The 44,069-nt window shown below is 57.2% G+C and carries 42 protein-coding genes and 1 tRNA gene; 23 read left to right on the plus strand and 20 right to left on the minus strand.

What is annotated here, in order from left to right; all coding sequences use genetic code 11:
• Positions 1-249: 249 nt before the first annotated feature.
• Positions 250-339 (minus strand) — tRNA-Ser (locus tag ACWB12_RS00095).
• A gap of 135 nt (positions 340-474) precedes the next feature.
• Entirely contained in the window at positions 475-1,572 is a 1,098-nt protein-coding gene (ychF, locus tag ACWB12_RS00100) for a redox-regulated ATPase YchF (RefSeq protein WP_479528016.1), read from the minus strand.
• 229 nt (positions 1,573-1,801) lie between these two features.
• Between ychF and ACWB12_RS00105 the strand changes: the two genes are divergently transcribed.
• The 8 genes from ACWB12_RS00105 to ACWB12_RS00140 all read left to right on the plus strand — a co-directional run bounded on the left by ACWB12_RS00105 (position 1,802) and on the right by ACWB12_RS00140 (position 9,564).
• Positions 1,802-2,287 (plus strand): acyloxyacyl hydrolase, encoded by a 486-nt coding sequence (locus ACWB12_RS00105; protein WP_479528017.1) that lies wholly within the window; start codon positions 1,802-1,804, stop codon positions 2,285-2,287.
• A gap of 90 nt (positions 2,288-2,377) precedes the next feature.
• Positions 2,378-3,169 (plus strand): tryptophan synthase subunit alpha, encoded by a 792-nt coding sequence (trpA, locus tag ACWB12_RS00110; RefSeq protein WP_479528018.1) that lies wholly within the window; start codon positions 2,378-2,380, stop codon positions 3,167-3,169.
• Between the two features lie 35 nt (positions 3,170-3,204).
• Positions 3,205-4,299, plus strand: a complete 1,095-nt coding sequence (locus ACWB12_RS00115) for a phosphagen kinase (protein ID WP_479528019.1) — start codon at positions 3,205-3,207, stop codon at positions 4,297-4,299.
• A 25-nt stretch (positions 4,300-4,324) separates the two neighbouring features.
• The gene (locus tag ACWB12_RS00120) at positions 4,325-5,200 is read left to right on the plus strand and encodes a sulfotransferase domain-containing protein (RefSeq protein WP_479528020.1); all 876 of its coding nucleotides are present in this window, start codon (positions 4,325-4,327) and stop codon (positions 5,198-5,200) included.
• 119 nt (positions 5,201-5,319) lie between these two features.
• Positions 5,320-6,888, plus strand: coding sequence for a trimethylamine methyltransferase family protein (locus ACWB12_RS00125; RefSeq protein ID WP_479528021.1), 1,569 nt, complete (start codon positions 5,320-5,322; stop codon positions 6,886-6,888).
• Between the two features lie 65 nt (positions 6,889-6,953).
• Entirely contained in the window at positions 6,954-8,117 is a 1,164-nt protein-coding gene (locus ACWB12_RS00130; protein WP_479528022.1) for an alpha-hydroxy acid oxidase, read from the plus strand.
• A gap of 165 nt (positions 8,118-8,282) precedes the next feature.
• The gene (locus tag ACWB12_RS00135; protein WP_479528023.1) at positions 8,283-8,648 is read left to right on the plus strand and encodes a VOC family protein; all 366 of its coding nucleotides are present in this window, start codon (positions 8,283-8,285) and stop codon (positions 8,646-8,648) included.
• A gap of 238 nt (positions 8,649-8,886) precedes the next feature.
• Positions 8,887-9,564, plus strand: a complete 678-nt coding sequence (locus ACWB12_RS00140) for a 50S ribosomal protein L25/general stress protein Ctc (RefSeq protein WP_479528024.1) — start codon at positions 8,887-8,889, stop codon at positions 9,562-9,564.
• Between the two features lie 122 nt (positions 9,565-9,686).
• On the opposite strand, the gene ACWB12_RS00145 is transcribed toward ACWB12_RS00140, so the two are convergent.
• Complete coding sequence (locus ACWB12_RS00145) at positions 9,687-10,385, minus strand: FkbM family methyltransferase (RefSeq protein WP_479528025.1); 699 nt, start codon at positions 10,383-10,385, stop codon at positions 9,687-9,689.
• 90 nt (positions 10,386-10,475) lie between these two features.
• Here ACWB12_RS00145 and pth point away from each other — a divergent pair, with 90 nt between their 5' ends.
• The 5 genes from pth to ACWB12_RS00170 all read left to right on the plus strand — a co-directional run bounded on the left by pth (position 10,476) and on the right by ACWB12_RS00170 (position 15,957).
• The gene (pth, locus tag ACWB12_RS00150; protein ID WP_479528026.1) at positions 10,476-11,153 is read left to right on the plus strand and encodes an aminoacyl-tRNA hydrolase; all 678 of its coding nucleotides are present in this window, start codon (positions 10,476-10,478) and stop codon (positions 11,151-11,153) included.
• 4 nt (positions 11,154-11,157) lie between these two features.
• Positions 11,158-14,757: a hydantoinase B/oxoprolinase family protein gene (locus ACWB12_RS00155; protein ID WP_479528027.1), complete on the plus strand. Its 3,600-nt coding sequence runs from the start codon at positions 11,158-11,160 to the stop codon at positions 14,755-14,757.
• Positions 14,758-14,848: 91 nt separating this feature from the next.
• Positions 14,849-15,130 carry a ribbon-helix-helix domain-containing protein gene (locus ACWB12_RS00160; protein WP_479528028.1) on the plus strand — a complete coding sequence of 94 codons (282 nt, stop codon included), beginning with the start codon at positions 14,849-14,851 and terminating at the stop codon, positions 15,128-15,130.
• Between the two features lie 89 nt (positions 15,131-15,219).
• Entirely contained in the window at positions 15,220-15,615 is a 396-nt protein-coding gene (locus ACWB12_RS00165; RefSeq protein ID WP_479528029.1) for a VOC family protein, read from the plus strand.
• A 27-nt stretch (positions 15,616-15,642) separates the two neighbouring features.
• The gene (locus ACWB12_RS00170; RefSeq protein WP_479528030.1) at positions 15,643-15,957 is read left to right on the plus strand and encodes a muconolactone Delta-isomerase; all 315 of its coding nucleotides are present in this window, start codon (positions 15,643-15,645) and stop codon (positions 15,955-15,957) included.
• A gap of 94 nt (positions 15,958-16,051) precedes the next feature.
• On the opposite strand, the gene ACWB12_RS00175 is transcribed toward ACWB12_RS00170, so the two are convergent.
• The 4 genes from ACWB12_RS00175 to puuE are packed head-to-tail and all read right to left on the minus strand — an operon-like array spanning position 16,052 to position 20,271.
• Positions 16,052-17,500 (minus strand): uracil-xanthine permease family protein, encoded by a 1,449-nt coding sequence (locus ACWB12_RS00175; protein WP_479528031.1) that lies wholly within the window; start codon positions 17,498-17,500, stop codon positions 16,052-16,054.
• 55 nt (positions 17,501-17,555) lie between these two features.
• On the minus strand, positions 17,556-18,041 hold the full coding sequence (locus ACWB12_RS00180) for an ureidoglycolate lyase (RefSeq protein WP_479528032.1): 486 nt from the start codon (positions 18,039-18,041) through the stop codon (positions 17,556-17,558).
• A complete protein-coding gene (locus tag ACWB12_RS00185) occupies positions 18,038-18,856 on the minus strand; it encodes a bifunctional allantoicase/(S)-ureidoglycine aminohydrolase (protein ID WP_479528033.1) in 819 nt (272 codons plus the stop codon). Before ACWB12_RS00185 ends, ACWB12_RS00180 begins: the two co-directional genes overlap by 4 nt.
• A complete protein-coding gene (puuE, locus tag ACWB12_RS00190) occupies positions 18,853-20,271 on the minus strand; it encodes an allantoinase PuuE (protein WP_479528034.1) in 1,419 nt (472 codons plus the stop codon). Before puuE ends, ACWB12_RS00185 begins: the two co-directional genes overlap by 4 nt.
• Positions 20,272-20,414: 143 nt before the next feature.
• On the opposite strand from puuE, the gene uraH reads away from it, so the two are divergent.
• A complete protein-coding gene (gene uraH / locus ACWB12_RS00195; RefSeq protein ID WP_479528035.1) occupies positions 20,415-20,774 on the plus strand; it encodes a hydroxyisourate hydrolase in 360 nt (119 codons plus the stop codon).
• 5 nt (positions 20,775-20,779) lie between these two features.
• On the opposite strand, the gene ACWB12_RS00200 is transcribed toward uraH, so the two are convergent.
• Entirely contained in the window at positions 20,780-21,418 is a 639-nt protein-coding gene (locus tag ACWB12_RS00200; RefSeq protein ID WP_479528036.1) for a hypothetical protein, read from the minus strand.
• Positions 21,419-21,420: 2 nt separating this feature from the next.
• The gene (locus tag ACWB12_RS00205) at positions 21,421-22,341 is read right to left on the minus strand and encodes a LysR family transcriptional regulator (RefSeq protein ID WP_479528037.1); all 921 of its coding nucleotides are present in this window, start codon (positions 22,339-22,341) and stop codon (positions 21,421-21,423) included.
• 97 nt (positions 22,342-22,438) lie between these two features.
• Here ACWB12_RS00205 and ACWB12_RS00210 point away from each other — a divergent pair, with 97 nt between their 5' ends.
• Positions 22,439-23,662 (plus strand): urate hydroxylase PuuD, encoded by a 1,224-nt coding sequence (locus ACWB12_RS00210; protein WP_479528038.1) that lies wholly within the window; start codon positions 22,439-22,441, stop codon positions 23,660-23,662.
• Positions 23,663-23,761: 99 nt separating this feature from the next.
• On the opposite strand, the gene ACWB12_RS00215 is transcribed toward ACWB12_RS00210, so the two are convergent.
• Positions 23,762-24,595 carry a zinc ABC transporter substrate-binding protein gene (locus ACWB12_RS00215; protein WP_479528039.1) on the minus strand — a complete coding sequence of 278 codons (834 nt, stop codon included), beginning with the start codon at positions 24,593-24,595 and terminating at the stop codon, positions 23,762-23,764.
• Between the two features lie 72 nt (positions 24,596-24,667).
• On the opposite strand from ACWB12_RS00215, the gene ACWB12_RS00220 reads away from it, so the two are divergent.
• The 3 genes from ACWB12_RS00220 to ACWB12_RS00230 are packed head-to-tail and all read left to right on the plus strand — an operon-like array spanning position 24,668 to position 26,659.
• Positions 24,668-25,141, plus strand: a complete 474-nt coding sequence (locus ACWB12_RS00220; RefSeq protein ID WP_479528040.1) for a Fur family transcriptional regulator — start codon at positions 24,668-24,670, stop codon at positions 25,139-25,141.
• A complete protein-coding gene (locus ACWB12_RS00225; protein WP_479528041.1) occupies positions 25,138-25,884 on the plus strand; it encodes a metal ABC transporter ATP-binding protein in 747 nt (248 codons plus the stop codon). The genes ACWB12_RS00220 and ACWB12_RS00225 overlap by 4 nt, the downstream gene beginning before the upstream one ends.
• On the plus strand, positions 25,874-26,659 hold the full coding sequence (locus ACWB12_RS00230) for a metal ABC transporter permease (RefSeq protein WP_479528056.1): 786 nt from the start codon (positions 25,874-25,876) through the stop codon (positions 26,657-26,659). Before ACWB12_RS00225 ends, ACWB12_RS00230 begins: the two co-directional genes overlap by 11 nt.
• A 121-nt stretch (positions 26,660-26,780) precedes the next feature.
• Here the strand turns inward: ACWB12_RS00230 and ACWB12_RS00235 are convergent, their stop codons facing one another.
• From ACWB12_RS00235 to ACWB12_RS00250, 4 genes are read right to left on the minus strand one after another with little or no spacing between them, the layout of a single operon-like run.
• Positions 26,781-27,386 (minus strand): M15 family metallopeptidase, encoded by a 606-nt coding sequence (locus ACWB12_RS00235; protein ID WP_479528042.1) that lies wholly within the window; start codon positions 27,384-27,386, stop codon positions 26,781-26,783.
• Positions 27,383-28,258 carry a dimethyl sulfoxide reductase anchor subunit family protein gene (locus tag ACWB12_RS00240; protein WP_479528043.1) on the minus strand — a complete coding sequence of 292 codons (876 nt, stop codon included), beginning with the start codon at positions 28,256-28,258 and terminating at the stop codon, positions 27,383-27,385. Before ACWB12_RS00240 ends, ACWB12_RS00235 begins: the two co-directional genes overlap by 4 nt.
• A complete protein-coding gene (locus ACWB12_RS00245) occupies positions 28,258-29,007 on the minus strand; it encodes a 4Fe-4S dicluster domain-containing protein (RefSeq protein ID WP_479528044.1) in 750 nt (249 codons plus the stop codon). The genes ACWB12_RS00240 and ACWB12_RS00245 overlap by 1 nt, the downstream gene beginning before the upstream one ends.
• The gene (locus ACWB12_RS00250; RefSeq protein ID WP_479528045.1) at positions 29,004-31,829 is read right to left on the minus strand and encodes a molybdopterin oxidoreductase family protein; all 2,826 of its coding nucleotides are present in this window, start codon (positions 31,827-31,829) and stop codon (positions 29,004-29,006) included. The genes ACWB12_RS00245 and ACWB12_RS00250 overlap by 4 nt, the downstream gene beginning before the upstream one ends.
• A 190-nt stretch (positions 31,830-32,019) precedes the next feature.
• Between ACWB12_RS00250 and ACWB12_RS00255 the strand changes: the two genes are divergently transcribed.
• Complete coding sequence (locus ACWB12_RS00255; protein WP_479528046.1) at positions 32,020-32,883, plus strand: phosphate acyltransferase; 864 nt, start codon at positions 32,020-32,022, stop codon at positions 32,881-32,883.
• A 93-nt stretch (positions 32,884-32,976) separates the two neighbouring features.
• On the opposite strand, the gene ACWB12_RS00260 is transcribed toward ACWB12_RS00255, so the two are convergent.
• Both ACWB12_RS00260 and xsc read right to left on the minus strand, forming a co-directional pair.
• Entirely contained in the window at positions 32,977-34,131 is a 1,155-nt protein-coding gene (locus tag ACWB12_RS00260) for an acetate/propionate family kinase (RefSeq protein WP_479528047.1), read from the minus strand.
• Between the two features lies 1 nt (position 34,132).
• A complete protein-coding gene (xsc, locus tag ACWB12_RS00265) occupies positions 34,133-35,911 on the minus strand; it encodes a sulfoacetaldehyde acetyltransferase (protein WP_479528057.1) in 1,779 nt (592 codons plus the stop codon).
• 214 nt (positions 35,912-36,125) lie between these two features.
• Here xsc and cuyB point away from each other — a divergent pair, with 214 nt between their 5' ends.
• Together cuyB and ACWB12_RS00275 are read left to right on the plus strand one after the other, a co-directional pair.
• Positions 36,126-36,827, plus strand: coding sequence for a cysteate racemase (gene cuyB / locus ACWB12_RS00270; RefSeq protein ID WP_479528048.1), 702 nt, complete (start codon positions 36,126-36,128; stop codon positions 36,825-36,827).
• Entirely contained in the window at positions 36,824-38,113 is a 1,290-nt protein-coding gene (locus ACWB12_RS00275; protein ID WP_479528049.1) for an MmgE/PrpD family protein, read from the plus strand. The genes cuyB and ACWB12_RS00275 overlap by 4 nt, the downstream gene beginning before the upstream one ends.
• A 15-nt stretch (positions 38,114-38,128) precedes the next feature.
• On the opposite strand, the gene nagA is transcribed toward ACWB12_RS00275, so the two are convergent.
• The 4 genes from nagA to ACWB12_RS00295 are packed head-to-tail and all read right to left on the minus strand — an operon-like array spanning position 38,129 to position 41,971.
• Positions 38,129-39,301, minus strand: a complete 1,173-nt coding sequence (gene nagA / locus ACWB12_RS00280) for an N-acetylglucosamine-6-phosphate deacetylase (protein ID WP_479528050.1) — start codon at positions 39,299-39,301, stop codon at positions 38,129-38,131.
• Positions 39,298-40,326 (minus strand): SIS domain-containing protein, encoded by a 1,029-nt coding sequence (locus tag ACWB12_RS00285; protein WP_479528051.1) that lies wholly within the window; start codon positions 40,324-40,326, stop codon positions 39,298-39,300. Before ACWB12_RS00285 ends, nagA begins: the two co-directional genes overlap by 4 nt.
• Complete coding sequence (locus ACWB12_RS00290) at positions 40,326-41,093, minus strand: GntR family transcriptional regulator (RefSeq protein WP_479528052.1); 768 nt, start codon at positions 41,091-41,093, stop codon at positions 40,326-40,328. The genes ACWB12_RS00285 and ACWB12_RS00290 overlap by 1 nt, the downstream gene beginning before the upstream one ends.
• Positions 41,090-41,971 carry a glucosamine kinase nucleotide-binding domain-containing protein gene (locus ACWB12_RS00295; RefSeq protein ID WP_479528053.1) on the minus strand — a complete coding sequence of 294 codons (882 nt, stop codon included), beginning with the start codon at positions 41,969-41,971 and terminating at the stop codon, positions 41,090-41,092. The genes ACWB12_RS00290 and ACWB12_RS00295 overlap by 4 nt, the downstream gene beginning before the upstream one ends.
• A gap of 157 nt (positions 41,972-42,128) precedes the next feature.
• Here ACWB12_RS00295 and ACWB12_RS00300 point away from each other — a divergent pair, with 157 nt between their 5' ends.
• Positions 42,129-43,025 (plus strand): N-acetylmuramic acid 6-phosphate etherase, encoded by an 897-nt coding sequence (locus tag ACWB12_RS00300; RefSeq protein WP_479528054.1) that lies wholly within the window; start codon positions 42,129-42,131, stop codon positions 43,023-43,025.
• A gap of 37 nt (positions 43,026-43,062) precedes the next feature.
• On the plus strand, positions 43,063-44,069 hold a 1,007-nt coding region (locus ACWB12_RS00305; protein ID WP_479528055.1), incomplete at its 3' end, for an ABC transporter substrate-binding protein.

Consider the following 44,069-nt stretch of genomic DNA (forward strand, 5'->3'; position numbering starts at 1 on the left):
CCACCCGCACAGCGCGCGAAAATTCGAACTCGGAAAAATGGGCGTTCTTAATTTACGTTGCTTTACAACCACTTACAAAACTGAACCAAAACCCACTTAGGCAACAGCTTTGGAGAATATCGGGGGTCAGAGAACCGATTTCGGGTCGACCGCTAGAACAGCACTCAACAGCCCAACCGCTATAACCTTTGAAAACAACAAGAAAATCCGGCCACGTCCCAAAACGGAGAACGGGTTGTCGGGTGTTGGTGGCGGAGCCGAAGGGATTCGAACCCTCGAGACGATTCCTCGCCTACTCCCTTAGCAGGGGAGCGCCTTCGACCACTCGGCCACAGCTCCGCCGACGGGTTTAGCGGCGAGCATCATTGGGGGCAAGGGGGAAATGTGCGAAAATACCGCTCAAATGCTCATCATGCCCTTACGGACATTCTTTGCGAGAAACTCCCGCACGGGAGTGTCGTGCGGGAGGCGGTATCAGGTGTTGAACAGGAAGTGCATCACGTCGCCGTCTTTTACCACATAGGTCTTGCCCTCGATGCGCATTTTACCGGCTTCTTTGGCACCTGTCTCGCCCTTGAGCGCCACAAAATCATCATAGGCGATGGTTTCCGCCCGAATGAATCCGCGTTCAAAATCGCCGTGGATCACGCCTGCGGCCTGCGGGGCAAGGGTGCCTTGTTTGATGGTCCATGCGCGGGCCTCTTTGGGGCCGACGGTGAAATAGGTTTCCAGATGCAACAACTCGTAACCAGCGCGGATCAGACGGTCCAACCCAGCCTCTTCCAACCCCATTTCAGACAGGAACATTTCGGCCTCATCCGGCTCTAGCTGGCTGATCTCTTCCTCGATCTGAGCTGAAATAATCACATGCGCGTTGCCCTCGGCTGCCGCCATTTCGGCCACGGCTGCGGAATGGGCGTTGCCTTTGGCCGAGGCATCTTCCTCGACGTTACAAACATAGAGGATCGGTTTGGTGGTCAGCAGTTGCAGCATGTTCCACACCTTGCGGTCATCTTCATCGACGTCAACCACGCGCGCTGGTTTGCCATCTTCCAGAACCTCGGCAGCGGCCCGCAACAGACGCTCCTGTTGCACCGCTTCCTTGTCGCCACCACGCACCTTGCGCACGATGCCTTGCAGGCGTTTTTCAATCGATTCCATATCGGCCAGCATCAGTTCGGTTTCAATGGTGGCGGCATCGGCCACCGGATCAACCCGCCCCTCGACATGGGTCACATCGCCATCCTCAAAACAGCGCAACACATGGGCGATCGCGTCGACCTCGCGGATGTTGGCCAGAAACTGGTTGCCCAGCCCTTCGCCCTTGGAGGCCCCTTTGACCAGCCCTGCAATATCGACAAACGTCATGCGGGTCGGGATGATCTTTTGCGAGCCAGCGATTTTGGCCAAGGTATCCAGCCGCGCGTCGGGCACACCGACTTCGCCGACATTGGGTTCAATCGTGCAAAACGGGAAATTCGCGGCCTGTGCGGCAGCGGTTCTCGTAAGCGCGTTAAACAACGTGGATTTACCGACATTCGGCATTCCAACGATACCCATCTTAAAGCCCATGGCTTGATCCTTGATCCAGTTTCCCGCCGCTTCTAGTCGGTCAGGCAAACAGACGCAAGCCAGCGGTCAAAACGGACTGGTCCTGATCAGGGCATCAATAGCTCACTTTAAGGTAACACGTTTGTTAAATAACGGAAATTCACTCCGTTACACGTTCGGAGTAGGGTGGATTGTTTGCCTGAACATGGGCTTCTAGATTGGAGTTACACATTCAACACAGGAGGATCCCATGAGGAAATTTCTAGCAATATCGGCATTTATTGTGTCCACAACCGCGGCATCCGCCGGGGAATGGGTATTGGGTGCTGGCAGCAGTCTATTCCACGACTCCAGTTCAGAAAGCGGCACGATCACATCGTTTGAATTGCAGAGTGATCCGTTCTTTACCCGCAATCGTTTCAGCATAAGCTATATGGGAGTGGTAACGGCCCATGGCACGGGGGATGTTTTCGTCGGGGTTGGCCTGTCGAGCGTGTATGATTTTGACAACCGCTGGTATATCGAGGGCAGTATCGCACCGGGATATTTCAATGAATCAAGTGCAGGTAATGATCTGGGGGGACCCTTTGAAATCAGGCTGTTGCTGGGGTTGGGGTATGAGCTGAATTCGGGCGATAGCATATCGTTTGCGGCGATGCATAAATCCAATGCCTCGACCTCGACACGGAATCCGGGGGTGAACGGGGTTTTATTGCGTTATCATCACAAGTTTTAGACCAATGCTGGCGGGGTTGTCCCGCTGAAGGATTGCAATTGGGCGGAAATTTAGGCACATCAGGGCGTATTCAATAAAAGGGACGCCCAGATGACACGGATCGACCGCAAATTCGCCGAACTGAAAGCCAAAGGCAAAAAGGCGTTTGTGTCCTATATCATGGCGGGGGATCCGGATTTTGACACCTCGCTGGAAATCGTCAAAGGCCTGCCCGCTGCGGGGGTGGATGTGATCGAACTGGGCTTGCCGTTCACCGACCCGATGGCGGATGGCCCGACGATTCAATTGGCAGGGCAACGGGCGCTAAAAGCAGGCATGACGCTGGAACGCACGCTTGAGATGGCGCGGGAGTTTCGCAAAGGCGATGACGTGACGCCGATTGTGTTGATGGGGTATTACAACCCGATCTATAATCGCGGGGTCGACAAGTTTCTGGAGGATGCCAAAGCAGCCGGTATCGACGGGATGATCATCGTTGACCTCCCCCCTGAAGAAGACAGCGAATTGTGCATTCCAGCGCAGGCGGCGGGGTTGAACTTTATCCGGTTGGCGACCCCGACCACGGATGATGCCCGTTTGCCCAAAGTGCTGCAAAACACCTCGGGCTTTCTTTATTACGTGTCGATCAATGGCATCACCGGATCGGCCGAGGCCGAGGCGGCCGATGTTGGCCCCGAAGTGGCGCGGATCAAGGCAAAAACCGATATACCTGTGATTGTCGGCTTTGGTATCAACACACCCGAGGCCGCCCAAGAGGTGGCGAAGGTTGCGGATGGTGCGGTCGTTGGATCAGCCATTATCGCCAAGATTGCAGCAGGCGACAGCGTGCCCGACGTGCTGGCGTTTGTGAAAACCCTGTCGGACGGGGCGCATCGGGGGTAAAAGAACAGAGGCGCGCCAGATAAATAGGAGCAACCATGACGGACGAGCAACTGATCGCGCGGATCGCAGAAATCAAGCAATCCAACCCCAACAACCTGATGGCCCGCCATTTTGACGTGGCCTTTTACAACGGTCTGACCACCCCGCTGCAAGCGCGGTTTCGCAAAATCATCGCGTCCGGCGTCGAGAATGCCAATAGCAACATGGGCGCCTATGCGATGGACCCGCAGGATTACGATGACTTTGCACCGTTCTTTGATCTGCTGATCCGCGATTTTCACGGGATTGCTGACGGCACCCCGATTTCCCAGCCCCATGATTGGGACACGACGGCCAAGGTCTGTGATCTGGGCGCGATTGATGCCAAGCTGAAAGAGGTCTCGATGCGGGTGCGGGTGGCGCGTAATGTTGCCAGCTTTCCGTTGCCCGGTGCGATGACCAAAGAGCAACGGGTGGCATTCGAGGAGGTTGCCGCTGCGGCTTTTGCCAAGCTGGCAGAGAACCCCGAATTTGGCGGCCAGTATCTGTCGATCACGCCGAGTTCGCCTTATGAAATTGATAGCGCGGAATACGACCGCCGCGTGGCCGCGCACCAGATGTTCAAGGATATGAGCAACGACAAATATCTGAACGTGGCGGGTATTTCGGGCGATTGGCCCTATGGGCGCGGCATGTATGTGTCGGCAGATCAGGGTTTTCTGGTCTGGGTCGGCGAGGAGGACCACCTGCGCATCATGTCGATGCAGACCGGCGGCGATCTGAATGCGCTGTTCGGGCGTCTGCACAGCGGGCTCGAGATTCTAGAGGGGCTGCTGCCCGATTTTGCCATGTCGGACAAATACGGCGCGGTGGCGTCCTGCCCGACCAATCTGGGGGCGGGTATGCGCTCTAGCCTGCACATGAAGCTGCCACGTCTGACCAAGGGCGGCACTGATCTGACAACCATTACGCTTGAAGCCAAAAAACTCGGCCTAGCAGTGCGCGGGGCAGGCGGCGAGCATTCGGATGCGGGGGCGGACGGTCTGGTCGATATATCACCATCCGCACGGCTGGGCGTGAGCGAGATGCAGATCATGCAGCGGCTGTATGACGGGGTCGCGGCGTTGTGGGAGATGGAGACAAAGGCGTGATTTGCACTATATTTGACTTTCATCAATGATGGGCGAATTTGAACCGGCACGCAAACGGTATAGCGGTAAAATTTCTGATCCCTCTCGCTGGCAGTCTATCACGCCATGTAAGGGAGATGTTGTTCTGTCCTCACCGCCCAAGTCAGGAAGCACTTGGACGCAGGGAGTTTTGGCACTTTTGATTTCGGGTGATCCAGATGTGGATGCTGATGTTTCAAACAAAGCCCCATGGATCGACATCACATTTGATGGCCAAGACGAGATTTTGCAGAATTGGCAGGCCCAGACCAATCAGCGGCAACTGAAAACCCACACACCTTTGGATGGTATCCCGATTTGGTCAGAGCTTCGGTATATTTCGGTTTATCGCCACCCGATTGATGTGCATTTTTCGTTTCGAAAACATGTGTATCATATGAAAGAGACTGTGTTATCCGATATTTACCCTGACGACATTTCAACGGGGTTCAAGATTTTTCTTGAAGGTAAGCATCACGATGGCGCAAGTCTTACGTCAATTGTTGATCACTATCGATCAGCCCTTATGTTTGAGCAGCGCCAGAACTTCTTACGCTTGCACTTTGCGGATATGAAGCGCGACCTCGCGGGTGTATTTAGCAAGATTGCTGACCATATAGGCATTTCGCATTCGCCTGAACATATGGCGAAACTGGTGGATGCGGCGTCATTCAAGAACATGAAATCCAACGCTAACAGATTTGCGGTCGCAGCGGGACAGGGGTTTTGGGACAATGATGCCGACTTTTTTGATAGCGGAACGTCGAATAAATGGTTGGGCCCATTAACGGATGCGGATATTACTGCTTATGATGTACGCATTTCCGAATTGCTTAGTAATAAAGAGCGCGCGTGGTTGGAATGGGGCGCAAAGAGGCCTTGATCCTGAAAGTAATTGCCAGAATACGGCTCGCCCGCTACGCTCCCCTTGCTCAAGTCGGCAGGCAGTGAGCGCGAAACGGTGTGTGCCATATCGAAACTGATTATTCAGGAGGTATGGACATGACTGGTAACACCCCCACCACACGGCCCAAACGGCGCGGGCGCAAGAACCCGCCAAAGACCATTAAACCGGCAGATGCGTTTTCAATGGACAGCGTCTTTGCAGCGCGCCCCACGTTCGGGTTTTTGAACGCCGACCGCATGGCCTATATGCAGGAACGCACCTTCGCGTTGTTGGCTGATTACGGCGTGATGGTTGTGCATCCTGCGGCCAAAGCGGCGTTCCTTAAGGCCGGAGCCAAGGAAGGTTCTGAGGCCGGACGCATCCGGCTCCCCCGAAAGCTGGTTGAAGAAGCACTGGCTGCCACGCCGAAATCAGCATTGTTCGCAGGCCGCAAGCCAGAATTCGACATGCAAGTACCGCGCCCTGACAAGGGCTTTATCCTGCGCACCGGCACGGGGGGACATGGCTATGTTGACCCGCGTGACGCCAGCTACCGCAACATGGATTTGCAGGCGGCGGGCGAGATTGCTGCGGTGGCCAATGATCTGGATCAGGTCGGGTTCATTGCGCATCCCTTTGTGCACGGGGTGCCCGAGGTGACGGCGGATATTCACAGCTTTGCCAAGATCACAGCCAACACCTATAAACACGTCTGGATGCAACCCTATCAAAAGGAAAACATCGAATACCTGATGAAGATCGCGGTGATTGCGGCGGGGGGGGAAGATAACTTGCGAGCGCGGCCCTCAACCTCGGTGATCACCTGCTCGTTCACTCCGCTAGAGTTCAAATACATGGATACCGAGGTGATCATTCAGGCGGGCAAATATGGTGTGCCGATCCATGCCTGTTCGTTGCCCTCCGCCGGTGGCACAGCACCTTTGTCGGTGCCTGCGATGGCCTTAATGGCGGCGGCAGAAATTCTGGGGATGATGACGATGGCGCATATCCTTGCGCCTGGAACGCCAGTGATCGCCACGCCGCTGATGTTCACGCTGGACATGCGCACAGGGTCGGCGCTGCAGTCATCAGTCGAGGCGATGCAGGCGGCGAATATGTCGATCCAGTTGATGAAAAGTTTCGGGATGATGGCGCACACCTATGGCTCTGGCTCGGACACGCCGGATGCGGATCACCAGTCGATGGCGGAACGCGCGCTGCTGATGCAGAATGTGGCGCTTTCGGGGGCCGATATTCTGGGCGGGGTTGGCCAGCTGGAATGTGCCACCGTGTTTTCGCCAGTTCAGGCGGTGCTGGACAACGAGGTGGGCGCGATGGTGCGCCGGTTTATGCGCTCGCCAGAAATTGACGAGGCCAGCTTGAACTGGGACGAGCTGTCGTCAATCCGTGTCGGCGGGCATTTTCTGGACAGTGACCATACGGTTAGCCAATGTCGGGACCAGTTTATCCCGCAGGTATTTCAACGGGACGGGCGCGATGATTACGAGGCCTCGGGGCGGCGCGGGGCCTTTGAAGAAGCCCGTGATGTGGCGTTGGCGTCAATTGCCAATGCGCCCGAGGGTGGCGTGTTGAGCGAGGATCAAAACCGCGAGATTGCAGAACTGGCGGCTAAGGCTGATGTGCATATTGTCGAGGTATACTCAGGACGAGTGGATACGATTTAGCCCTCTTGAAATATGCGCGGCATTGGCGGCATATGTTGGGTGACAGACCTTGAGGAGCAAGCACGATGGCCGTTATTACCGAAATCGCTGATCTGAAGAAGATATACAAACGCCGCGTGCCCAAGATGTTTTATGACTATGCCGAAAGCGGCAGTTGGACCGAGCAGACATTTCGCGAAAACACGTCCGATTTTGACCTGATCCGCCTGCGCCAACGGGTGGCGGTGGACATGACCAATCGCAGCACGGCAACGCAGATGATTGGCGAAGATGTGTCAATGCCTGTGGCGTTGGCGCCAGTGGGTTTGACGGGGATGCAATGCGCGGATGGCGAGATCAAGGCCGCCAAAGCGGCGGAGAAATTCGGGGTGCCGTTTACTCTTTCGACAATGTCGATTTGTTCGATCGAGGATGTGGCCGAAAACACAACCAAGCCGTTCTGGTTTCAGGTCTACACCCTGAAGGACGACGATTTCATGAAGCGGCTGTTTGACCGAGCAAGGGCGGCAAATTGTTCGGCCATCGTGATCACGGTCGATCTGCAACTATTGGGCCAGCGCCACAAGGATTTGAAAAACGGTTTGTCCGCCCCGCCCAAGCTGACGGTGAAATCCATCGCCAACATGATGACCAAGGTGCAATGGGGCCTTGGTATGCTGGGCACCAAGCGGCGGTTTTTTGGCAATATTGTTGGCCACGCAGCGGGGGTGACGGACCCGTCGAGCCTGTCGGAATGGACGGCAAGCGCCTTTGACCAAACGCTGGACTGGAAGCGCATAGCCCAATTCAAAAAGATGTGGGGCGGCAAGGTGATCTTGAAGGGGATACTGGATGTCGAAGACGCCAAAATGGCCGCCAAGGTTGGTGTGGATGCGATTATTGTGTCTAATCATGGTGGGCGACAATTGGATGGCGCGCTTAGCGCGATCCGGGCATTGGGGCCTATTCTGGATACTGTCGGCGATAAGGTCGAGGTGCATTTTGACAGTGGCATCCGGTCCGGTCAGGACGTGCTGAAGGCAATGGCGATGGGGGCGAAGGGCACCTATATTGGTCGCGCATATACTTACGGATTGGGCGCGATGGGCGAGGCGGGCGTGACCAAATCGCTTGAGGTGATCCACCGCGAGCTGGACCTGACGATGGCGCTGTGCGGGCGCAAATCGGTCGAGGGGCTGGACCGTGATGTGCTGCTGGTGCCCAAAGGGTTTAGCGGCGAGTGGGCGTGAATCGGCGAGGAATATGCTATATGAAAACCATATGAATCGCATATGAATTCCATATGACTGATTGACGGGGGTGAAATGGCTTACGATAAGGAACCGTCTCAACGGTTTGGGCCGGCGACATTACGACCATTCGGTTTACGGGTTGGACTATTTTGAAAGGGAATAATGGCGCATTTTCGATATATAGTTGAAGGCGTCAAGCAAGCGATTGAATTCTATACTGACAAGCTGGGATTCGTTCTGGATCAGCAATATGGACCAGCGATGGCGATCCTGAGCAAAGACGATTTGGAGCTTTGGCTCGCGGGCCCACCTGCTTCTGCTTCAAAGCCGATGCCTGATGGCTCCAAACCGGCACCAGGTGGTTGGAACCGCATTGTCATCGTTGTAGAGCACCTCGAGAATTTTTCATTGGCTCTTCGTAAACAAGGCGTCGTTTTTCGGAATGATATTGTCGAAGGCCCTGGTGGCAAACAGGTTCTTTGCTCCGATCCGTCTGGAAATATAGTGGAACTATTCGAGCCAGATTAGCTTAGTGAACGGCGCTTGTCGCTTGTCGCTTGCCGATTTCGGATTTATGCGGGCTGTTTGAACTGTAGAATGTGCATGTATATTTGGCTGCGGTTTGGGACAGAGAAAGATAGTGACCCGACCAAACCCCTCTGCCGAATAATTCCCCCCTTCACATCCCCCCAATTCCCGTCTATACGCGCGTCTTCACGCGGGACTACACCCTTGGAGGAGCCCGCACTAACCTAGGAGAATTATCATGGCTAAAAAGATCCCTGATCTTATCGCCAACGAGCGCACGGGGACAGGCAAGGGGGCCGCCCGCCAAGCGCGTCGTGCAGGGCTGGTGCCCGGTGTTGTTTATGGCGGGAGCGCTGATCCATTGGCGATCACCATCCCCTATAACAAGCTGTTCAAAATGCTAAAGTCGGGCGGTTTTCTGTCGACCCTGTTTAACCTGAAAGTCGAAGGCCATGACGATGTGCGCGTGGTTTGCCGCGATGTTCAGCGTGATGTGGTCAAGGATTTGCCCACGCACCTTGATCTGCTGCGTCTACACCGCGACAGCCGTATTGATATGGCGATCCATGTTGAGTTCATCAACGAAGAGGAATGCGTTGGTCTGGCCAAAGGTGGTGTTCTGACCATCGTGCGTCCAGAGGTCGAACTGAACGTTCTGGCCGGTGACATCCCTGATCATATCACGGTTGATCTGGCGGGTCTGGATGTAGGTGACACGATCACCATTTCCAGCATCACCCTGCCTGAAGGCGTAACGCCAACCATCACCGACCGCGATTTCGTGATCGCCAACGTTCAGGCGCCAACGGTGGCTGAAGTTGAAGAAGACGTGGAAGGCGCAGATGCCGAAGGCGTCGAGGGCGAAGAAGGTGCCGAGGGCGAAGACGCCGGTGCCGAAGAGGGTGGCGAGGAGTAAATCCTTTCCCTCTGATCTTTGCGAGAAAATAGCGCGGGGCCAATTGGTCCCGCGTTTTTAGTTTATAGCGTTTCCAGTTTACCTTGGATCAGAAGATCGATTCAATGTGAACTGGAAGTGTTCTAAGGCGAGGTTTTATCGCCGATGCGTTTGAAAACCACAACCTGACCGCGCGAGCCAGCCGGACAATAGGTTAGGTTTGACGCCGACATCTGGTCGAAAATCTGCTGGATCACCTCGTCACCATATAGTTGCGGGTGCAACTCGATCACCAGCAGTCTGACATGATCGGGCCAAGGCGCATCAAACAGCCCTTGTTCACCCCCCTCGATGTCCATGATGACCACGGTTGGTTTATGGTCTTCCATCAACGCACCGATTTTGACGGCGGGCACGTCAACCGATTGGGTCGTTTTCCATTTTTTGGCCAATGTCGGGTTCAGGGACGAGGCCCAGAAAGCGGCCGTCATGTGAAAGGTGACCTGATCCGCCGTATAGCTGTCAGGCACGACAGCGGCATTGATCACGGTCACGCCCTCGATCAGATTGGTTGCCAGATTCTTTTCGACCACAGGGGTCATCTTGGGGTTTGCCTCGACTGTCATCAGGTTTTCCCCGCCAATCCGGCTGGCGATCTGCATGCCAATATAGCCAACCCCCGCCCCCAGTTCCAACACACGATCACCCGCCATAATATGGCGCTTTACGGCGACGGTTTCATGGCCCTCGTAGCGCTCGTTCTCCATCGATTTGCGGATGTGGTCATTCATCAGGTGGTTGGGAATATGAATGAGATATCCGTTTACCAGAAATTTGGCCAAATCAGGTGTTCCTTTGTTAATGATGCGTCGTTGCAACCTGCCTAGCAGTTTCTTAAAAGTGTAGCAGCATAATTTATCAGGAGAATCTGTGTGCGTCTGTTTGTCGGCCTTGGAAACCCCGGTGCGAAATACGCGAACAATCGGCATAACGTCGGGTTCATGGCGCTGGACCGGATTCAGTCCGGTCACGGGTTTGCCCCGTGGCGGCGCAAGTTTCAGGGGCAAGTATCCGAGGGGCGGTTGGGACGCGAGAAGGTGATCCTGCTAAAGCCTGAAACATTCATGAACCTGTCGGGCCAATCGGTGGGCGAGGGGATGCGGTTTTACAAACTGACGCCCGAGGATGTGATGGTGTTCCACGACGAGCTGGATCTGGCCCCGCGCAAGATCCGCGTCAAACAGGGTGGTGGTCATGCGGGGCACAACGGGCTGCGGTCCTTGCATCAGCATATTGGCGAGCATTACGGGCGGGTGCGGATCGGCATTGGCCATCCGGGGCACAAGGACCGTGTGGCGGGTTATGTGCTGCATGATTTTGCCCGCGCGGATGCCGAGTGGCTGGAGGATATGATGCGCGGGATTGAAGATGGTGTGGTGCATTTGGCAGAGGGCGATAGTGCGAAGTTTCTGAATGCGATCGGGTTGCGTATGGGACAACCATCCGTAGCGAAAAAGGCACGAAAACCGACCAAGCAAACCGATGCACCAGAGGTGAAAGCGCCTGATGAGCGCACAGCTATGCAAAAGCTGATGGATAAATTCAAATAAGGGTATGCGCGTGAACAATGCACAGTGGGAATTCTGGATCGACCGTGGTGGCACTTTTACCGATGTGGTGGCGCGGCGGCCTGACGGGGTGGTGCTGACGCATAAGCTGCTGTCGGAAAACCCCGAACGGTATCTTGATGCCGCCGTGCAGGGCATCCGCGAATTGCAAGGTTTGGCGGCGGACGAACCTCTGCCTGTTGGCGCCATTGCTGCGGTCAAGATGGGCACAACCGTGGCCACCAATGCGCTGTTGGAACGCAAGGGTGAGCGCACCCTGTTGCTGATCACCCAAGGGTTCCGTGATCTTTTGCTGATCGGGTATCAGACCCGACCCAAGCTGTTTGATCTGGAAATCAAGCGCCCTGATCTGCTGTATGAAGATGTGGCCGAGGTGCCGGAGCGTCTGGATGCTGACGGTGCGGTGGTCTCTCCACTGGATGAGGAGGCCGCGCGCGCAGCGCTCATGGTCGGATATGCCAAAGGTATCCGTGCGGTGGCGGTAGCGTTTTTGCATGGCTATTTGAACCCTGCGCACGAGGAACGTGTTGGCGAAATTGCCCGCGAGGTCGGGTTTACGCAGGTGTCGGTCAGCCATCAGGTTTCCCGTTTGGCCAAATTGGTTGGGCGCGGCGACACCACGGTGGTGGATGCTTATCTGTCGCCGATCTTGCGCCGATATGTCGATCAGGTGGCGGGGGCGCTGGATGTGGGCAAGGGCGGCTGTGAACGTCTGTTGTTCATGCAGTCCAACGGCGGGCTGACGGATGCGTCGTTGTTTCAGGGCAAGGATGCGATTTTGTCTGGCCCCGCGGGCGGGATTGTCGGTATGGTCAAGACCGGCGAGGCGGCGGGGTTTCAGCGGCTAATCGGTTTTGACATGGGTGGGACGTCAACCGATGTCAGCCATTATGCGGGCAGTTACGAGCGCACATTCGAGACCGAGATTGCAGGGGTGCGGATGCGCGCCCCGATGATGGATATTCACACCGTGGCCGCCGGTGGTGGCTCAACCCTGACGTTCAGCGACGGGCGATATCAGGTCGGGCCAGAGAGTGCGGGCGCTGATCCTGGGCCCGCGTGTTATCGGCGCGGTGGCCCGCTGACAGTGACCGATTGCAACGTGATGCTGGGCAAGCTGAATGCAGATCACTTTCCGCATGTGTTTGGCCCCAGTGGCGACTTGCCGCTGGATACGGATGTGGTGCGGCAAAAGTTTGTTGTGCTGGCGGACCAGATTGCACAGGCAACTGGCCGTGCGCCTGACACACCCGAGGCTGTGGCCGAGGGGTATCTGCGCATCGCGGTTGATAACATGGCCAATGCGATCAAAAAGATCAGCGTGCAGCGCGGGCATGATGTGACGCAGTATACGCTGCAATGTTTTGGTGGGGCCGGTGGACAACATGCCTGTCTGGTGGCCGATGCCTTGGGGATGAGCCGCGTTTTTGTTCACCCCTATGCGGGGGTTTTATCGGCTTACGGTATGGGTTTGGCTGAAATCAGGGCCTTGCGCGAACGGCAGGTGGATGTGCCGTTAAGCGATGTGGAACAGGCCGCCGATGTGCTTGCTTTGATCAGGGATGAAGCCGTGGACGAAGTACAGTCGCAAGGCGTGGCACCAAGTGACGTGCGCAGCATTGAGCAAGCCTATCTGCGCTATGACGGCTCGCATCAATCGCTTGCGGTTCCGTTTGGCGATGTGGGGGCAATGCAGGCGGCGTTCGAGGCGGCACATAAGCAGCGGTTCGGGTTTATATCGCCCGAGCGCGGGATATTGTTTGAAATGGTCAGCGCCGAGGCCATCGGCGAAACCGGCGAGGTGCCGCAGAGTTTGGCAGTGACGGGTGGCTCGGGTGAGCCTGCCGCCCAAGTGCAGTTTTATTCGGATGGGGCAGTTGGAATGGCGCCGTTGTATCAACGTGAAAATCTAGGGCCTTCGGCGCGGGTTGTGGGGCCTGCGGTCATTACCGAAAGCACCGGCACCAATGTGATCGAGGCGGGTTGGGTCGCGCGGGTTGATGCATTGGGTAACCTGATCGTCGAGCGAGGCGAGAAGAAGCATCGCGCATCCGCCGCAGGCACCGATGCGGACCCAGTGTTGCTGGAGGTATTCAACAACCTGTTCATGTCAGTCGCGGACCAGATGGGCGCAACATTGGCCAACACGTCTTGGTCGGTCAACATCAAGGAGCGGCTGGATTTCTCCTGTGCGATTTTTGATGACAAGGGTGATCTGGTTGCCAACGCGCCGCATGTGCCGGTGCATCTGGGGTCGATGTCGGACAGCGTTAAAACCGTGATGCAGCAAAACGCTGGCGATATTGCCGAGGGCGACGCCTTTATGTTGAATTCGCCCTATAACGGCGGCACCCATTTGCCCGATGTCACCGTGGTGACGCCGGTGTTTGTGGATGGCGCGGTGGTGTTCTGGCTGGGGTCGCGCGGCCATCACGCCGATATTGGCGGGCGCACGCCGGGGTCAGCCCCGCCTGATAGTCAACATATTGATGACGAAGGCGTGCTGATCGACAACGTGCGGCTGGTCAAACGCGGCGTGTTGCAGGAACAGCAGGCCGAAGCCGTGCTGGCGTCGGGCAAATACCCGTGTCGCAACATCGCGCAAAATATGGCCGATCTAAAGGCACAGGTGGCGGCCAATGTGACGGGGCAGCAGGCGTTACTGGGGGTGGTTGAACAGTTCAGCCTGCCGGTGGTGCTGGCCTATATGGGCCATGTGCAGGACAACGCCGAGGAAAGCGTGCGCCAAGTGATTGGCCGTCTTTCGGACGGGGAATTCACCTATCCGATGGACAGCGGCGCGGAGATCAAGGTGCGGGTGACGGTGGATACCGATGCGCGCGAGGCGGTGATAGATTTCACCGGCACAGCGACGCAGGACAAGGGCAACTATAACGCGCCGTTTGCGGTGTGTTCAGCCGTGGTTCTATATGTGTTTCGCACCATGGTCGGGGCAGATATTCCGCTAAATCAGGGGTGTTTGAAGCCACTGAAAATTATCGCGCCGGTGGGTACCATGTTGAACCCTGTCTATCCGGCGGCGGTGATTGCGGGCAATACCGAAGTCAGCCAAGCGACTTGTAATGCTTTATACGGGGCGCTGGGCGTGATTGCCTGTTCGCAAGCCACGATGAACAATTTTATCTGGGGCGACGAGGTGTTCCAGAACTACGAAACCATCGCTGGCGGCACCGGTGCTGGGCCGGGGTTTAATGGCTGTGACGCAGTGCAGAGCCATATGACCAACACGTTGATGACGGACCCTGAAATTCTGGAAAAACGCTTTCCGGTGCGGCTGGAAAGTTTCGGAATCAGGGACGGGTCTGGCGGGGCTGGCAAGTGGTCAGGCGGCAACGGCGCCGTTCGGGTGATGCGGTTTTTGGAACCGGTGACGGTGACGACGCTGTGTTCGCACCGCATTGTGCCACCGTTCGGTGTGGATGGTGGTGCGGCGGGGGCTGTGGGGCATAATGCCGCGGTGCTTCCGGACGGGACGCGCGTGGAGCTAAAGGGCAATGACGAGATTGATCTGCCAGCGGGTGGTGTGTTCGAGATGCTGACTCCGGGCGGGGGTGGCTGGGGCTGACAGAAATTTGATTTTCTGTTAGCCTAAAATGCATTGCTTCTTGGCCTTTCTTTGTGACAATTTCGGTTTTCACCACGCAGGAGATGAAAAAATGTGCGAGATATTTGCGGGGCAAAACCCGACGGACTATGAGCCAGTGACTAGACGGTTGCGCCTGAACGGGCAAAGCACCAGCATCCGGTTGGAGCGATCATTTTGGACTATTATTGACGGCATCGCTGCCGGCGAGGGTGTCACGACGCCGCAATTTATCTCAACATTGCACTCCGAAGTTCTGGAACTGAGGGGCGAGGCGCCGAACTTTACCTCGCTGCTGCGCTGCGCCTGTCTTAAGCACCAAGACCAAGCAGTTTTGATGGTTGCTGCCGAATAAAGCGCCTGTAGTAACCCGTTACTACCCGATGGTTTCAGGGTTCTGATATGGTTCATCATAATAGATGATCAAGATATCAGGAGAACACCTTGGCCAAAGCAATTCATTCGATGATCCGTGTGCTACAAGAAGAGCGGTCGGTTCAGTTTTACAATCAGGCCTTTGGTCTGGAGGTCGCCAAGCGGCTAGACTTTGACAGTTTCACATTGCTGTATTTACGAGGTCCCGAGGCGGATTTCGAGCTGGAACTGACGGTTAATAAAGAGCGCAAAGAACCATATGATCTGGGCGACGGATACGGGCACATCGCCTTTTGCGTTGATGATCTGGAGGCCGAACACGCGCGGTTTGAAGCGGCGGGATTGAAGCCGCGCAAGGTTGTTGAATTTGAACGCGACGGCGCTTTGCTGGCCCAGTTTTTCTTTGTTGCCGATCCTGATGGTTACGAGATTGAGGTGATGCAACGGCACGGGCGCTACACCTAAATCATACAATATAAAGGGAGAGATACGATGCTATACAAGATTGATTTCACCGTAGAATATGACACGGCGATGGGCCAGCAAGGGCTGTTTTCCATCTGGGCAGAAGAGGCGGATGCCGCGTTAGGGGCCAAAGAGGCTGGCGTGGTTGTCGATCTTTGGAAGGTCGTGGGAGAGCGCAAGGTTTTGGCGATTGTTGATGTAGAGTCGCCTGATATGCTGGACCAGATTATGTTTGATCTGCCGATTATGCAAAAGATGGGTCAACACGTTCAAGCCGAAGTCAAATCCCTGCGCCGCTATGAAGATTTTGCCGCAGACGTAAAGGAACGTCTGGGGCGATAGGGCAAATCAGCCTGTCGATCTTAAATGAATAAATGAAAAGCCCCTGACGTTTTGATCAGGGGCTTCTTGTTTTTGGGATTAGTGGGATCTGTCCCTAGTCGTCAGGATGTCCGGCCATACCGCCTGATACTTCTTCTGTTGCTTCTGCTGCCAGATGTTCAGGCAGGATCAGGTTCAGAACAATCGCGATCAGGGCAGCGGGCAGAATACCCGAGGCACCCAGAATACGCAGGGAATCTGGCAATTGCTGGAGCGCGTTTGGTGCGCCCGGTGCCAAGTTCATTGCCTCAAGCTGAAACCCGAGACCCATGGAAATGGCGATGGCAAAGATCACCATATTGCGTCGGTCCCATTTCACATCGGACAGCATCGAAACACCCGCGGCAACAACCATGCCGAACATGACGATCACGCCACCACCCAGCACTTCGATCGGTATGGTGCGAATGACAGCGCCGACTTTGGGGATCAGGCCCGCGACAATCAGAAATATTGCCCCGATTGTAACCACATGGCGGCTCATGATGCCTGTCATGGCGATCAGGCCGACGTTCTGGCTAAAGGACGTATTGGGAAGCGCGCCGAATACACCGGCGACCGAAGTGCCCAGACCATCGGCGAATGTTGCGCCCTGAATTTCTTGGTCAGTCGCTTCGCGTCCAGCGCCACCCTTGGTGATACCTGACACGTCGCCCACGGTTTCCACCGCCGAGACAAAAGCCATCAGGCAAAACCCGATAAATGCAGCAAGCGAAAACTCGAACCCGTATCTAAAGGGGCTTGGGAATTCGAAAGCAGAAGCCTTGCTCCAAGAGCCAGAGATATCAGCCACCGAGACCATTCCCATCGACATGGCGTAAATATAGCCAACGACAATTCCAACCAGTACCGCTGAAACAGCGAGCATACCGCGGGCATAGAATTTAAGCCCGAGTGTAACAATGATAACAATACCTGCGGCGCTCCAGTTTAGCAGGCTGCCATATTCGGGTTTATCGAACATCTTGGCAGGCACCCCGCCTGCAGCATATTCGATGCCCACTTTGACAAGGGCAAGCCCGATCATGGTGACCACAAGCCCGGTAACAAGAGGCGGCAAGGCAAAGCGGATTTTGCCAATAAACAAGCCAAGGAATGCGTGGAACAAGCCGCCCAACATGACGCCGGTAAACAGAATTCCCAAGGCCTCAGGACCCTTGCCGGCAACCAGCGGGATCATGATCGGAATAAAGGCAAAGCTGGTGCCTTGCACAATCGGCAGGCCTGCGCCCACGGGTCCAAGTGTTATGGTTTGCAGCAATGTCGCAATGCCGGCAAACAGCATCGACATCTGGATCATATAGCTCATATCCGGAAAGCCCTGTGCCCCCGCATCCGAGCCAAAGCCAAAGCCGGCAGCGCCGGCAATGATGATGGCCGGTGTAATGTTGGAAACAAACATAGCCAAAACATGCTGAATACCCAGCGGTATCGCTTTGACCAGTGGTGGTGTGTAGTTGGGATCGCGCAGCTGTTCCGGCGTCCCGATTGATGAGTTAGACATAAGTCCCTCTCCAGTTGTTCGCGCTATTTTTTGGTGCGCTTTTAAGTGTTGGTGGTTAGTTCTCTACCATATATGGTGTTTTTAGCAAATACTCCTCTAGGTTTGGTGTTTTTCCGATCCTGTCCATCACAGCGAACAGGCCTGGTGCAGCAAGGGGCGTTAGCACCCCGTGCCATATGTTTTTGTGGTAATTGATCCCTTGCCCCGCCCCCGCAATAAAGGCGCGGATGTCGGTGGGGGTGCCGTCTGCGTCCTCGGCCACGATCACCAGATAGGGCTCAAGGCTCATCGGGATAAACGACTGGCAGCCATCGGGGTGACGCTCCAGCATCTCCAGTTTGTAAGGCAGCGCGCGGGGCTCGGCCTTGAACACTGAAATGCCCGCGCGGCCATCCGCGCCAAAATCCAGCAAGGCGCGGTCATGGTAGCGGCCACAAAACCCGTTGTTGATGATTTTGTCGGGCTTGCCCACGGCCTCAAGCACATCACCGAAAGGCGCGAACGCCTCGGCTGTCAGCGGTTGGGCCTTGATCACGCTCATGGCAGCACCAGTGCGGGGTGGCGGTTCACATCCTTATAAAGCAGGTAGCGAAACGGGCCGTCGCCGGTGGCGATGCAGGCTTGCGGGCAAAAGGCGCGTAGCCACATGAAATCACCTGGCCCGACCTCGACCCAGTCCTTGTTCAGCAGGTAGCGCGCGGTGCCTTCCAGCACGTATAGCCCGTGTTCCATGATGTGGGTTTCGGCAAACGGGATGCGTCCGCCGGGCTGGAAGGTGACGATATTGACGTGCATGTCGTGGGATAGGTTTTCGGGGTCGGCAAAACGGGTGGTGGCCCATTTGTCGGTGTCGGGCATCCGGTTTGGCGGTGTTTCGGCGTCCGAGGTGATGAAGGCGGTTGGCGCAGGCAAACCAGCAGCAGGTTCATACCGTTTGCGGATCCAGTGAAATCCCAGCAGATCACTGCCGGTATTGCGCACCGCCCAATCGGCACCAGCGGGCACAAAGGCATAGTTGCCAGCGGTCAGCGTGTGGAGGCTGCCATTCACCGTCAGGCGCATTTCGCCTTTGGCGATGAACAGGCCAGCCTCGGCGCCCTTGTCGGGTTCGGGCGTGGTTGAGCCACCGTTTGGCGCAACCTCGACTGCGTATTGGGCAAAGGTTTCGGCAAAACCTGTCATTGGGCGCGCCAAAATCCATGCGCGGGTGCCGGTCCAATTGGGCAAGGCACTGGTGGTGATGTCACGCATGGTGCAAGCGGGTAGCACGGCGTAGGCCTCTGTGAAAATGGCGGTACCTTCGGGGTTTTTGGTTTGGTCCGGTAGGCCGCCTGTAGGGAATGCGTATGTGGTCATGGCAGGATGTCCTTTAGGCGGTAATGGGCGATGCGCTCGACCTGTTTGCAGGCCTCGGCGAATTCGGTGTCACTGTCATTGGCAATGCGGGTCTGAAACGCGGCCATGATGCTGGCTTTGTCGTGGTCACGCACGGCGATGATGAAGGGAAAGCCGTGTTTGTCGGTGTAGGCGTCATTCTGTTTGGTGAATGTCTCGCGTTCAGCATCGGTTAGGGCATCCAGCCCTGCGCTGGCTTGCTCTGAAGTGCTTTCGTCTGTCAACCGTTTGGCCGCAGCCAGCTTGCCCGCCAGATCGGGGTGGGCGGTTAGCACGCCCAAACGCGCGGCGTGATCGGCGCTGCGGAAAACCCTACAGAGCGCGTTGTGCAACCCGATGGCGCAGTCGTGGGCTGCGCCCAGTTCCAGCGCATGTGCGCCTTTGGCTATCCACGGCGAATGTTCGAATATGCCGCCAAATGCGGCGACAAAGGCGTCGCGGTTCATTTCGGATGGGCGCTCCCACGGGGCAGGGGCAGGGTGGTGTTGCTGCCAATGGCGGGCAATGTCGATGCGGCGCGGGGTCCAGACCCCTTCAAAGCCCTGAATGTAGTCGATGAACCGCTTTAGCGCCATGACGCGACCGGGCCGCCCGATCAGGCGGCAATGCAGACCGATCGACATCATTTTGGCCTGACCTGCTGCGCCTTCAGCATAAAGTGCATCAAAGCTGTCCTTTAGGTAGGTGTAAAACTGATCACCCGAATTGAACCCCTGCGGCGTGGCAAACCGCATGTCGTTGGTGTCCAGCGTGTAGGGGATCACCAGTTGATCACGGTCGCCATAGCGCACCCAGTAGGGCAGATCATCGGCATAGGAATCCGACACATAATCCAGCGTGCCTTGCTCGGCGACAAGGCGTTCGGTATTGACCGAGCAGCGCCCCGTATACCAGCCGCGCGGTGGCGCGCCGGTGACTTCGGTGTGCAGGCGGATCGCCTCGACAATATCGGCACGCTCGTCTTTCTCGGTATAATCCTTGTATTCAATCCATTTCAGCCCGTGACTGGCAATTTCCCAGCCCGCATCCTGCATCGCGTTGAGCTGAACGGGCGAGCGTGCTAATGCCGTGGCGACACCGTAAACCGTGACAGGGATATTGGCGGTGGTGAACAGACGGTGCAGCCGCCAGAAACCGGCGCGCGACCCATATTCATAGATGCTCTCCATGTTCCAGTGGCGCTGGCCTTGCCACGGGGCGGCCCCGACGATCTCGGACAGGAACGCCTCGGAGGCAGCATCCCCATGCAGGATATTATTCTCGCCGCCTTCCTCGTAATTCACCACAAATTGCACCGCGATTTTGGCACCATCCGGCCAATTGGCGTCGGGGGGCGTGGGGCCATGGCCGTGCATATCTCGGGGGTAGCGGTTCATTGCGGTGCTCCTGCGGTTATTTTGAGTGTATTATAAATAATCCGTATTGATTTTCAAAATATTCTTGAAAGTCTTATTGTCAAAAACACCACTCGATTTTTATCTGGTTTCAGGGCACTTTAGCTGAAAATGGAGGGCGTAAGATGGCCAAGGGATATTTGACGACGCATGTATTGGACACCGCGCGGGGCAAACCGGCGGCGGGGATGGCGATTGATCTGTTTCGGATTGAGGGCGACAGTCGCACCCATATCCGCAGCCTGACCACCAATGAAGACGGGCGCACGGACAGCCAGATATTGCCAGCGGGTGAGTTTACGACGGGCACTTATGAGTTGGTGTTTCATGCGGGGGCGTATCTGGATGCGATCGGTACCCCAGCGGAAGAGCCACGTTTTCTGGATGTGATCCCGATCCGGTTTGGCATCAGTGAGGTGGACGCGCATTACCATGTGCCGCTGCTGCTGTCGCCGTTTGGATATTCGACGTATCGGGGCAGTTGATAGGGCTAATCAAAAATGCCTTCTTTGATGGCGTATATATTAGAGGCGGCCCATTCCGTGTGCTCTTTATTGACGTCTGCATTCGGGCGGAAATACTCAGACATAAACGCGCGACCCGTTGTCGGAAACTTGTTGTAGTCCCATGCGTTGTCATCTGAAAAGATCAAGCCATCGGTCAGTTCCGCGAGCGTTGCCGCAATAATTCCATAGCTGAGATTTATAATCGGACGCTGCCCCGCAGAACGGCGGAAAGACCATGAATGGTTATGGTATCGGGCGCTTTCGATAATGCTGTTGAAAGATGGTTGATGAATTGGCGCGGTTTTCAGTTCGGTAAGAAGCATCCAGCAATCCCCGAAAATATGCTCATAGAAGTTGTGTATTGCATAACAGTGCACATCAGTCCCGCCAGGAACGTCGTTGATCGTAAGCCACGCATCTGATGTTTCCGGCCACATAAAGGGCTCATCCATCGCGGCGTTTCTACTGCTATCGTTTGAGAATATTTCGGCACATAGTTTAATGCGGTCTTTGACACCTATATCAGAAAGGTGCTGATTGATATTTATCTCGGATGGCCCGATGAGATCGCCGAAAGTTATGTCTAGGTTGGTTGAGGGTATTACGTTGAAAATGGTTGACATGATTACACCCCCTCTGCCTGCCGTGCCATTTCCGCCTTGCACCGCGTGGTGACGAAATCAACGAACAACTGCACTTTGGTGTCTTTCAGTTTATGCGGCGGATGAAGGCAGACCAGTTGTGTGGCCAGTGGCGGCGTGGCGGTGGCAACGGGGATCAAGGCACGCTTGCGCAGATGCTCGGCAATCTCGAACACCGGTTTCAGGATGATGCCATGCCCTTGCAGCGCCCATTCGGTCAGCACGTCGCCATCATCGGATTCAAACGGGCCGGAGACGTCATAACGCTTTACCCCGTCCGGTGTTTGCAGCGCCCATTGGAATTCCTGCGCACCGGGATAACGCAGGTTCAGGCAGGCGTGGTTGTCTTGGATTAAGGCATCACCATCAGCCGGATTTCCATGTTCGGCGATGTATTCGGGAGCGGCACAGAGCAGGCGCGGACAGTCGGCAATGGATCGCATTTTCAGGGTGCTGTCGGCCAGCGGGCCCATGTGAAATGCCACATCCAGCCCCTCGGACGTCACATCGACCAGACGGTCGGACAGGCGCAAGCGCACCTCGATTTGCGGATATTCAGCTTTGAAAGCGGGCACAAAGGGCGCGATGAAACGCCGCCCGACACCCAGAGGGGCGGCGATAAAGACAGTGCCGCGCGGGTTTTTGGCAGCGTCGATAATATTGGCTTCGGCTTCAGCAATGGCGGACAGGATGTTATGGGCGCCAGAATAGAATTCTTTTCCGTTTTCAGTGGGTTGCAGGGCGCGGGTGGTGCGGTTGAACAGGCGCACACCCAGATGCTTTTCCAAGTCGGAAATCCGCGAAGAGGCGACCGCAGGTGAGGTGCGCTGATCGCGGGCGGCAGCCGACATCGAGCCGAGTTCATAGACCCGCACGAACATTCTGATATTGTTTACATAAGCCATGCTATTATCAAAATCCTATTGAAAGTCTTGTGCTATTATATGGATTAACAAAAAAGAGGGTTTTGGTATAGCCTAAGAAAAAACGGGAGGGCGCGATTTGGATTATGTGATTTTAGAGGCTTGGCTGGAATTTGCGGTGCGTTGGGTGCATGTGATCACCGGGATTGCGTGGATCGGATCATCATTTTATTTCATCGCGCTTGATCTGGGGCTGAAACAATCGCCGGACTGCAGGCAAAATGTGCATGGCGAAGAATGGCAGGTGCATGGCGGCGGGTTTTACCACGTGCAGAAATATCTGGTGGCGCCGGACCGCCTGCCCGAACATCTGATCTGGTTCAAATGGGAGAGCTATACGACGTGGCTGTCGGGTTTTGCCATGCTGATATTGGTCTATTACATGGGGGCCGAGCTTTATCTGGTGGATCCTAATGTGCTGGACATTCCGATCTGGCAGGCGATTTTGATTTCGCTGGGGTCACTGGCATTCGGCTGGATCATTTACGACCTGATCTGCAAAAGCAAATTTGGCGAGGATAACACGCGGCTGATGGTGCTGCTGTATATCATCCTTGTGGCGATGGCGTGGGGCTACACGCAGGTGTTCACCGGTCGCGCGGCCTTGCTGCATCTGGGGGCGTTTACCGCCACCATTATGACGGCGAATGTGTTTGTGATTATTATGCCGAACCAGCGGATTGTGGTGGGTGATTTGCGGGCAGGGCGCATTCCCGATCCGAAATACGGCAAAATTGCCAAGCAACGTTCGACGCATAATAATTACCTGACCTTGCCGGTGATTTTCTTGATGCTGTCGAACCATTATCCGTTGGCGTTTGCGTCGCAATATAACTGGCTGATCGCCAGCCTTGTGTTCCTGATGGGCGTGACCATCAGGCATTATTTCAACTCGGCCCATGCGGGTAAGGGCAAGCCGATGTGGACATGGGCGGCCACCACAGTGCTGTTTTTGGTGATCATCTGGCTGTCGACATTGACAGCATCCGTTGCCGAGGAAGATGAGGCGACGCTTGCCCCATCGATCCAGCGGTTCGTTGATGCCGACGGGTTCGAGGATGCGTATGACATTGTGGTTGGCAATTGTTCGATGTGCCACGCGGCGGAGCCGGGGTATGACGGTATCCCGTGGGCACCAAAAGGGGTGCATCTGGAGACCGAGGCGCAGGTGGCGTTTGAAGCCAAGCGGATTTACCTGCACGCCGGTGTGACCCATGCGATGCCGCCGCCAAGCGCGTCTTATCTGGAGGCAGAGGACCGCGCGGTTTTGGTGGCGTGGTATCGGGCGGCGACAGGTGGGTGATTTTGTGAATAAGAGTTGCGCCGCGCTATGCGCGTCGCCCCGAGCACTTTGCCCCTGCGGTGATATTTAGGAAAAGAAGAAGCGGCAGGGTGCGTGCGGTTACTCGCGTTGACACTGCGCAATCTCGGTCGCGAGATTGCGGATCAGCGTATTATACAAATTAGGGCCATACTCCAGCGTGCTGCCGACCGGATCAAGTGTGCCAACGGGGATGCCGCTGCTTTCAAACGTGTTTTTCAATAAGGCGGGGTCGTGGCCCGCTTCGCCAAAGGCACACACAATGGCGTGTTGTGCGATCAGGCTGCGCAGTTGCGCAAGATGTGCGGCCCCGGGGCTTGCGGCATCGCCAAGGCGGATGGAACCGGCGATGTTGATATCAAAGCGGTCGGCGAAGTGATTATAGGCGTCATGAAATACGATAATCGGGATGCCGCGCATCGGGGCGAGAGTTTGGCGAACCTCGGCCATCATCTCGGAGATGTCTTCACGGGCGAGGGCTGCATTGCCCAAGTAGGCGTCGGCGTTGTCGGGATCGAAAGCCGCGAGGTCCTTGGCGATCACGTCCAGCCAGCGGATTGCGTTTTGCGGGTCAAGCCATGCGTGCGGGTCCGTGTTATTGTCGGAATGATCCAGCAATGCGATTGATTTGCCCTTGATCCCGATGCCTTCAATTGCGCGTTCCAGCCATGGGGTCAGATCTGGTCCGATCCAGAATACAAAGTCTGCTTGCGACAGGGTACGGGCCTGTGAGGGGCGCAGTTGGAAATCATGCGGGTCAGAACCTTGGGCCAGCAGGATATCGGGTGTACCGACACGGCCCATTACCTGCGCGACCAATGAATGAACGGCGGGGATATCGGTGACTACCTTTGGCACATCGGCGTGGGCAGACTGGGTGGTGAGTAGCAGAAATATTGACAGAATACGTAGCATTTTGGAAAACCTCTTGCATGATGTGACTAATGTATATTATAACATGTTATAACATAACAAGAGGAAAATGCCGTGCCTGATCAAATTGCATTTCACAGCCACGATCATGCCTGTTGCACGGGCGATGTGTTGGACTATGCCGACCAATGTGCCCGCGAGGATGGGTTGCGCCTGACTCCTGTTCGCCGCCGTGCGCTGGAAATCCTGCTGGAGAACCATCGCGCGATGGGGGCGTATGACGTGTTGGAGCGGCTGGCGCAGGACGGGTTTGGCGATCAGCCGCCTGTCGCATATCGTGCATTGGATTTTCTGGTCGAGAACGGGTTTGCCCATAAGATCAGGCGCTTGAATGCCTATGCGGCCTGCATGCATCCCGAGACCGACCACGCGCCAGTGTTCATGATTTGCAGCAAATGTGATGCGGTGGCCGAGGCGGTGGCGCAGGATGTGGGGGATGCGATCAGAGGTGTGGCGACGGCGGCTCAATTTGTGGTGGAGCGGATGAATATTGAGGTATTGGGTCAGTGCCCGAGGTGTGCACAATGAGCCTGATTTCAGCCAAGGGCGTGAGCTTGAATTACGGTGCGGATTTGGTGTTGCAGGGCATTGATCTGACGATTGAGGCTGGCGAGATCGTGACGGTGATCGGGCCGAACGGATCGGGGAAATCCACCTTGTTGCGGGCGCTGCTGGGGGCAAAGGAGCCTGCCGTGGGGACCATCACGCGCAAGGCCGGTTTGCGCATTGGCTATGTGCCGCAGCGGTTGGCGTTTGATGCGAGTATGCCGCTGACAGTGCGCCGGTTCCTGTCGTTGCCTGTGCGCCATAGTGCGGATGAAATTGCTGCCATGTTGGTGCGGGTCGGGGTCGCGGGGTTTGAGGCGCGCCAGTTGGTGTCCCTGTCGGGTGGGCAATTCCAGCGGGTGTTGCTGGCGCGGGCGCTGTTGGGGAACCCCGATATCCTGATGCTGGATGAGCCGACGCAGGGGCTGGATCAGCCGGGAATTGCAGCGTTCTACCAGCTGCTGGAAGAAGTGCGCCGCGAGATGGGGTGTGCGGTGCTGTTGGTCAGTCACGATTTGCATGTGGTGATGTCGGCGTCCGATCGGGTGATCTGTCTGAACGGGCATATCTGTTGCGAGGGCACGCCGACGGTGGTGTCCGAAGCGCCGGAATACCGTGCGTTGTTTGGCGAAGGCACGCATGGCACGATGGCACTGTATCAGCATACACATGCAGAGCAGTGTGATCATGATCATACAGGTGAGGGGCATGACCATGCTGGATGATTTCCTGATCCGCGCGATGTTGGCGGGTGTCGGCCTGTCATTGGCCACAGGGCCGCTGGGCGCATTCGTGGTCTGGCGGCGGATGGCGTATTTTGGCGATGCCACGGCGCATGCGGCGATCCTGGGTGTGGCACTGGCGCTGGGGGCTTCATTGCCGATCTATCTGGGAATTTTGCTGGTCGCCTTGGCGATGGCGCTGGTGGTTTCAACATTGGCACGGCGCGGCCATGCAATGGACACCACACTGGGGGTTTTGGCGCATTCCGCATTGGCGCTGGGACTGGTGGCGGTGTCGTTCCTGCACGGGGTTCGGGTGGACCTTACGGCATTTTTGTTTGGCGATATTCTGGCGGTGTCGCGGGGTGATCTGGCGGCAATCTGGATCGGATCCTTGCTGGTATTGGCGGGACTGATCTGGCGCTGGGCACCGCTGCTGACAGCGACATTGAACGAGGATTTGGCGACGGCTTCGGGGCTTGATCCCAAGCGCGAGCAACTGGTGTTGACGCTGGCACTGGCAGTGGTGGTAGCGATGTCGATCAAGGTGGTCGGCGCGTTGCTGATCGCGGCGATGCTGATTATTCCGGCGGCCGCCGCGCGGGGGCTGGCGAAGACACCCGAGGCGATGGCGATCGGGGCTGTGCTGATCGGGATGGTGGCAAGTGTCGGGGGGTTGCTGGCGTCGTTGCAATGGGACACACCGGCGGGGCCGAGTATCGTGGTGGTGGCAACAGGGGTGTTCGTGGTGAGTGCGGTTATTGCGCGTCGACCTTAATGAAGTCGGGCTTAGTGAAAATGAGACGCTATGCGTCGCTTGACGTCTCGCACCCTGCGGGCGCTCGGGATTTGCGCTGCGCGCGCGGATATTTAAGCAAAACAGAAACGGGAGGCGGGCGTTAGTCTATGGGGGCGTAAAACGCCTGTGTGCGCCCTGTGACTTCGGCCCATAAGCGGTCGCCATAGCTGTAGTGCCACCATTCGTCGGGGTAGTTGATCAGGCCTTGGGCCTGCAACGTGTTCACCAGCAGGTTGCGATTTTGGCGGGCGGTATCAGGCACGTCCGAGGCGGTCGGGGTGAGTGGTGTAAACGCTTGCATACCGGTCCCCATATCCAGCGGTTCGCGGTCAGACGTGGCCAGCGTGATGTCGATCGCAGCACCAGCCTGATGACCGCTGCCAAAACCATCGGGCGGCGAGACCCAGCGCGCGGCTTCAGTGTAGTGTTGCTCGGCAGTCCAATCAGGGTGGGTGGTCTGGATATTGGCGAACATTGGTGCCCAAAATTCACGTTGACGGGCGCGGGACCGGAAGGCCTCGTATATCATCAGGCATAAACCGTCGGGCAGGGTGAGCGATGCGGCATTGATCCGCTGTTTGATGTCGGGGCGGATGCGCCAGTCATTAGCGAGGCTGTCGTTCAGAAACAGGCGGTCGGTTTGATTGAGTGTGACAAGCCGCGGAGGTATGTCACACTCGATGATTTCGATGCCGTCAACGATCATCGCTTGTCGTAATAGAGGCCCACAACGTGCTCGGCCTCGGCAAAGAACAACCAGCGCTGGGCGAGGATGCCGACGATATGGGCGATTAAGGCGATGATATACATCTGGAACCCGGGGCCCGAGACCATCGCCAGAACCATCGGTGCGACATAGGCCAGCACAAAGGCGATGATGCGCAGTTTGATCGCGTGTTTGCGCCCGATCACATAGACCATTTCGCTGAGCAGATAGTTGGTGCCCGAATGGGGTGGTTCATACATCCGCACCTTGCCGATATTGCCAAGGCCGGTGGCGGTTTCCATCGTGTGGCCGCGCTTGCCAAAGCGTTTATCGCCCGCGTCCCAGACATATAGCTGGGCAACTGCGGCAAGACCGATGAAAAAGATGGTGCCAAGGCTGTCAGAGGCAAGGATAGCCCCGCCGCCAAGCGCCAGAAGGATGAACAACGCGGATGTTGTCCAGTGGTTCCAGCGCGGCACGGTTTTCAGCTGCGCATACATCATTGAGGTGGTGTAGACCGTGATCAGGGCCATGATCGCGCCGATGATGCCCAAGGGCGGCATTTGGATTTTGAAGAAGATGTTGGCAGCCGCGAAAGCACCCATCACAGTGAGCGTCAGCACAGCCATCCAAGCCTCGCGTGACAACCAACTGGTGCGCCACTGGGTGAATGCCTTGATGGCGTTCTTTGGATTGCCAAGGTGGAAGGTCGAGGCAATCAGACCGCCCACGGCCATCGCAAAGGCGACAAAGAAATAAGGGAAGGCGTCCCAGCCTTGCGGGCCAGGAATGCCTACGCCAAGCCATGCCAGAAAGCCGAACCCAAGGCCGGAAAAGACGGTGAAGAAGATGACGGATGGTGCGGGATGCATTACAGAGCCTCCAGTGCTTTATCGAGCCAGCCGAGAAAGCCTTTGGGGCTGTCGGTGACGGGTGTCAGGATCGGGGCATCTGCCGAGACCTCAGCTAAGGTGTCCTTGGGCCGCGGTGGCAGGTATTTGTTCACAGGTTTGGTGCCTTGTTCGGGCATCAGGTCAATGCCGCCGCGTTCCGCCACCAGTTTGCTAACGTTGCTGTCCGGATCGGCGAAATCGCCAAAGTGACGGGCGCCAGCCGGACAGGTTCGCACGCAAGACGGGATGCGGTCCACTTCGGGCAGGTTTTCGTTATAGATGCGATCAACGCACAGGGTGCATTTCTTCATCACACCGGCCATCTGGTCCAGTTCGCGGGCGCCATAAGGGCAGGCCCATGCGCACAGGCCACAGCCGATGCAGTCGTCCTCGTTGACCAGAACGATGCCATCCTCGGAGCGTTTATAACTCGCGCCCGTTGGGCAAACAGTGACGCATGGCGCATCTTCGCAGTGCAGGCAGGATTTGGGGAAATGGACGGTTTGCGCACAGCCACCAGTATCGGGTTGCACCTCGTAACTGTGCACACGGTTCAGGAAGGTGCCGTGCGGGTCAGCGCCGTAAGCGTCGACATCTGACAGCGGAGCACCGTAGTTTTCGGTGTTCCAGCCCTTGCAGGAAATCACGCAGGCATGACAGCCAACGCAAGTGTCCAGATCAATGACGAGGCCAAGTTTTTTGGCGGTGGTTTCGGGGAGCTGGGTCATTTGCCAACCTTCCATGCGAGGTTTTTAGGACCCTTACCTACCGGTGATTTGATCGGCGGGAAGGAGGGTTGTGATTCAGCCGGAGCCGCGACTTTCTCGATCTTGACCTTCAGGTCGAACCACGCGGCTTGCCCCGTTACGGGGTCAGAGTTGTTCCAGCGCATACCGTCCTCTTTGACAGGCAGCAATTCGTGGATCAGGTGGTTCAGCAAGAACCCCTTGGTAGCCTCTGGTGCGCCTTCGTCCAGCGCCCATGCGCCTTTGCGTTTGCCAATGGCGTTCCATGTCCAGATGGTGTTGCCGTTCAGCGCCGCCATGTGGGCAACCGGCACGGTGATTTTGCCATGCGGCGATGAAATCCGCGCCCAATCCCCCTCGGCAAACCCGTGCTTTTCCCACAATTTGGTCGGGATATACATCGGGTTATGGCCATGCAACTGGCGCAGCCATGCATTTTGGGTGCCCCATGAGTGATACATCGCCATCGGGCGCTGGGTCAGCGCATTCACGGTGAATTCGCCACCATCTTCGGCCGCTTCCTCATTGGGGGAATACCAGATCGGCATCGGGTCCATGGAGCGTTTCAACTGCTCGCGCAAATGCTCTGGCGGTTGATGCTTGCCAATACCTTCGGCGGCACGCTGGAATTTGCGCATCGGTTCGGAATAGATTGAGAATAGGTAAGGTTGCTCGTGATCAAACAGCCCGACTTTGACCGCCCATTTCTGATAAGCCGCGTTCCACGGTTTGAAATAGCTGGCCTCCTCGGGGATGTGTTGCTCGAAGAAACCGCCGTTATCAATGTAGGCTTGCATCTGGTCAGGGTTCGGCTCGCCGCGCCCCACACCTTTGCCATCCTTGCCACGGAAACCCGCAAGCGGGCCGACACCGGGGCGGCGTTGGTGGTTGACGATGTAATCGGCGTAATCCTGATATATCGCCCCGCCCTTGTCATCGACGAATCCGGGCAGACCAAGGCGCACGGCCAGATCAATCAACACCGATTGAAAGCCGCGCACATCGCGGTCAGGTTCAATCACCGGCCAGCGGATAGAGTCGGCCATCGCATCGGCCTCGCAGATCGGGCGATCCAGCAGGCTGATACAATCGTGGCGTTCCAGATAGGTGGTGTCGGGCAGGATCAGGTCCGCATAGGCGACCATTTCGGATGAATAAGCATCGGAATAGATGATCCGCGGGATCACATATTCGCCATCCTCGTCCTTGTCGGTCAGCATGTCCATAACGCCGGTGGTGTTCATCGACGAGTTCCACGACATGTTGGCCATGAACATGAACAGGGTGTCGATCTTGTAAGGATCGCCAGCGTGGGCGTTGGAGATTACCATGTGCATCAGACCGTGGGCCGACAGCGGATTTTCCCATGTGAAGGCTTTGTCGATGCGAACGGCGGTGCCATCCGGCTTTAGCCCCAGATCTTCCGGCCCTTGCGGATAGCCAAGATGCGGACCGTTTAGCGGCTTGCCGGGGGCGTGATCGAAATGCGGTTTCGGGTGGCCCTCGACCGGTTTTGGGTACGGTGGTTTGAAACGGAACCCGCCAGGTGCCTCGACACTGCCCAGAATGATCTGCAACATGTGCAAGGCGCGGGCGGTCTGAAAGCCGTTGCTATGCGCCGAAATTCCGCGCATCGCGTGGAACGCGACGGGGCGGCCCTGCATTTTGGCGTGTTTGTCACCGCGGAAATCGGTCCACGGGATGTCCAGCTCGAACGCCTCATCGAATGCGACGCGGGCGATGTCAGCAGCAATCGCGCGGATCCGGCCAGCGGTGATACCGCAACGTTCCGCCACAGCATCAGGGGCATATTCGTCGGACAAATAGCGTTCGGCCATCAGTTGGAACACGGTGCGGTATGGCGTTTTGCCAACCTTATGCGTGCCCGCCAGATCGGGTTTCACGCCCTTTTTATCAAAGGCGGCGGGTTTGCCGGTCTTGCGATCTATCACCAGCATTTTGCCAGCCTTGTTGCGCAGGAACATGCCGTAATCGTCGGATTTCGGATCATCATTGAGCAGAACCGGCGAATTGGTGAATTGCGCCAGATAATGCAGATCAACCTTGCCGGCTTTCAGCAGCTCATGCACCAGCGCCAGAATGAACAGACCATCGGTGCCGGGCGTAATGCCGACCCATTCATCGGCAATGGCGTTATAGCCCGAGCGGATCGGGTTAACGCCGTAAATCTTGCCACCATTGCCCTTCAGACGGCCCATGCCCATTTTGATCGGGTTTGAATCGTGGTCTTCGGCGACGCCAAAGATCATGAACAGTTTGGCGCGGTCCCAGTCGGGTTGACCAAATTCCCAGAACGCGCCGCCCATGGTATAGATGCCGCCCGCCGCCATGTTGACCGAGCAAAAGCCGCCGTGCGCTGCGTAATTCGGCGTGCCGTAATTCTGCGCCCACATGCCGGTGAAACTTTGGGACTGGTCCCGTCCGGTGAAAAACGCGAGCTTTTCAGGTGCGGTTTCGCGCAGGGGTTTCAGCCAGTCGGTGGCGATGGTCAGCGCTTCTTCCCAAGAAATATCCTCGAATTCGCCAGAGCCACGCGGGCCAACCCGTTTCATCGGGTTTTTCAGGCGCGACGGGGCGTTGACCTGCATGATGCCGCTTGAGCCTTTGGCGCAAAGCACACCTTTGTTCACAGGATGGTCGCGGTTGCCCTCGATATAGGCGACTTTGCCATCCTTCATATGAACGTTGATGCCACAGCGGCAGGCGCACATATAACATGTGGTTTTGCGGATTTCGTCCGAGACCTTTGGCGATGTCTCAATCGCAGGCTGTTGATGCGTCATACGCGTCCCTGTCTGTTGATTGCCGGATTCGCGCCCAGCGTTGTTTCCAGTTGGTTTACAAAATCCGAGCGTAATATGCAATAATTTGTATGTATTCATGTTTTAGACGATGGCTGGGTGCGGAAAATCTGTGAGGGGGATTGACCTTAGGTAGTAATTGGGTGCCCATTCAGGGCTAAAGGGGACGGGTATGATGGCACTGGAAAAAGCATTTGAAGCGGCGCGGCGGCGGCCACCCCGGGTGGTGTTCCCTGAAATGGGGAATGAGTCGCGGGTGGATGCGGCGGTGGTACGGCTGCGGGGCGAGCGGTTGGCCGAGGTTGTTGAACTGGAAGCCGCGAGCGAGACACATCTGGCGGCGTTGTTAGCAACGCGCCCGATGAAAGAAAGCTTGGCGTGGCGCATGTTGCAAAAACCGCTGATCCGCGCGGCGGCGATGGTTGCGGCGGGGCAGGCGGATCTGATGGTTGCGGGGGCGTGCAGCCCGACGCGACGGGTGATCGAGGCGGCCAGCATTGCGATTGGCATGGCGGACGGGGTCAAGGTGGCGTCGTCATTTTTCCTGATGGTATTTCCCGACAGGCGCGAATTACTGTTCGCCGATTGCGCAGTGAATGTGGCACCGGACGCGCACGCGTTGGCCGGTATTGCACGGTCCTCGGCAGTATCTGGTGCGGCGTTGCTGGGTGCGGTGCGGGTGGCGATGCTGTCGTTCTCCACGGGGACATCTGGTGCGGGGGCATCGGTTGATCTGGTGCGGGACGCGGCGGCATTGGCGGGAGATGTGGAGGGGCCAGTGCAGGCGGATGCGGCGTTGAACCGTGCCATTGCGGCGGCCAAAGGGCTTGGCGGCGGGGATGCGAATGTGTTGGTATTTCCTTCACTAGATGCGGGCAACATTGCCTATAAACTGGCGCAGGAACTGGCGGGGGCGCAGGCGGTGGGGCCGATATTGCAGGGGTTCGCGCGACCTGTTTGTGATCTGTCGCGCGGGGCCACGGTGGATGATATTGTGGCGGCGACGGTGGTGACGGCTGCGTTGGCCAAGGTGTGAAGAATGGAGACCCTGCGGGTCGCTTTATATCTCGCACCCTGCGGGTGCTCGGGATTTGCCTGCGGCGCGGATATTTAGGGAACAGAAATGGGGCTAGCCATTGATCAGTGATAGAGCGTCGAGCGCGATCATGCGTTCCTCTTGGGCGGGGATGATATAGGCGGGAATTTTTGATGTGGCTGTGTGCAGGTGGGGCGCGTTTTGGGTGTTGGCCTGTTCATCCATTTGAACGCCTGCCCATTGCAGCCCGTTCAGGATGCGGGCGCGGATTTTGGGGGCGTTTTCACCGATGCCACCGGTGAAGGCGATGGCGTCCAGACCCTCCATCGCCGCGATCAGCGATCCGGAATAGCGCAAGGACCAATAACAGAAGTGATCGATGGCAAAAGTGGCCTCTGGCGAGGGGTCACGCATCAAGGTGCGCATGTCGGATTGGCCACCGGATAGACCTGTCAGGCCGCTACCGAAGTTCAGCATTTTATGAACGTGGTCGATACCGTGTATTTCGACAAGGCGTAGCACGGCATTGGCGTCGATGCCGCCTGCACGGGTGCCCATTGTAAGGCCGTCGATCGGGGAATAACCCATTGTTGTTGCAATGGATTTGCCATCCCTTATCGCGCAGAGGCTGGCGCCATTCCCAAGATGAAAGGCGAGCAGGTGCGAGGGCAGTTTGGTGCCGGATATTGTTGGCAGGATTTGCACAAGAGAAGCGTAGCTGAGACCATGAAAACCGTATCGCCGAATGCCCTCGGCCTCCAGTGATCTGGGAAGGGCATAGCGGGTTGCAACCTCGGGGTTGGTGGCATGAAACGAGGTGTCAAAGCTGACGTAGTGCGGCAGGTTTGGCGCGATGTCGGCAAGAGCCGTGATTGCAGCAAGGTTATGCGGGTTATGCAAGGGGGCAAGCGGGGTGCAGGCGACGATTTCGGCCAGCGTTTCGGGCGTGACGCGGGCTGGTTTGGTCAGGTTTACGCCGCCATGCACCACACGGTGGGCGGCAGCCCGCAAGTTTTGCGGCGTGGTGCCGTGGGCGTGTAGGGCATTCAGGATTTCGGCGAGTGCGGTGCGGTGGTCGGGTAGGGCGATGGTTTTGGCAGTGCCGTCTACGATGAGGGTGGAAGTGCCACTAATTCCGTCGGCTACCCCTGACAGCCGTTCACACATATCCGCGTCAAACAGTGCAAATTTGATCGAGGAGGAGCCAGCGTTCAGGGCCAGAATGTCGCCCGCTCCCCCCTTTGTCATATCAGGTGCCTTTTTGCGGGCGCATGTCTGTCGCCGAAATACCGGCCACCTCTACGGGGGTGGTCATCGCATCGCGCCTGAATGGTTCGCCCATTTCCTGATTCAGCATCACCTCGATAAAGGTGGTTTTGCCATCATTCATTTGCACTTTTACAGCTGTATCCAGCGCATCTGTTAGGCCGTCCATTGTGGTCGCAACCACGCCGTTCACACCGCAAGCCTGCGCGATACCGGCGTAGGACACGTTGTAATCCAGCTCGGTTCCGACGAAATTATCGTGATACCACAGCGTCGTGTTGCGCTTTTCCGCACCCCATTGGTAGTTGCGGAAAATCACCATGGTGATGGCGGGCCATTCGTCGCGCCCGCAGGCGGTCATTTCGTTCATCGAGATGCCGAAGGCTCCGTCACCGGCGAAACCCACAACCGGCGTGTCGGGGCGACCGATTTTTGCGCCAAGGATCGCGGGCAGGGAATAGCCGCAGGGGCCAAACAGGCCGGGGGCCAGATATTTGCGCCCTGACTCGAAGGTGGGGTAGGCGTTGCCGATGGCGCAGACATTGCCGATGTCGGACGAAATGATCGCCTCTTTCGGAAGGGATGCCTGAATGGCGCGCCAAGCTTTGCGTGGTGACATGGCGTCGGGTTTATCGGCGCGGGCGCGTTTGTTCCAATCCGTGCCCTCGTCATCGCCCTCATGGTCCATCGAGGTCAGGGTTTGCGCCCAAGCAGATTTGGTGGTCGAGATCAAGGTTTTGCGACCCTCGCGTCCTGCATCGCCTGCGGTGGCGGACAGCTGTGCCAACACTTGCTCGGCCACCTGTTTAGCGTCGCCAACGATACCCACTGTCACGGGTTTGGTCAGGCCGATGCGGTCGGGGTTTATGTCGACCTGAATGATTTTGGCATCCACAGGCCAATAGTTCATCCCGTATCCAGGCAGGGTGGAAAACGGGTTCAGGCGGGTGCCAAGCGCTAGCACCACATCGGCCTGCGCGATCAGTTCCATCGCGGCCTTTGAGCCATTATAGCCCAGCGGTCCTGCAAACAGCGGGTGCGAACCGGGGAAGGCGTCGTTGTGCTGATAGCCACAGCATACCGGTGCATCCAGCCGTTCGGCCAGTGCTTGCGAGGCAGGAATTGCGCCGCCAATGACCACGCCAGCCCCATTCAGAATGACAGGGAATTTGGCGTTCGACAGCAGCTTGGCAGCCTCGGCAATCGCGCCTGACCCACCGGCGGGGCGTTCAAATTCGACAATCGCGGGTAGATCAATGTCGATCACCTGCGTCCACATATCGCGCGGGATGTTGATTTGGGCGGGGGCGGACAGGCGCTTGGCCTTCATGATCACGCGGCTCAACACCTCGGCCATGCGAGAGGGGGTGCGCACCTCTTCCTGATAGGCGACGCAATCGGCGAACATGCGCATTTGCTCCACTTCTTGAAACCCGCCCTGACCGATGGTTTTATTGGCTGCTTGCGGGGTGACCAGCAGCATTGGCGTGTGGTTCCAGAAGGCAGTTTTGACCGGCGTCACAAGGTTGGCAATTCCGGGGCCATTCTGGGCAATCGCCATCGTCATTTTGCCTGACGAGCGGGTAAACCCGTCGGCCATCATGCCAGCGGTATATTCATGGGCGCAGTCCCAAAATGTGATCCCTGCCTTGGGAAAATAATCCGAAATCGGCATGAATGCGGACCCGATAATGCCAAACGCATTATCAATCCCGTGCATCTGCAAAACTTTCACAAAGGCTTCTTCGGTGGTCATTTTCATGGCGCTGTTTTCCTTTTTACGGCTGTATCGGATGGTGGATTTGCAATGCAGTATGGTGGTGCTGTCAGGGCAGGGATAGGAGGTCGCGGGTTTGGACGATAGGGCCAGTTTTCGCATCTGGATAGGTCCAGTTTGCGGGATAAGAAACCTATTGGCAAGCGCGGCGCAAAGGGGGACAGTATGGTCAACACCCCGAGTCACCAAAGGATATTACATGACAGAGCTTCGCACAGAATTTCGCACAGTCGGCATTTTGGGCGGCATGGGGCCAGAGGCAACGATGGGTTTGATGGACCGCGTGGTCAGTGCGGCGGGGGATGATCAGGTGCCGCTGGTGGTGGATATGAACACCAAGGTGCCATCGCGGATTTCGGCAGATTGCAATGTGGGCGATATGGATCCGGCACCGGTGTTGGTGGCGATGGCCAAACGGATGCAGGCCGCAGGTGCAGCAGCCTTGGTGATGCCGTGTAATCTGGCGCATCAATTCGCGGGTGACATCGCGGCGGCGGTTGATATTCCGCTGCTTGATATGGTTGTGCTGACATCAGATGCGGCAGTCGCGGCGGCGGGCGAGGGCGGCAAAGTCGGCATCCTTGGGTCTCCGGCCTTGCAAGACACAGGCATCTTTGATGCGGCAGTTGCGGCAGCAGGCGGGCAAGCAGTTTACCCCGATGATCAGGGTATGTTGCTGGATGCGATCCGCGAAATCAAAACCCGTGGTGTTAACCCCTACGTGCGCGATAAACTGGTGTTGGCATCGCATAATCTGCTGTGGCAGGGCGCACAGGTGCAACTGGTGGCTTGCACGGAATTTTCGCTGCTGGAACGCGCGATGGACCCCGGCGCGATTAAGATCGATGCGCTGGATGTGCTGGTGCAGGCGATCGTTGACTTCTCCAAAAGTGCGGCATGATGATTGAGGCGCTGGTTGGGTTTTCCCACGATCTGAACTGGAATGATGTGCCCCAAGATACCCGCGATGTGCTGCGCCTGTCTTTGCTGGACTGGGCGTCGGTTGCGCTTGCGGGGGTGGACGAGCCTGTCAGCATCGCGGTGCGCGACATGGTGCTGGCCGAGGGCGGCACAGGGCAGGCGCATATGTTTGGCACAGACGTGACGCTGCCCGCCCGCGCGGCGGCTTTGGCGAATGGAGCAACCTCCCACGCGCTGGATTATGACGACACCCACTTCCTGCATATTGGCCACCCCAGCGTTGTGGTGTTTTCGGCCACCTTGGCAGTGGCGCAACAGGTGGGGGCGACGGGGCAAGCGTTTCTTGAGGCGGCACTGGTGGCATTCGAGGCCTCTTGCCGGATTGGCGCATGGTTGGGACGTAGCCATTACGAGGCAGGGTTTCACATGACAGCCACGGCGGGGTGTTTCGGGGCCACATTGGGGGCTGCGCGGCTGTTGGGAGCCGACGCGGCGCAAATGCGCGCGGCGCTGGGATTGGCCAGCACGCGGGCGTCAGGGCTGAAGGCACAGTTTGGCGGCATGGGCAAACCCTATAACGCAGGGTTGGCGGGGGCGAACGGGGTCGAGGCGGCTCTGCTGGCGGGTGCTGGAATGACGTCGGACGCGGATGGTCTGGCCAGCTTTGCAGCGGGTCATGCTGGGGCGATGGACGGGGCAGCACTTGACGGGTTGGGGCAGGTGTTTGTCACCGAAACAGTCAGTCACAAATTCCATGCGTGCTGCCACGGCACCCACGCCACGCTTGAAGCATTGGCGCAAATAGAAGTCGAGGATAGAGAAATTGCAGCAGTAACCGTGACGGTGCATCCTAGGTGGCTCAAGGTGTGTAACAAGCCCGCGCCCACCACGGGGCTAGAGGCGAAATTCAGCTATCGAATGTGTGTGGCACTGGCGCTGGCAGGGCTTGATACAGGGGCCTTGGACAGCTTTAGTGATGCCAATTGTTCGGACGCCGAACTATGCCGCTTGCGTGATCTGGTGCGTGTTGTTGGGGACGCTGATCTGGCCGACGGGGCGGCGCATGTTTCGGTGGTGTGCCATGATGAAATGGAGCGCGTCGCTCGCTATGATCTGGATCAGCCGATGCCGATTGATCTGCGGATGAAACGGGTGCGGACTAAGGCCCAAAGCCTGATTGGAGACAGGGCACAAAGGGTTTGGCAACAGATTAAACTTCTAGAAAGTTCAAATGATCTGAATGAGTTACTCAAAACGCTCACCTAACGCGTTCTTCTTTTTCTAAATACCTGCGCCGCAGGCACCCGCCCTAAGGCGGCGCAATGCCTCGCCATTTTGCCAGACACTCTGTAATTTAAGCGCTGCATCCAGATGCACAAAGCTGGCAGCCCCCCCCGTGGTCAACCCGCCAAACGGGGCGGCACCGATCACTTGCGCTGGCACGGTGGTGGCCATTGCCAATGCCTCATCTACCGGCACCCCGACGGCATCCACCATAAACCGCAGCGCGGTCGGTATATCCAGATCCGCCCCCGCCAATGTGCCATCCGATAGCGTTAGTCGTCCATCGCGCCGATAAATCACGCGCCCGTTCAGGCTGAATTCGCTGATGTCAGATCCGGCCGTCGCCATGGCGTCGGTGACCAAAAACACCGCCCCCGTCCCCTGTTTGGCGCTTAATGCCACACGGATACTGGCCGCACTCACATGGATGCCATCCGCAATCAGCCCCGCATTCAGGGTCCTCGATTCCAGTGCGGTCCCTACCAGACCCGGTTCGCGGCCCGTGAGTTGGCTCATCGCGTTAAACAAATGGGTTGCGCAGCTCGCCCCGTGCTCCACTGCCGTTTTGCATTTCGCATAGGGCGCATCGGTGTGGCCCAATGAAATGATAATACCTGCGTCCGTCAGGGTTTTGATCTGTGCAGGCGTCACATTTTCAGGTGCCACGGTGACCATCAGGTGCGGCAGGCGCGTGGCGGCGTCCAGCAGCAGGGCCAGATCAGCGTCCAGCATCGGGCGGATCAGATTAGGGTCGTGCGCCCCTTTACGTGCAACGGATAAATGCGGCCCCTCAATATGCATCCCGATAATGCCGGAAATACCCAGATCAATCGCCTGCTCCACCGCATCAATTGCGGCTGCCACCCGCGCCGGCGTGTCGGTGATCAGGGTAGGCAGTAGGGCAGTGGTGCCAAGGCTGGCATGGGCCTGCGCGATGGTGGTTAATGTGGCCACGGATTGATCATCATTAAACATCACCCCGCCCCCACCGTTCACCTGCAAATCAACAAAGCCAGGAGCAATCAAACCGCCAGACAAGGCGTGAATATCTGCCCCCGCAGGCACATCACCAATGCCGGCAATCATGCCGTCCTGAACCAGCAGTGCCGCATCGGTATGGCGGGTTGTGCCGTCAAAAATGTCGGCACCTGTATAGGCCGTAATATTCATCTGGTTTGGGTCACTTTTTTCAAATGGCGTGGGGTGTCGGGGTTGATGCCGCGCGATGTGGCGAGGCGTTCGACCATCGCGTAGAACGATGTAATTAGCGAGATCGGGTCGGTCAGCGGGTGGTTGGTGCGCACATGGTCCAGCCGCTGCGCGCTGCGGCATTTGTCCGAGGTAACAAAAACCCGTGCCCCTTTGGCGGCAATCGAATCCGCAACCTCGACTAAGGCCGTTTGGGCTGCGTCATTCGCGGTTAATCCCAGCACGGGGAAACCGGACCCGACGATGGATACCGGCCCGTGCAGCACCTCGGCCGAAGAATAGGATTCTGCGTGGATCTGGCAGGTTTCCTTGAATTTCAGCGCCGCTTCATTCGACATCGCCCATGACGGGCCGCGCCCAAGGGTAAAGATCGATGATTGCCCGTTAAGGGCTTCGCGCAGGTTGGGCCAGTGGGTCTGGCTGGCGTCGGCCAGTTGTGCGGGCAGGGCGTGGATGGCGGCGGTCAGGTCAGCGTCGCCTTTCCAGCGGGCCAGTAGCAACAGTGCGGCCACGGCCGAATTGACAAAGGTTTTTGTGGCGGCAACGCTCAGTTCTGGTCCGGCGTGAATGTTGACGGTGTGTTGGCTGGCATCGGCAAGCGGTGAGGCCGGATCATTGGTCAGCGCCAATGTCAGCGCTCCCTGTTTGGTCGCCGAAGCGGCCATTGCCACGATGTCGGGGCTTTGGCCTGATTGCGAGATCGAGATGCAGCCGGCCCCGCGCAGTTTCAGCGGTGCATTGTAGATCGAGGCGATGGACGGCCCCAACGAGGCCACAGGCACCCCCAGCAGCAATTCGCTGGCGTATTTCAGATAGGTCGCCACATGGTCGCTCGATCCACGCGCAACGGTGGCCAAAAACTGCGGGTCGGCCTTGCGTAATTTGTCGGCGGCAGCAGTAATATCCGGCATGCCCTCGGACAACAGGCGTTCAACGGCGTCAGGAATTTCCAAAACTTCGCGGCGCATTTGGGTGGGGTCAGGCATCAGGTATCCTTGCCATTTGACAGGCGCAGTTCGGCGACGAAATCATAGGCGTCACTGCGGTAAATAGAGCGGGTGAATTCAACTACGCGACCGTCCTTTAGATACGAGGTGCGCTCGATTTTCAGGCCCGCTGTATGGGGCTCGACATCCAGCAAGTCTGCGTCGCGGTCATCCAGATTTAGCGCTGTAATCTTTTGAATGGCCCACACGGGTGGCATGCCCAGATCGTTCAGCGCCTTATAAAGGGAATGCTCAACCAGTGTCGGATTGGGTAGAATATCAACGGGCAACGAGGCGCGTTCAATCGCCATTGGTCGCCCGTTGGCCATGCGCAGGCGCGCAAGGCGTGACACTGACGCATCCGGTGCCAACCCGAGTGCGGCGACCTCCTCGGGCGAGGGCAGGAAAAGCCCGCGCTCCAGCCATAGCGCTTTGGTGTCCATGCCGCGATGCGCCATATCTTCTGTAAACGACGTCAGTTGCGTGAGCGACTGTTCCACGCGCGGCGGGCGGGGTGCAACGAAAGACCCGGATCCATGGCGCTGCACCACAGCACCATCATCGGCCAATGCTTGAATTGCCTTGCGCACCGTAACGCGTGACAGGTCGGTTAGGGATGCAATTTCACGTTCGGACGGCAGAGGGGTTTCCGGTAGCAGAAGGCCGGTGTCGATGGCGTTATCCAGACGGCGGCGCAATTGTAAATAGCGCGGACCAGAGGCCGGCATCAGCCAGTTTTCCGGCTTCAGAAACTCGGCCATATTCACGGCGCAATGTCCATTTGTGCAGCCAGCAACAAAGCACCATCCAATGCCGTGCCCTTGGGTTTGACAACTTTTGCCGCGTAAGATGGTGGCAGGAAGGCGGCGTAATACGGACCCAGGCCACCGGTTAGACACAGTGGGCTGTCAGCTTGATAACCAAGGGCGGTGAGTGCTTTGACAATGTAATCCGCACCGGACCGCATCAGGGTCGTGGCGGTCTGGTCGCCATCACCTGCGGCGGCAACCACAAGCGGGGCAAGGTCGCCAAATTCGGCGGGGCTGGCCGTGTTGCTGAAATCGAAAATCTTGCTGGCATCGCCGCCGTAATGCGCCATCGTTTCAAAGGTCAGGGCCGTGTGGTTTTCAACCCCCTCGACACACAAGACAACTTGGCGCAACAGTTTGTGACCCAGCCAGGCACCAGATGCCTGATCGCCCAACCGAAACCCCCAACCGCCAATGTATTGCGTGCCGCCCTGCGCGGTGTAGGCAATGAATGATCCGGTACCAATGGCGGCAACAGCCCCGTCCCCGCCTGCCAATGCGCCAGTGACGGTGGTGATCCGGTCCTCGACTACGCGGGCCTGTTTGATCGGTAGGCCCGTAGCGATGAATTGCGCGATTTCATCATCGCGGATACCTGCCAGCCCGATAAAGGTGTGGGCGGCGGAAAGGGTGGCTTTGTTAAGCCCTGCGTCAAGGCGGGCAGCCTCGATTGCCGCCAGTATGTTGTCCAGCGCCTCTTGCGGTTGATAAGTCGGGTTTGCGGGTCCGCCTTTGGCACCCCCAAGGCGTTCCCCCTGTCTGTTGGCGATGGCCACACGGCACCCTGTGCCGCCGCCATCAATGCCAATAAGGATGTTGTTTGCGTATTTGATCATGCAATACCTTTATAATACCTATTTTTAAATTAAAAGGCCGGAAAGTAAGCCATTTTGCGGTTATTGTCTGGAAATGGTGATATTTTTCGAGAAAACATTGGGGATAGACAAAAGGTATTATAAAGGTATTATTTATCGGGTATCCAGGGGGAATCATATGGCGCTGCCGCTAACCGAGGCTGTAATAACGGACGTTTCCAGCATTGACAGGATGCCGGATGCAGCTGTGTTAGCGCGGGTTTTGGCGGGGCAAGAGGCGGCATTGGCTGCGGTTGGTGGCGCGTTGGTTCCAATCGCACAAGCGGCTATTTTAATGGCGGACGCGATACGTGGCGAAGGGCGCCTAGTTTATGCCGCCGCGGGCTCGTCAGCGTTGATGGCGGTGGCGGATGGGTTGGAATTGGGTGGCACTTTCGGGATTGTGCCGGACCGGATCAGGCTGTTGATGGCGGGCGGATTGCCCACCGATGCTGCGATGCCGGGTCACACCGAAGATGATGTGAACGAGGCCAGAATTTCCGCGCAAGGTATCTGTCGGGGCGATGTTGTGATCGCCGTGACAGCAAGCGGAAGCACCCCCTATGCCGTTGAAATTTCGCGCCTTGCCAAAGCGGCAGGTGCACGCACCATTGGCATCGCAAACAACGCGAACGCACCGCTTTTTGAAACATCCGATGTGGCGATCTATCTGCCAACCCCGCCCGAAGTGATTGCGGGTTCTACCCGTCTGGGGGCGGCCACGGCGCAAAAGGCGACACTGAATATGATGTCGACCCTGATGGGGGTGCATCTGGGCCATGTGCATGACGGCATGATGGTGAACCTGATGGCCGATAACGCCAAATTGCGGGGGCGGGCAGGGGTGATGGTTTGCACCATTACGGGCGTCGACGAGGCCCGCGCACAAGACTGTTTGGTGCAAACGGATGGCGCGGTAAAGCCCGCCGTTTTGCTGGCCGCAGGTGTGACAAACCTTCCGGAGGCCGAGGCGATGCTGGGGCGTGCAGGTGGGATATTGCGTGCGGCGCTCACCGACCATGGATTTTACGAATAACCAATTACGAACAACAACTTAACCAAGGGAGAAAGACATGAAACTGAAACTAGGTATGGCGCTGATGGCGTCCACAATTCTGGGTACCGCCATTGCGGCAAGTGCGCAGGAAGTAACGTTGACAATCGAAAGCTGGCGCAATGATGACCTGACCATATGGCAGGATAAAATCATTCCGGCCTTCGAGGCATCCCACCCCGGCATCAAGGTGAAATTTACCCCGTCGGCGCCTGCGGAATATAACGCGGCGCTGAATGCGAAGCTTGAGGCCGGATCGGCTGGCGATATGATCACTTGCCGCCCGTTCGATGTGTCACTTGCGATGTATGACGCCGGACATCTGGCCAACATCACCGATCTGGAAGGCATGGCCAACTTTAGCCCCGTTGCCAAATCGGGTTGGAGCACGGATGACGCCTCTGCGCAATTCTGCGTGCCAATGGCCTCGGTGATCCACGGGTTTATCTACAACAAAGACGCTTTCAAGGAGCTGGGTATCGATGTGCCTGCTACCGAAGACGAGTTTTTTGCAGCCCTTGAGACAATCAAGACAGATGGCAATTACATCCCGATGTCGATGGGCACCAACGACCAGTGGGAAGCCGCGACAATGGGTTATAACAACATCGGCCCGAACTACTGGAAAGGCGAAGAGGGCCGTTTGGCGCTGATCGCTGGCGAACAGAAACTGACCGACGAGGGTTGGGTTGCCCCCTACCGCCAACTGGCGAAATGGGGGCCGTATCTGGGTGACGGGTTTGAGGCGCAAACCTACCCTGACAGCCAGAACCTGTTCACGTTGGGCCGTGCCGCGATCTATCCTGCCGGCTCATGGGAAATCAGCGGCTTTAACGCACAGGTCGATTTTGAAATGGGCGCGTTTTATCCACCGGTTCAGGCGGCTGGCGATGAGTGCTACATCTCGGATCACACCGACATTGCCATGGGCATGAACGCGAAAACAGCCCATCCAGAAGAAACCAAAGTGTTCCTGAACTGGATGGGGTCTGCTGAATTTGCCTCGCTCTATGCCAACGCTTTGCC

The organism is Profundibacter sp. (assembly GCF_056498605.1).

What these genes read in the sequence shown, in the direction of transcription:
- ychF (WP_479528016.1), bottom strand. Translation starts at nt 1,572, where the DNA reads ATGGGCTTTAAGATGGGTATCGTTGGAATGCCGAATGTCGGTAAATCC.
- ACWB12_RS00105 (WP_479528017.1), top strand. Translation starts at nt 1,802, where the DNA reads ATGAGGAAATTTCTAGCAATATCGGCATTTATTGTGTCCACAACCGCG.
- trpA (WP_479528018.1), top strand. Translation starts at nt 2,378, where the DNA reads ATGACACGGATCGACCGCAAATTCGCCGAACTGAAAGCCAAAGGCAAA.
- ACWB12_RS00115 (WP_479528019.1), top strand. Translation starts at nt 3,205, where the DNA reads ATGACGGACGAGCAACTGATCGCGCGGATCGCAGAAATCAAGCAATCC.
- ACWB12_RS00120 (WP_479528020.1), top strand. Translation starts at nt 4,325, where the DNA reads ATGATGGGCGAATTTGAACCGGCACGCAAACGGTATAGCGGTAAAATT.
- ACWB12_RS00125 (WP_479528021.1), top strand. Translation starts at nt 5,320, where the DNA reads ATGACTGGTAACACCCCCACCACACGGCCCAAACGGCGCGGGCGCAAG.
- ACWB12_RS00130 (WP_479528022.1), top strand. Translation starts at nt 6,954, where the DNA reads ATGGCCGTTATTACCGAAATCGCTGATCTGAAGAAGATATACAAACGC.
- ACWB12_RS00135 (WP_479528023.1), top strand. Translation starts at nt 8,283, where the DNA reads ATGGCGCATTTTCGATATATAGTTGAAGGCGTCAAGCAAGCGATTGAA.
- ACWB12_RS00140 (WP_479528024.1), top strand. Translation starts at nt 8,887, where the DNA reads ATGGCTAAAAAGATCCCTGATCTTATCGCCAACGAGCGCACGGGGACA.
- ACWB12_RS00155 (WP_479528027.1), top strand. Translation starts at nt 11,158, where the DNA reads ATGCGCGTGAACAATGCACAGTGGGAATTCTGGATCGACCGTGGTGGC.
- ACWB12_RS00160 (WP_479528028.1), top strand. Translation starts at nt 14,849, where the DNA reads ATGTGCGAGATATTTGCGGGGCAAAACCCGACGGACTATGAGCCAGTG.
- ACWB12_RS00170 (WP_479528030.1), top strand. Translation starts at nt 15,643, where the DNA reads ATGCTATACAAGATTGATTTCACCGTAGAATATGACACGGCGATGGGC.
- ACWB12_RS00175 (WP_479528031.1), bottom strand. Translation starts at nt 17,500, where the DNA reads ATGTCTAACTCATCAATCGGGACGCCGGAACAGCTGCGCGATCCCAAC.
- ACWB12_RS00180 (WP_479528032.1), bottom strand. Translation starts at nt 18,041, where the DNA reads ATGAGCGTGATCAAGGCCCAACCGCTGACAGCCGAGGCGTTCGCGCCT.
- ACWB12_RS00185 (WP_479528033.1), bottom strand. Translation starts at nt 18,856, where the DNA reads ATGACCACATACGCATTCCCTACAGGCGGCCTACCGGACCAAACCAAA.
- puuE (WP_479528034.1), bottom strand. Translation starts at nt 20,271, where the DNA reads ATGAACCGCTACCCCCGAGATATGCACGGCCATGGCCCCACGCCCCCC.
- uraH (WP_479528035.1), top strand. Translation starts at nt 20,415, where the DNA reads ATGGCCAAGGGATATTTGACGACGCATGTATTGGACACCGCGCGGGGC.
- ACWB12_RS00200 (WP_479528036.1), bottom strand. Translation starts at nt 21,418, where the DNA reads ATGTCAACCATTTTCAACGTAATACCCTCAACCAACCTAGACATAACT.
- ACWB12_RS00205 (WP_479528037.1), bottom strand. Translation starts at nt 22,341, where the DNA reads ATGGCTTATGTAAACAATATCAGAATGTTCGTGCGGGTCTATGAACTC.
- ACWB12_RS00215 (WP_479528039.1), bottom strand. Translation starts at nt 24,595, where the DNA reads ATGCTACGTATTCTGTCAATATTTCTGCTACTCACCACCCAGTCTGCC.
- ACWB12_RS00225 (WP_479528041.1), top strand. Translation starts at nt 25,138, where the DNA reads ATGAGCCTGATTTCAGCCAAGGGCGTGAGCTTGAATTACGGTGCGGAT.
- ACWB12_RS00230 (WP_479528056.1), top strand. Translation starts at nt 25,874, where the DNA reads ATGCTGGATGATTTCCTGATCCGCGCGATGTTGGCGGGTGTCGGCCTG.
- ACWB12_RS00235 (WP_479528042.1), bottom strand. Translation starts at nt 27,386, where the DNA reads ATGATCGTTGACGGCATCGAAATCATCGAGTGTGACATACCTCCGCGG.
- ACWB12_RS00240 (WP_479528043.1), bottom strand. Translation starts at nt 28,258, where the DNA reads ATGCATCCCGCACCATCCGTCATCTTCTTCACCGTCTTTTCCGGCCTT.
- ACWB12_RS00245 (WP_479528044.1), bottom strand. Translation starts at nt 29,007, where the DNA reads ATGACCCAGCTCCCCGAAACCACCGCCAAAAAACTTGGCCTCGTCATT.
- ACWB12_RS00250 (WP_479528045.1), bottom strand. Translation starts at nt 31,829, where the DNA reads ATGACGCATCAACAGCCTGCGATTGAGACATCGCCAAAGGTCTCGGAC.
- ACWB12_RS00255 (WP_479528046.1), top strand. Translation starts at nt 32,020, where the DNA reads ATGATGGCACTGGAAAAAGCATTTGAAGCGGCGCGGCGGCGGCCACCC.
- ACWB12_RS00260 (WP_479528047.1), bottom strand. Translation starts at nt 34,131, where the DNA reads ATGACAAAGGGGGGAGCGGGCGACATTCTGGCCCTGAACGCTGGCTCC.
- xsc (WP_479528057.1), bottom strand. Translation starts at nt 35,911, where the DNA reads ATGAAAATGACCACCGAAGAAGCCTTTGTGAAAGTTTTGCAGATGCAC.
- cuyB (WP_479528048.1), top strand. Translation starts at nt 36,126, where the DNA reads ATGACAGAGCTTCGCACAGAATTTCGCACAGTCGGCATTTTGGGCGGC.
- ACWB12_RS00275 (WP_479528049.1), top strand. Translation starts at nt 36,824, where the DNA reads ATGATGATTGAGGCGCTGGTTGGGTTTTCCCACGATCTGAACTGGAAT.
- nagA (WP_479528050.1), bottom strand. Translation starts at nt 39,301, where the DNA reads ATGAATATTACGGCCTATACAGGTGCCGACATTTTTGACGGCACAACC.
- ACWB12_RS00285 (WP_479528051.1), bottom strand. Translation starts at nt 40,326, where the DNA reads ATGCCTGACCCCACCCAAATGCGCCGCGAAGTTTTGGAAATTCCTGAC.
- ACWB12_RS00295 (WP_479528053.1), bottom strand. Translation starts at nt 41,971, where the DNA reads ATGATCAAATACGCAAACAACATCCTTATTGGCATTGATGGCGGCGGC.
- ACWB12_RS00300 (WP_479528054.1), top strand. Translation starts at nt 42,129, where the DNA reads ATGGCGCTGCCGCTAACCGAGGCTGTAATAACGGACGTTTCCAGCATT.